This window comes from Streptomyces sp. NPDC013317 (genome assembly GCF_055563155.1).
Map to the genome: position 1 here is coordinate 1 of NZ_JBVHDX010000004.1, position 55,038 is coordinate 55,038.

Here is a 55,038-nt window from a genome sequence, read left to right on the forward strand (position 1 = left end):
CGTCGGCAGCCCCGTCGACGGGCCGCCGCGCTGGATGTCCACGATCAGCAGCGGCAGCTCCAGCGACACCGCCAGCCCGATCGTCTCCGACTTCAAAGCCACCCCCGGCCCCGAGGTGGTCGTCACCGCCAGCGAACCGCCGAACGCCGCCCCCAGCGCCGCCCCGATCCCGGCGATCTCGTCCTCCGCCTGGAACGTGCGCACACCGAAATTCTTGTGCCGCGACAGCTCGTGGAGGATGTCGGAGGCCGGAGTGATCGGATAAGAGCCCAGGTAGAGCGGCAGATCCGCCTGGCGGGCCGCGGCGATCAGACCGTAGGACAGGGCCAGGTTCCCGGAGATGTTGCGGTACGTGCCCGCCGGGAACGCCGTCGTCGCCGGAGCCACCTCGTAGGAGACGGCGAAGTCCTCCGTCGTCTCACCGAAGTTCCAGCCCGCCCGGAACGCCGCCACGTTCGCCTCGGCGATCTGCGGCTTCTTCGCGAACTTTTGCCGCAGGAACACCTCCGTGCCCTCCGTCGGCCGGTGATACATCCACGACAGAAGCCCGAGCGCGAACATGTTCTTCGACCGCTCGGCCTCCTTCCGCGACAGGCCGAACTCCTTCAGCGCCTCGATCGTCAGCGTCGTCAACGGCACCGGATGCACCCGGTAACCGTCCAGCGAACCGTCCTCCAGCGGCGACGTGTCATACCCGACCTTCGCCATCGCCCGCTTCGCGAACTCGTCCGTGTTCACGATGACCTCACCGCCCCGCGGCACATCACCGATGTTCGCCTTCAACGCGGCCGGGTTCATCGCGACCAGCACGTTCGGGGCATCCCCCGGCGTCAGAATGTCATGGTCGGCGAAATGCAACTGGAACGACGACACACCCGGCAGCGTCCCCGCAGGAGCCCGGATCTCAGCCGGGAAGTTCGGCAGCGTCGACAGATCGTTCCCGAACGACGCCGTCTCCGAGGTGAACCGGTCACCCGTGAGCTGCATACCGTCACCCGAATCACCCGCGAACCGGATGATCACCCGATCGAGCCGACGGACTTCCTTATCGTCGCCGTGGCGGGGCGCCGTCGGGGCGGCGCTGCGCTGCTCCCCGACCAGGGCCTCGCCGGCCTCGCTACTGACCTGGCTGGTCACTGAACTGGACCTCCCTCGCGGCAAGGGTCTCTCCGCCACAGGCGGGAGAAGGCTCGCGGGGCGGTCGGCGAACCGGCCGTCCCCGTGGCCCACCCTACGACGGCGAGGTGGCCCTCCCCGGGACTTCTCGCATCATGGACCTCGTTTTGAGATGCCTGTTTGCTATGAATCGTCACGTTCTGTCGCCCCCCAGATCTTTCCGGAAAGTCGCATTCCGTTCGTTCTTCGGTCCCGGGTCCCGACCCCGGCCCGCCATATCTGACAGAGTGTCAGATTGTCAGGAATTCAGGTAGGTCAACACCGCGAGCACCCGGCGATGATCGCCGTCGCTCGGGGACAGGCCCAGCTTCAGGAAGATGTTGCTGATGTGCTTCTCCACGGCGCCGTCGCTCACGACCAGCTGTTTCGCGATCGCGGAGTTGGTCCGCCCCTCGGCCATCAGGCCCAGGACCTCGCGTTCGCGCGGGGTCAGGTTCGCCAGGACGTCCTGCTTGCGGCTCCGGCCGAGCAGCTGCTGCACGACCTCCGGGTCCAGGGCCGTACCGCCCCGGGCCACCCGGACGACGGCGTCCACGAACTCGCGGACCTCGGCGACCCGGTCCTTGAGGAGATAGCCCACGCCCCGGCTGGATCCGGCCAGGAGTTCGGTGGCGTACTGCTCCTCCACGTACTGCGAAAGGACCAGGACCCCCACCCCGGGGTACTCCTTGCGCAGGCGCACCGCGGCCCGCACGCCCTCGTCCGTGTGGGTCGGGGGCATCCGGACGTCGGCCACGACCACGTCGGGCAGCTCGCCGTCGCCCGCGAGACCGGCGACGGTCTTGACCAGGGCTTCTCCGTCGCCCACCCCGGCGACGACCTCGTGCCCCCGGTCGGTCAGCAGCCGGGTCAGGCCCTCTCGGAGCAGCACTGAATCCTCGGCGATGACCACGCGCACTCTGTCCGCCACGTCTTCCACGACTCTGAAGCCCCCATGTTCCGATGTTCGATGCCTCCCAGCATCGCAGTAAGAGGGACGCGACGGGGCGGGGTCGGGTTCAGGTGTGTCAGGGGCGTGTCATGAGGCGACCCTGTGTGGCGTGATCTTTGTGCGGGGCTTGAGAGGGCCGTACGGACGTGGGAGCGCCGTGCGGGCCGGGCAGGGCTCATGCACCTGCCGGGCCGGGAAGGGCTCATGCACCTGCCGGGCCGGGCAGGCTCAGGCACCTGCCGGGCGGGGAAGGGCTCAGGCACCTGACTACGCACGCCAGGGGAGTTCCGCCGTGATCGTCGTCGGGCCGCCCGCGGGCGAGTCCACGGCGAGGATCCCGTCGACGGCGTCCAACCGCTCGGTGAGCCCGGCCAGCCCCCGGCCCGCGCCCGTGTCCGCGCCGCCGCGCCCGTCGTCCCGCACCTGGAGCAGCATCCGGTCGCCCGACCGCCACACGTCCACCCACGCCTGCCGGGCCCCGGAGTGCTTGGACACGTTCTGGAGCAGCTCGGACACGGTGAAGTACGCGATGCCCTCGATCGCCGGCACCGGCCGGGCCGGGAGGTCCACCTCGACGGAGACCGGCACGGTGCACCGCGCGGCGACCGCCGACAGGGCCGCGTCGAGACCGCGGTCGGTCAGGACGGCCGGGTGGATGCCGCGGGCAAGGTCGCGCAGCTCCTGCAGCGCCGTCTTCACCTCGCCGTGTGCCTCGTCCACCATGCGGGCCGCGGCCTGCGGGTCCTCCGCCAGCTTCTCCTTGGCCAGGCCCAGATCCATGGCGAGGGCGACGAGCCGGGCCTGTGCGCCGTCGTGCAGATCGCGTTCGATCCGGCGCAGATCGGCGGCGGCGGTGTCGACGACCACGCCCCGGTCCGTCTCCAGCTCCGTGACGCGCGTCGCGAGCCGCGAAGGACCGAGCAGCCCGGAGACCATCAGCCGGTCCACGGCGGCCAGCGACCGGATGATCCACGGCCCGGCGAGCACGGTGAGCAGCCCGATGGCGCTGGTGACGGCGATCTCGAAGGGGGAGTCCAGATAGAAGGCGTGCGTCCGGTCGCCGTACAGCTGGAGGCCGTCCTGCCCGGCGTACATCGGGAAGACCCACTGCCAGAGGGGGTACGTGAACAGGGCCCAGCCCGTCACCCAGACGGTCACCGAGACCGTGAAGGCGAAGATCGCCCACGGCATGTGCAGGAGCGCGTAGAGGAGGTGGCGCCAGGACGCGCCGCTCTTCAGCGTCGCCCCCATCCACGACATCGCCCCGCCGGTACGGCCCCTGGCGGGCTCCGGCGGTGCGACCTCCAGCCCGAGCAGTCCGCGCGCCCGGGCTCGCTCCACCGAGCCGAAGCCGCGGCACAGGGCGAGGGCGCCCGCGAGGACGGGGATGCCGAGGAAGGTGACGAGGAGCCCGGCGCCGGCCGAGACCAGGGCGATGGAGAGCGCGAAGTAGACGCAGCTCAGCGGCAGCCCGAGCACCAGATAACCGAACTCGCGCCAGGTGCGGGCCTCGAACGGCGCGCGGATCGCGGCGGGGAGGCGGTGGGAGGCCATCGCTGTTGTCCGTTCTGCTCGGGGAAAGGAGGGGAGTGGAAAGTGGGGGGAGGAGTACGACTCAAGGTTTCCGTGTGGACGCGCGCCGGACCATGAGGGAGGTGGGCGTCTCCGGAGGGGGGATTTCCCTACCTCGAGGGGCGACGGGGCGGCCCCTCGAGCGCGCGGGAGGCATACGGGGGCCGTGGTGAGGCGCACGGGGTGCAGACTTCGGCGGCCCGTCGGCGTACGCGGTCCGGCGGTCGCGGACCCCGAGGGCGCAGCCCGCCCCGCCCCCGCCCCGCCCCCGCCCCGGCTACGCGGGGAGCGGGCGGGCGCGCCACGGCAGTTCTGCCGTGACCGTCGTCGGGCCGCCCTCCGGCGAGTCGAGGACGAACAGACCGTCGACCGCCCCCAGCCGTTCCGCCAGCCCCGCCATCCCCGTGCCGCCGTCCAGCCGGGCGCCGCCCTGCCCGTCGTCCCGTACCTGGAGCAGCAGCCGGTCCTCGCGCCGCCACACCTCCACGGAGGCGGACCGCGCACGGGCGTGCTTGGAGACGTTCTGGAGCAGCTCGGACACGGTGAAGTACGCGATGCCCTCGATCGCCTCGGCCGGCCGCTCGGTCAGGTCGACCGTCACCTTCACCGGGACCGTGCAGCGCGCGGCGATCGACGAGAGCGCGGCGTCCAGGCCGCGGTCGGTCAGGACGGCCGGGTGGATGCCCCGGGCCAGGTCGCGCAGCTCCTGCAGCGCGAGCTTCACCTCGCCGTGCGCCTCGTCGACCATCGCGGCCGCCGCCTCCGGGTCCTCCAGGAGCTTCTCCTTCGCCAGACCGAGCCCCATCGCCAGGGCGACGAGCCGGGCCTGTGCGCCGTCGTGCAGATCGCGTTCGATCCGGCGCAGATCGGCGGCGGCGGTGTCGACGACCACGCCCCGGTCCGACTCCAGCTCGGCGATCCGCCGTTCCAGCTCGTCCGAGGGCGACAGCAGACCGCGGACCATGGCCCGGTCGGCGGTCGAAAGACCGCGGGCCACGAACGGCAGCAGGGGCCAGAGCACGATCAGCGAGACGAGGGTGACGGCGAAGGTCACGATGCCCCACGGCAGCCGGATGAAGCCGTACAGCATCGTCCGCCAGGCCACCGGGTCCTTCAGCGCCGTCCACAGCCAGGGAAAGAAGCCGTGCCGGCGAGGAAGCGGGCTGGGCTCGTCCACCCGTACACCGAGCAGCGCCCGGGCCCTCCTCCGCTCCGCCCGGCCCAGGCCGCGCGCCCCGGCGAGGCCGAGGGCCAGCAGCGGCAGGCCGACCACCGTGACGGCCAGGCCCACACCGACGGCGACCGCCACCACCACGTACACGAACCCGGCCACGGCGGCGAACAGATCGGTGAGGAGGAAGGAGATCTCCTTCCAGGTGTGCCGGCCGTAGGCGAAGCGCACGGGCGGCAGCGGGGTCTCGGTGTCGACGTTCATGGGGCAAGCGTGCCGGTCGGGGGGCTCGGCACGCCATGGGGTACGTCGGTGAAGGGGAGTAGGGATATCCCCACCGCTCACTCTGTGACACGACCGCTTACGGCGTCTTTAGCAGGGCCTAGACTCCCGTGCGTACAGACGATCGCCGAAACGGGCAAGGGAGCGAGGGGTGGACGTGCCGGATCCGACCGTACGGGCGGGACACGGACTCGCGGCGGACTACTTCCAGTCGTACTCCGTCGTCGGCCTGCTCGCCGTCGTCGGCGTGCTCTTCGTGGCCGTCGCGTTCGGCGCGGGCCGGCTGCTGAGGCCCGTCGTGCCGACGCCGGAGAAGCTGCTGACGTACGAGTGCGGTGTGGACCCGGTGGGGGAGGGCTGGGCGCACACCCAGGTCCGCTACTACGTGTACGCGTTCCTCTACGTGATCTTCGCCGTCGACTCGATCTTCCTCTTCCCGTGGGCGACGGTGTTCGCCGCGCCCGGTTACGGCGGGACGACGCTGGTCGAGATGTTCATCTTCCTCGGCTTCCTGGCCGTGGGACTGCTCTACGCGTACAAGAAGGGCGTCCTGACATGGACGTGACCCCGACCCCGCTGCCGGATCCGACGCCGCTGCCGGCTCCCAAGCTCGGCCCGCTCGCGCGGCTGGCGCCCGAGCCGATGAAGGTGGTCCTGAACTGGGGCCGCCGCTACAGCCTCTGGGTCTTCAACTTCGGCCTCGCCTGCTGCGCGATCGAGTTCATCGCCGCGTCGATGGCCCGCCACGACTTCATCCGGCTCGGCGTGATCCCCTTCGCGCCGGGGCCGCGCCAGGCCGACCTGATGATCGTCTCGGGCACGGTGACGGACAAGATGGCGCCGGCGGTGAAGCGGCTGTACGAGCAGATGCCGGAGCCCAAGTACGTCATCTCCTTCGGCGCCTGCTCGAACTGCGGCGGCCCGTACTGGGACTCGTACTCGGTGACGAAGGGCGTCGACCAGATCATCCCCGTCGACGTCTACGTGCCGGGCTGCCCGCCGCGCCCCGAGGCGCTGCTGCAGGGGATCCTCAAGCTCCAGGAGAAGATCGCGCGCGAGTCGCTGGCGGCGCGCTACTCGGGCCCGTCCGTCGGGCAGCTGACGAGCGGTCTGGTGACGCCGCCGAAGCCGGGCGGTGAGGCGAAGTGAACGCGAACGCGTACGACTCCCTCCCGGAGGCCGTGACCGAGGTCTTCGGCGATGAGGCGACCGCTCTGCGGGCGTACGACCTGCTGACGGTGGACGTCCCGGTCGGCTCGTGGATCGCCGCGCTGGAGATCGCGCGGGACAAGCTGGGCTGCACGTACTTCGACTGGCTGAGCGCGGTGGACGAGCCGGGCGTCGGCTTCCGGGTGTGCGCGCACGTGGTCGCGCTGGAGGGCGGCGCGGTGCGCCGGCTGCTGGTGCGGACGACGGTGAGCCACGAGTCTCCGGTGCTGGCGACGGCCGTTCCCGTGTACGCGGGTGCGGAGTGGCACGAGCGGGAGACGCACGAGATGTTCGGCGTCGAGTTCACGGACCACCCGAACCTCGTACCGCTGCTCCTGCCGGAGAACTTCGAGGGTCACCCGCTGCGGAAGGACTTCGTCCTTGCGGCGCGGGTCGTGAAGGCGTGGCCGGGGGCGAAGGAGCCGGGCGAGTCGGAGCACGGCGGGCCGAAGCGGCGTCAGATGCTGCCGCCGGGCGTTCCCGACCCCAACGACTGGGGCCCGATGAAGGGCCAGCTCCCGCCCGCTCCGGCCCGCCCCGCCCGAGGCGCGGCGGCCGCGGGCGACCGCCCCGCGCGCCGTACGCGCACGACGGCGGAGGGCTCGGCGACCCAGCCGGAAGCGGCGGAGGCCCCCGCGCGCCCGCCGAGGCGCACGCGGAGCGTGTCGGAAGGCTCGGCGAGCCAGACGGAAGCCGTGGAGGCACGTCCGCCGAGGCGCACGAGGAGCGCCTCCGAAGGCTCGGCGAGCCAGGCGGCCGAGGACTCGGCACCCCGGCAGGAGGCTGCGGACGCCCCGGAGCGCCCGGCGAGGCGCGCCCGCAGCGCGGCCGAGGGTTCGGCGAGCCAGGCGGCTCCGCCCCCGGCGCCGTCGCGCCCCCGAAGCTCGGACGCCCCCTGGCACCACGCCCGCCCGGCCTTCGACCCGGAAACGACGAAGCCCCCGGCACCCGAACGGGCCCCGGCCTCCGAGGCGGAGTCCGAGCCGAAGGCGGACCCGGCTCCGGAGTCCGGTCCCGACCCGAAGGCCGGGCCCGCGCCCGAAGGCGGAACCGCGCCGGAGGCTGGACAGGCCCCCGAGTCCGGGCCTGCGCCCGAGTCCGGGCCTGCGCCCGAGTCCGGGCCTGCGCCCGCGGCGGAACCCGAGCCCGGAGCCCGGCCTGCGCCGGAAGCCGCACCCGCTCCGGAGGCCGATGCGGCCCCCGGAGCGACCCCGGCTACCGGCCCTGCCCCCGAACGCGGACCCGCCCCCGGGCCCGAGGCCGGACCCGCGCACGAAGGCGCGCCCGCGCCGGAGGCGGGACAGGACTCCGAGGCGGAGCCTGCGCCCGAGGCGGAAGCCGGACGTACCGACCATCCCACCACCCCCGACGGAGGCGAATCCGCGTGAACGACGCACTCGACGTCGCCCTGCGGCTGCTCGTCGTCTTCGCCGTGTTCCTCGTGCTGCCCCTCGTCATCGGGCAGACCGAGCACAAGGTCATGGCCCATATGCAGGGCCGCCTCGGGCCCATGTACGCCGGTGGTTTCCACGGGTGGGCCCAGCTCGTCGCCGACGGGGTCAAGTTCGCGCAGAAGGAGGACGTGGTCCCGGCCGACGCCGACCGCCGCGTCTTCCAGCTCGCCCCCGCCGTCGCCCTCCTCCCGTACCTCCTCGTCCTCGTGGCCATCCCCATCGGCCCGGGCGAGGGCGCCGTCGGGGAGGTCGTCGACGCCGGCATCTTCTTCGTCCTGGCCGTCATGGGCGTCGGCGTCCTCGGCAGCCTCATGGCGGGCTGGGCGTCCGCCAACAAGTTCTCCCTGCTCGGCGGCCTCCGCACCGCCGCGCAGCTGCTCGCCTACGAGCTCCCGATGCTCCTCGCCGCCGCCTCCGTCGCGATGGCCGCCGGCACCGTCTCCCTCCCCGGCATCCTCAACGCCTTCGAGTGGTGGTGGCTGCCCTGGCAGATCGTCGGCGCGATCGTCTTCTTCGTCGCCGGCCTCGCCGAGCTCCAGCGCCCGCCGTTCGACATGCCCGTCGCCGACTCCGAGATCATCTTCGGCGCGTACACCGAGTACACCGGCCTCCGCTTCGCGCTCTTCCTGCTCGCCGAGTACGCCGGCATCGTCGTCCTCTGCGGGCTCACCACCGTCCTCTTCCTCGGCGGCTGGCACGGCCCCTTCGGCGCCGACGGCCTCGGCTGGGTCTGGACCCTGCTCAAGACCGCGGTCCTCGCCTTCGTCGTCATCTGGCTCCGCGTCAGCTACCCCCGGCTCCGCGAGGACCAGCTGCAGAAGCTCGCCTGGACCACCCTCGTCCCGCTCGCCCTCGCGCAGATCGCGCTCACCGGCATCGTGAAGGTGGCGATCCAGTAATGCCCATTCCCGGATCCGGCCTCGCCAAGGGCCTCGCCGTCACCCTCCGCACGATGACGAAGAAGACCGTCACCGCGCAGTACCCGGACAAGCAGCCCGAACTCCCGCCGCGCACCCGCGGTGTCATCGGGCTCTTCGAGGAGAACTGCACCGTCTGCATGCTCTGCGCCCGAGAGTGCCCCGACTGGTGCATCTACATCGACTCCCACAAGGAGACGGTGCCCGCCGCCACTCCCGGCGGCCGTGAGCGCTCCCGCAACGTCCTCGACCGCTTCGCCATCGACTTCGCCCTCTGCATGTACTGCGGTATCTGCATCGAGGTCTGCCCGTTCGACGCACTGTTCTGGTCGCCCGAGTTCGAGTACGCGGAGACGGACATCCACGAACTCACCCACGAGCGCGACAAGCTCCGCGAGTGGATGTGGACGGTCCCCGAACCGCCCGCGCTCGACCCGGGCGCGGAGGAGCCGAAGGAGATCGCCGCGGCGCGCAAGGCCGTGGAGAAGGCCGCCACCGCGGCAGCCGCCGCCCAGGCACAGGCCCAGGCCGAAGCCCAGGCGCAGGCCCAGGCCGAAGGAGACCAGGCCGAGGGGGACCAGCAGTGAACCTCGCCGCCTCCCACCCCGGCTTCCTCTCGCCCTCCGGCGTCGAGATCGCCTTCCTCCTCGTCGGTCTCGTGACCCTCGGCGCCGCCGTCGTGAGCGTCACCACCCGCCAACTCGTGCACGCCGCGCTCTGGCTGGTCGTGGCGCTCGGCGGGCTCGCCGTCGAGTACCTCCTGCTCACCGCGGAGTTCATCGCCTGGGTCCAGGTGCTGATCTACGTCGGCTCCGTCGTCGTCCTCCTCCTCTTCGGGCTCATGCTCACCAAGGCCCCCATCGGCCGCTCCCCGGACGCCGACTCGGGCAACCGCCCGGTCGCCCTCGCGGTCGCGCTCGCCGCGGCCGCGGCGCTCGTCTGGGTGGTCGTCGACGCGTTCCGTCAGACCTGGATCGAGCTCGACGGCCCCGCCCAGGGCTCCACCGAGGTGTCCGGCGAGATCCTCTTCCGGCACTGGGTGCTGCCCTTCGAGGCGCTCTCCGTCCTGCTGCTCGCCGCGCTGGTCGGCGCGATCGTCCTGTCCCGCAAGAACGCCAAGGAGGCCCGGGACTGATGCATCTCGCCTACCCCGCCGTCCTCGCCGCCCTGCTCTTCTGCGTCGGCCTGTACGGCGTCCTCGCCCGCCGCAACGCGATCCTGGTCCTGATGTCCGTCGAGCTGATGCTCAACGCCGTCAACCTCAACCTGGTCGCGTTCGACGTCTGGCTCCGCGACACCCTGCACGCCGGGCAGGCGCTCACCCTCTTCACCATCGCCATCGCCGCCGCGGAGATCGGCATCGGTCTCGCGATCGTCCTGATGGTCTACCGCAACCGCGGCACCTCGGACGTCGACCGCATGCGCGACAACGCCGAGCCCCACGGCGCGGGGACCGACGGCGCGGCGACCGACGACGCCGAGCCCCGGACCACCGGGACCGACGAGAAGGCCGAGGCCACCGCGTGACCACCACGACCCTCGCCGTCCTCGTCCCCCTCCTTCCCTTCCTCGGCTCCGTAGCCGGTCTGCTCCTCGGCAGGAAGGCCCCCGGCTTCGTCCGCCCCCTCGCCGTGCTCCCGGCGCTCCTCGCCGCCGCGCTGGCCGCCGTGGTCGCCGTCCGGCAGGGCGGCGGGCCGACGATCGAGGCCTCCACCCAGCTCACCCCCACCGGCTCGGTCCCCATCGACCTGGCGCTGTACATCGACGGCTTCGCCGCCCTCGTCGCCGTGGTCGTCGGGGTGGTCGCCACCTGCGTGCAGATCTACTCGACCGGCTATCTCCGCGACGACCCGCGCTACCCCTCGTACGCGGCGCTCGTCTCCCTCTTCACCTCCGCGATGCTGCTCGTCGTCTACTCCGGCGACCTGATGGTGCTCCTGGTCGGCTGGGAGATCATGGGCATCTGCTCGTATTTCCTCGTCGGCCACTACTGGGAGACCCCCGAGGCGCGGGCCGCCTCCCTCAAGGCCTTCCTCGTCACCAAGCTCGGTGACGTCCCCTTCCTGATCGGCCTCTTCGCGCTCGCCACGGACGCGGGCACGTTCCGGATCGACGGGATCCTCGGTGCCGTCGCGGCCGGGGGGCTGGACCACCCCACCCTCGTCGCGCTGCTGCTGCTCGCCGGTGTGGCGGGCAAGTCGGCGCAGTTCCCGCTGCACACCTGGCTCCCCGACGCGATGGCCGGCCCCACGCCCGTCTCCGCGCTCATCCACGCGGCGACGATGGTCGCCGCCGGCATCTACTTCGTGGCCCGCCTGCTGCCCGTCTTCGCGTCGTCCGCGGCCGCGCTGACCGTGCTCGCCGTGATGGCCGCCGTCACGATGGTCGGCTCGGGGCTCGCCGCGCTCGCCCAGGACGACATCAAGCGCGTCCTCGCCTACTCGACGATCGGTCAGCTCGGCTACATGGCCGGTGCCCTGGCCGTCGGCGACCGCGGCGCGGCCGTCTTCCACCTCATGTCCCACGGCGCGTTCAAGGCGCTCCTCTTCCTCGCCGCCGGCACGATCATCCACGCCGCCGGTACGAACTCGCTCTCCGCGATGTCCCGGATGAGCGGCCTGACGAAGCGGGTCCCCGACGCGTTCTGGACGATGACCGTCGCCCTCCTCGCGCTCGCCGCCCTGCCGCCGTTCGCCGGCTTCTTCTCCAAGGAAGCCGTCCTCGTGGCCGCCGAGCACACCGCCCTCGGCGACCGGACCGTCGCACCCGCCGGGGCCGGCTGGACCGTCCTCGTGGCGGGCCTGCTCACCGCCCTCCTCACGGCCGCCTACGCGACCCGGCTCTGGCTGCTCGCCTTCCGGGGCCGCGGCGCCGAGGCCCCGGACCACGGACGCCAGCCGATCGCCATGACCTCCGTCCTCTGGGTGCTGGCCATCCCCTCCCTCGGTTTCGGTCTGAGCGTCACGTACCTCGACGACTGGTTCGACGGGCACGCGCTCTCCCCGACCGTCACCACCGCCGTCCTCGGCACCGGCATCGCCGTGATCGGCGCGGCCGTCACCTACGCCGTCTGGCGCACGCTCGCCGCGAAGGCGGCCGCCTCCCCCGTCAGGACACCCGCCGCCGCGCACGTCGCCCACCCCGACGCCGAGGCCGGCACGGTCGAGGCGGAGGCCCTGCACCTGCCGCACCCCGCCGAGGACCCGGCCGACCCCGGCCGCGCCCTGCTCGGCCCGCTGCACCGCCCCGCGGCCGCGGGCTTCCACGTCGACGCCCTCTACAGCGCCGTGTTCGTCCGCCCCGTCCTCGCCGCCGCCTCCCTGGTCCGCTTCCTGGACCGCGAGGTCGTCGACACGTACGTGCGGGGCGCGGGCACCGGCACCCGATGGCTCGGCTGGCTCGTCCGCCGCGCCCAGACCGGCAACGTGCAGACCTACCTGAGCGCCCTGCTCGCCGGCTCCGTCGTCCTGGCGATCGCCGCCGTACTCGTCGCCGTCGCGGGAGCGTGAGACGTGATCGATATCAGCGAATCCGTGATGCAGTTCCTTCTCGCGTTGATCGTCGCCGGACCGCTCGTCGGCGCCGTCGCCGCTCTCCTGCCGCCCCCGCCCGGGCTGAAGGGGACGTCACCCGACCAGGCCGTGCTGCGCCACGGCGTGATCGTCACCGGAGCCGTCCTCGCCGCCGCGATCGTCCTCACGCTCGGCTTCGACCACGACAACCCGTCGAGGATCCAGGCGAGCACGGACGTGCCGTGGATCCCGGCACTCGACGTACGCCTCCACCTCGGTGTCGACGGCATCTCCCTCCCCCTCCTGGTCATGACCGCGCTGCTGACCTTCCTCTGCGCGCTCTACAGCTACTTCAAGATGCCGAGCGGCCCTTCCCCCAAGGGCTTCGTGGCGCTCCTCCTCGTCCTCGAGTCCGGCACCCTCGCGACCTTCGCCGTCCTCGACCTGATCCTGTTCTTCCTGGCCTTCGAGATGGTCCTCATCCCGATGTACTTCCTCATCGCCCGCTGGGGCGGTGCCGGAAGGCAGGCCGCCGCATGGAAGTTCATCCTCTACACGCTGCTCGGATCCGTCGTCATGCTGCTCGGCCTGCTCCTCGTGGGACTGAAGGCGGGCACGTTCGACATGGTGGCGCTCGCCACTGACAACGGCCGTGGACTGACCATGTCCGTGCAGGTCATCGCCGTTCTCGCGATCGGCGTCGGGCTCGCGGTGAAGACCCCGATGTGGCCGCTGCACAGCTGGCTGCCGGACGCCCACACCGCCGCCCCCACGGTCGGCTCGGTCCTCCTCGCCGGCGTGCTGCTGAAGATGGGCACGTACGGGTTCGTACGGATCCTCCTGCCGATCACCCCCGACGGCATGCGGACCTTCGCCCCCTACCTCGCCGCCTTCGCCGTCGTCGGCATCGTCTACGGGTCCCTCGCCTGCCTCGCCCTCACGCGCCCCGGCACCAACGGCGACCTCAAGCGCCTGATCGCGTACTCCTCCGTCGGCCATATGGGCTTCGTGCTCCTCGGCATCGCGACGATGACCCCCACCGGCGTCAACGGCGCGCTCTTCGCCAACATCGCCCACGGGCTCATCACCGGCCTGCTGTTCTTCCTCGTCGGCGCGTTGAAGGACCGGTACGGGACCGCCGACCTCGACACCCTCGCCGGCGCCACCGGCGCGGCCCTCTACGGCCGGGCCCCGCGCCTGGGCGGGCTGCTCGCCTTCGCCGCCGTCGCCTCCCTCGGACTGCCCGGCCTGGCCGGCTTCTGGGGCGAGATGCTGGCCCTGTTCGCCGCCTTCGAACCGGCCGCGGGCCTCAGCCGCCCCGCGTTCCTCACCTTCATGGCGATCGGCGCCTTCGGCACCCTCCTCACGGCCGCGTACCTCCTCGTCGTCGTCCGCCGGGTCTGCATGGGCGGCCCCCGCCCGAGCGGGGAGGGCACGATCGCCGACGTCCAGGGGTACGAGTTCGCCGCGTGGACCCCGCTCGTCGCCCTCACCGTCCTCGCCGGACTGTGGCCCGCGGTTCTCCTCGGCCTCACCGACCCGGCCGTGCAGCAGCTCCTCGCGGGAGGAAACTCGTGACCCCCACGACCCTCGTCCAGTCCGTCGACTGGCTCGCGATCGCGCCGCCCACCCTCACCGCCCTGGTCGCCCTGGCCGTGCTGGTCGCGGACCTCTTCGTACCCGAGCGGCACAAGCAGCTCCTCGGCTGGACCGCGATCGGCGGACTCGCCGCCGCGATGGCGCTGCTCATCCCGCTGCGCGCCGGCGACCGCTCGACGTTCTGCCTCACCACCGAGCCGGCCGCGACCGCCGCGTGCAGCTACACCGCCGACCGGTTCACGCTGGTCATCCAGTTCCTGGTGCTCGGCGGCGCGCTCCTCACCGCCCTGCTCTCCCTCGCCGACACCCGCGACAAGCTCCCGCCGGGGGAGTACTGGTTCCTGCTGCTCTCCTCCGCCGCGGGCGCGGCCCTGCTGCCCGCCTCCCGCGACCTGGCGACCCTCGTCGTCGCCCTCGAAGTGGCCTCGCTGCCCGCCTTCGCGCTCGTGGGTCTGCGCCGTGGCGACCGGCGGTCCAGCGAGGCGGCGCTGAAGTTCTTCCTCTCCTCGGTCACCGCGACCGCCGTCACCCTGCTCGGCGTCAGCTTCGTGTACGGGGCTACCGGCACCCTCCACCTCACCGAGGTCGCCCAGCGCCTCGACGACGTCCCCGGCCAGCTTCAGACCCTCGCCCAGGCGGGCGTGGCCCTCACGCTCGTCGGTTTCGCCTTCAAGACGGCCGCCGTCCCCTTCCACTTCTGGGTCCCCGAGACCTACATCGGTGCCCCGCTGCCCGTCGCCGGCTACCTCTCGGTCGTCGGCAAGGCCGTCGGCTTCACCGGCCTGATCCTGGTCACGGTCGTCGCCTTCCCCTCGTACGCGGACATCTGGGGTCCGGCGCTGGCGGTGCTCGCCGCGCTGACCATGACGGTCGGCAACGTGGGCGCCCTGCGGCAGGTCTCCACGCGCGCGTGGAGCGCGGTCCGGCTGCTCGCCTGGTCCTCGGTGGCCCAGGCCGGCTACCTCCTGGTCCCGATCGCCGCCGCCGCGTACTCCAGCGACGACCAGATCGGCGCCACCGTCGCGTACGCCCTGATGTACGCCGTCGTGAACCTCGGTGCCTTCGCGGTCGCCGCCCTGGTCGCGCGCACGCACCCGAAGAACCGGATCGCCGACTACCGCGGTCTGTACGCGGCCAGTCCGCTGCTCGCGCTCGCGATGGGCTTCTTCCTGCTCAACCTGGCCGGGCTTCCCCCGGGCGTCATCGGCCTCTTCGCCAAGGTCACCGTCTTCTCGGCGGCGGTCGACGCGGGCCTCGGCTGGCTCGCCGTGGTCATGGGCGTGAACGTCGTCATCGGCCTCTACTACTACCTGCGGTGGACCGGACTGCTCTTCCGGGAGCCCATGGGAGAATCGGTCGACGAGCCGGCGGGCGGGCGCGCGGGCGAGCCGGCCCACGCGCGCGGGCCCGCCGCGATCACCCTGGCGATCGTCCTGGCGGCCGTCGTCGGCGTCGTGCTGTCGGGCTACCCGCAGTTCGCGCTGCGCTTCGCGGCCACCACGCTCTTCTGACCCCCCGAGGTCCGCCCGTCACCCTCCCACGCCCCCACACAGAGAAACGCACCAAGGAGCTTCACCCGTGCTGAACGGTTTCAAGGACTTCATACTCCGCGGCAACATCATCTCGATGGCCATCGGGCTGGCCGTCGGATCGGCGTTCACCGCCGTTGTGACCGGCTTCAGCAAGGCGTTCATCACTCCGCTCATCGGTCTCGCCACCGGCTCGGTCGGTGACTTCAGCGAGGCGAAGTTCACCGTCGGCAAGACGATCTTCCCCTACGGTCTGGCCATCGCCGCGACCATCGCGTTCATGATCACCGCCGCCGTGCTCTACTTCCTCATCGTCCTCCCCATGGCGAAGGTCCAGGCGAGGTTCATCAAGGAGGCGGCGGACGCGAAGGCGGAGAAGCGCGACTGCCCCCGCTGCTTCTCCGAGATCCCGGCCATCGCCACCCGCTGCGCCCACTGCACCAGCGAGATCGAGCCCGCGGCGGGCGCGCTCGTGCAGGCCGGCCTTCCGGCCGCCCGCTGACCGCCGCCGGATCACCCGTACGGCTCACACCGCCCCCCTGCGAGGGCAGGGGAACCCGCGCCTTCCGCCTGGCGTTGACCAGTACGGGAGGGTCCACTGGACATGGGGTACCCCCGGACCGGAGTCCGGGGGAGGACCGCCACCGAGCAAAGGGTTCCCCTGCCGCACCACTTGGAGGGCGTACCGTGCACCGCCGGCACAACGGGCTGAGGACCGCCGTACTCCTCGGAGGGCTCTCGGCCCTCATCATCGTCATCGGCAGCTTCTTCGGACGGACGGGGCTGATCGTCGCGCTCGTCGTGGCGGTCGGCACCAACGCGTACGCCTACTGGAACAGCGACAAGCTGGCCCTGCGGGCCATGCGCGCCCGCCCGGTGAGCGAGTTCGAGGCCCCCGCGCTCTACCGGATGGTGCGTGAGCTCTCCACCCAGGCGCGCCAGCCGATGCCCCGGCTCTACATCTCGCCCACCCAGGCGCCCAACGCCTTCGCCACCGGACGGAACCCGCGGAACGCGGCCGTCTGCTGCACGGAGGGCATCCTCGCGATCCTCGACGAGCGCGAGCTGCGCGGGGTCATCGGCCACGAGTTGAGCCATGTCTACAACCGCGACATCCTGATCTCATCGGTAGCCGGCGCGCTGGCCTCCGTGGTCATGTTCCTGGTGAACTTCGCCTGGCTGATCCCGGTCGGCCGGTCCAGCGACGACGACGGGCCGGGGCTGCTCGGCATGCTCCTGATCATGATCCTCGGCCCGGTCGCCGCCTCCGTCATCCAGCTCTCCATCAGCCGGTCCCGTGAGTTCCAGGCGGACGCGTCGGGTGCCCAGCTCACGGGCGACCCGCTGGCCCTGGCCAGCGCGCTGCGCAAGCTCGACGCCGGCACGAAGCAGCTCCCGCTGCCGCCCGAGCCGCGGATCGAGACCGCGAGCCACATGATGATTGCCAACCCCTTCGGAGGGGGGAAAGGCGTTTCGAAGATGTTCTCGACGCACCCGCCGATGGCGGAGCGCATCGCCCGACTCGAACAGATGGCAGGTCACCGCCCGTGAAGACAATCCTGAACGTCATCTGGCTGATCCTGTGCGGCTTCTGGATGTTCCTCGGCTACATGCTGGCCGGCGTCCTGCTGTGCATCACGATCATCGGCATCCCCTTCGGACTCGCCGCGTTCCGGATCGGGGTCTACGCCCTCTGGCCCTTCGGCTACACCGTCGTGGACCGCCACGACGCGGGCGCCCCGTCCTGCGTGGGCAACGTGCTGTGGCTGATCCTCGCGGGCTGGTGGCTCGCGCTCGGCCACATCACCACCGGCATCGTCCTCTGCATCACGATCATCGGCATCCCGCTGGGCATCGCGAACTTCAAGCTGATCCCGGTCTCGCTGCTGCCGCTGGGCAAGGAGATCGTCCCTTCCGAGCAGGCGTACGGCTACACCGTCTAGCGCCCGCCCCCCGCGTACCGGGAAGGGGCGGCCGAGGCCGCTGCGGCCCGCCCCGTCATGATCATGCGCATGGGTTCGATACGGAGACTCGAAGGCAGCCGGGTGTCGCTGACGCTCGGCACCGGCGCACTCACCCTCGCGGGAGCCGACGGCGGGGCCGGTGTGCGTACCGGTTCGCGCACCCGTACGCGCACCGGTACGCGGTCCGGTTCGCGTACCGACGGGATCACCGTCATCCCGCTCGCCGCCGTCGCCGAGACCCGCGTCGCCGAAGCTCCGGGGTCGGCCCTGGAGATCGTGCTCACCGACGGTGAGGTCCATCGCGTCGAAGGCGTCCCCGAGGCCGCGTCCGCCTCCTTCGCCGCCGCGCTCGCCGACGCCCTGCCCGAGCGGCGCGACCCGGCCGGCGGCGCCCTGGTCACCCGCCCCGCCGTCCGCCGCGGCCGCTGGTACCGGATCGCGGTCGTCGCGGCCATCGCCCTCGCCTACGCCGGCTACGCCGCCTGGGCCGACGACATCCCCGGCGAGCGCGATCCGGGCGTGATCACCGGACTCTTCCCGCTCTTCGTCGGCCTGTCCGTCTGCCTCCTCGCCGTCGAGGAGGTGCTCCGCCGGACTCGTCTCGCCCGGCACGGCGTCACCACGGACGCCGAGCGGGTCGGGGGCGACGACGCGCGTCCCCGGTACTACTTCAACGACGCCGCCGGCGTCCCGCGCCCGTACACAGGCTCAGGTTCCGGATCCGGTACGGCACCCACCCTCACCGTCGTCTACGACCCGCGCCGGCCCGACCGGGCCGCCCACGAAGCCCCGGTCGCGGCGGTGATCCGCAAGGTGGCGCTGCTCCTGGCCGGTGGGGGCCTCCTGCTCTGGCTCGGGGCGTGGCTCGCGTTCGGCCCCGGCCGGCCCTGAGGGGAGACGGGCGGTCGGAGCCCCGAGCCGCCCACCCCCTCACGTACCGGTGTGCCGCCCCCGGCTGACCGCGTACGCGACCGTACCGACCGCGAGGACGCCGACGCCGGCCAGGACGGAGGCGGGCGGCAGCGCGAACGCCAGCGCCCCGCAGCCCGCGAGGCCGGTCGCGGCGAGCACCTGGTTCGAGCGCCCCCGGGAGCGCCCCAGCGTCCAGGCGGAGGCGTTGGCGATGCCGTAGTAGACCAGGACGCCGAAGGACGAGAAGCCGATCGCGCCCCGCACGTCCACCGTGGCCGCCACCACGGCCACCACCGCGCCCACTGCGAGCTCGGCCCGGTGCGGGACCTGGGAACGGGGATGCACGGCGGCCAGCCCCGACGGCAGGTGCCGGTCCCGGGCCATCGCCAGGGTCGTACGGGAGACGCCGAGGATCAGCGAGAGCAGCGAGCCCAGGGCCGCGACGGCCGCGCCGACCGTGACCACGGGGACCAGCCACCCGGCGCCCGCCGCCCGGGCCGCGTCGGCCAGCGGTGCGGGGGAGGCGGCGAGGGCCTGCGGCCCGAGGACGGCGAGGACGCTCACCGCCACCGCCGCGTAGACGGCCAGCGCGATGCCGAGGGCGAGGGGCACGGCGCGCGGGATGGTCCGGGCCGGGTCGCGCACCTCCTCGCCGAGCGTGGCGATCCGCGCGTACCCCGCGAAGGCGAAGAAGAGCAGCCCCGCCGCCTGGAGCATCCCGCTCGCCGTCACCTCGCCGTCGAGCGCGAGCCGCCCGGGGTCGACCGCTCCCGAGTTCAGCGAGGCGACGACCACGGCCGCCAGGACGGCCAGGACCAGCGCCACGATCGCCCGGGTCAGCAGGGCGGACTTCTGCACACCGCCGTAGTTCACGGCCGTCAGCGCCACCACGGCGGCGACCGCCACCGCGTGCGCCTGCCCGGGCCACAGGTACGCCCCGGCCGTCAGCGCCATCGCCGCGCACGAGGCCGTCTTGCCGACGACGAACGCCCAGCCCGCCAGGTACCCCCAGAACGCCCCGAGACGTTCGCGACCGTACACATAGGTGCCGCCGGAGGCGGGGTACAGGGCGGCGAGCCTGGCCGAGGCCATGGCGTTGCAGTACGCGACGACCGCAGCGACGCCGAGGGCCGGGAGCAGCCCGGCTCCGGCCGCCTCGGCCGCCGGGCCGAGCGCGACGAAGATCCCGGCGCCGACCATCGAGCCGAGCCCGATGACGACGGCGTCGAACACCCCGAGGGTGCGGCGCAGTCCCTGTGTCATGCACCGCACACTACGGGCCCCGCAACCGCGCCCGGCGCCCCCGGCGTCCTCTTCGGCATGAACGTCATCAGCTGGATCGTCCTGGGCCTCCTCGCGGGCGTCATAGCCAAGGTCCTGCTCCCGGGCCGCGACCCGGGCGGTCTCATCGGCACGACCGTCATCGGCATCGCCGGCGCGTTCGTCGGCGGCTGGCTCTCGTCCACGTTCCTCGACCGTCCGATCACCACCGGCTTCTACGACACGGCCACCTGGCTCTCGGCCATCGGCGGCGCGCTGGTGCTGCTGATCGCGTACCGGATCCTCTTCGGCCACTCGCGCTCGCGCTGAGTCCGCGAGCGGGCGCGGCCCCGGGGGGCGGGCGTGGCCCCGGAGAGCCCTAGAGGCGGGCGTGGCCCGGGAGCGAGCGCCCTAGAGACCCGTCTCCCGCAGCGTGATGTTGAGCCGCCCGGTCAGCCCGAGGTCCGGATCGGCCGTGCCGGGAAGGACTTTGGGCACGCCGTGGTACGCGAGGCGCGAGGGTCCGCCGAAGACGAAGAGATCCCCGGACGACAACTCCACGTCCGTGTAGGGCTTCCCGCGGGTTTCGGTGTTCCCGAACCGGAACACGCAACGGTCGCCGAGGCTCAGCGACACCACCGGCGCACCGGACCGCTCCTCCTTGTCCTGGTGCAGCCCCATCTTCGCGCCCGCGCCCGCGTCGTAGAAGTTCACGAGAGCCGCGTCGGGCGCGAAGCCGCCGTCGTCCCCGTAGACCTCGGCGACCGCTCGCCGTCCCAGCGCTCGCAGCCAGTCGGGCAGTTCGAGATCGACCGTTTCCAGATAGCGGTACGGGACCCAGCGCCGCCCGAGGCAGAGCGAGCGCACCGACATCACCCCGCCGCCCGGCAGCACGGTGTGCCGGTACGGGACGGGCCCGCGCCCCCACTCACGGCAGGCGGCCACCAACTCCCGCTGCCGTTCCGGGGGGAGCCAGCCGGGGACGTGCACGGCGCCGGGGGCGATCTCCGCGCGCTCGCGCGGAAAGAGCGCGTCCATCACACGGCCCGCTCCAGGCCGAGCAGCCGCTCCTTGCGCTCCAGGCCGGCCGCGTAGCCGCGCAGACCGCCGTCCGCGCCGATGACGCGGTGGCAGGGCCGCACCACGAGCAGCGGGTTGCGCCCGATCGCGGTGCCGACGGCCCGCACCCCGGCCCCGGAGGACCCGACCGCCCGGGCGATGTCCCCGTACGAGACGGTGGCGCCGTACGGGATCTCCTCCAGGGCGCTCCAGACGCGCCGCTGGAACTCCGTACCGCTCTGCGCGAACGGGATGTCGAACCGCTCCCGCCGGCCCGCGAAGTACTCGTCGAGCTGCCCGGCGATCTCCTGGAAGACCTCGGGCGCGTGCCGCCAGCCGTCCTCGACGGCGGCACCGCCCTTCTGCCCGGGCAGCGACAGCGAGACCAGCGCGGTCCGCCCGCCGTCCTCGCCGCCCCGCCCGACGAGCAGCATCCGGCCCAGGGGCCCGTCGACGTACGCGTACACGGTCATGGCGGTTCCTCTCCTCGCGCTCACCACTCGTCCAGTGTGCGAGGCTCGCCCGCCCGAGGGCTGGCGGTATTCGGACACGCAGCTGGTGAGGCTACCGGTAGTTCACGAACTGGATCGCGAAGTCGAAGTCCTTGCCCTTGAGCAGCGCCTGCACGGCCTGCAGGTCGTCCCGGCTCTTCGAGCTGACCCGCAGCTCGTCGCCCTGGACCTGTGCCTTGACGCCCTTGGGGCCCTCGTCGCGGATGGCCTTCGCGACCTTCTTGGCGTTCTCCTGGGAGATGCCCTCCTCGATCGTGGCGAAGATCTTGTACTCCTTGCCGGAGAGCTGCGGCTCACCCGCGTCCAGCGACTTGAGCGAGATCCCGCGCTTGATCAGCTTGGTCTCGAAGATGTCGAGGATCGCCTTCACGCGCTCCTCGCCGTTCGCCTGCATGAGGATCTTCTCGCCCGACCAGGAGATCGAGGCGTCGGTGCCCTTGAAGTCGTAGCGCTGCGAGATCTCCTTCGCGGCCTGGTTGAGGGCGTTGTCGACCTCCTGCCGCTCGACCTTGGAGACGATGTCGAAACTGGAGTCGGCCATGACGTGTGGCTCCTTGCTCGGATGCGATGCGGTTGCGTGGCGTACGGCGCCAAGCCTAGTCATCGGATCGCGTCCGAACCGCTGATCAATCCGGTGGCGAAGCACCCCGGAGGATCAGGTATCGTTTACGTCGTTGCCACGGAGCACCGCCGAAAAGCGGCTCCGAGCAGCGACATCCCATGGCGGTGTGCCCGAGTGGCCAATGGGAGCGGACTGTAAATCCGTCGGCTTAGCCTACCCAGGTTCGAATCCTGGCGCCGCCACGCGATAAGAACGGCCCCTGATCAGCGGAAACGTTGATCAGGGGCCGTTCTGCTGTGCGTGGAGCGATGAGTTCCGGGGGCGTCGGGGGTCATAGATGGCGAGACCGATGCCGAGGAGGGCTTCTGATGCGCAGCGTGACCTACGGGATGAACGTCTCGCTCGACGGCTACATCGTCGGGCCCGACGGGGGCTTCGACTGGGGCGGCCCCGACGCGGAGGTCTTCCGCTTCTGGATCGACGACATCCGGGAGGTCGGCGTCCATCTGATGGGCCGGCGGCTGTACGAGACGATGCTGTACTGGGAGACCGCCGAACAGGACGCCGAGCTCGACGACGCCGAGCGCGAGTGGATCTCGGTCTGGAATCCGCTTCCGAAGGTGGTGTTCTCCACCACGCTCTCCGAGGTGCGGGGCAACGCCCGCCTGGCTTCCGGGAGTGTGGCCGAGGAGATCGAGCGGCTGCGGGCCGAGCCGGGGGAGGGCGAGATCGCGATCGGCGGCGCGACCCTCGCCGCCCAGGCGGCCGCCGCCGGGCTGATCGACGAGTACCGGGCCATGGTCTACCCGGTGTTGGTCGGCGGCGGCATCCCGTTCTTCCCCCGGGACGAGCGCCGGGTGGACCTCGAACTCGTCGAGTCCCGCACCTTCGGGCCGAGGGTCGTCTACCTCCGCCACCGCGTGGTGCGGTAGCGGAGGCAGCCGGGTGCGGGGCTACTCGCCCGCCACCGCCTTCACCGCCACCGTCACCGGAGTGGAGCCGCCGATCAGTTCCAGCGTCAGGCCCGCCGTGCCCGGGGTGTCGAGGAGTTCGGACAGGACCGCCGCCACGTCGTCGCGGGGGATCGGGCCGCGGCCCGTCGAAGCCTGGAGGTGGACCAGGCCCGTGCCCGCGTCGTTCGTGAGCATGCCGGGGCGCAGGATCGTCCAGTCCAGACCCCTGCGGGCGCGTACGGAGTCGTCTGCCGCGCCCTTGGCGCGCAGGTAGGCGTCGAAGACCTCGTCGCCCTCGTGGGCGGAGTCCGCGCCCATCGAGGAGACGACGATGTACCGGCGTACGCCCGCCCGTTCAGCCGCGTCCGCGAAGAGCACCGCGGCCGCGCGGTCCACCGAGTCCTTGCGGTCCAGGCCGCTTCCCGGTCCCGCGCCGGCCGCGAAGACCGCCGCGTCGGCGCCCTGCAGTGCCGCGGCGACCTCCTCCACCGTCGCCGACTCCAGGTCCAGGACGATCGGCTCCGCACCCGCCGCGCGCAGGTCGTCGGCCTGTTCGGGTCTGCGGATGAGCCCCGCCGGCTCGTGTCCCGCCGCCGAGAGCAGGCGCTCCAGGCGAAGGGCGATCTGACCGTGTCCTCCAGCGATGACAATGCGCATACTCACGACCGTACGACGGGACCGGCCGGAGGGCTTCCCGGCTCCGGGCGTTCCGGCCGTGCCTGGCGCGGCAGATCGAGCGCCGCCGCCGAGTCGCAGTACTCACGGACCGCGCTGGTCCGGGCCACCACCCGCCCCCGGTGCACGACGATCCGGCTGTACGCGAGGGACAGCACGCCCGAGAGGCGTTCGCCGCGCACGGCGAGCAGTTCGGCGGGGAACCCGGCCTCCACCCGTACCTCGGTCAGCCCCATCGCCGTACGCGCCGCCGCGCTCACCGCCCCGTACGCGTCCTCCGCCGGCAGCCCGCCGAGCGAGGCCAGCAGATAGGCGGCCTCCAGCGGGTCCCCGCGCCCCACCGGGTTGGAGACGTCCCGCAGCGCTCCACCGCCGGCCGCGAGCCGCACGCCCGCGGCCCGCAGCAGCCGGACCGGTGCCGTCCCGCGCCGCTCCGTCGCTCCGCAGCCGCCCTGCGGCAGGCAGACGACCGTCACGCCGGCCGCAGCCAGCTGGTCCGCGGCCCGCCGCCCCACGTCCGACGGGAGCCGGGAGAGCCCCGCGCACGGGCCGATCGTCACTCCGGGGCGCAGTCCGCCCGCCATGGCCGCGAACCGGGCGAGCCGCGCCGGGTCGTCCGCGTCCGTGTGCAGGTCCACCGGGCAGCCCTGCTCGGCCGCCACCTCCAGGACCGCCTCCACGTACCCGGCCGGGTCGGGGTCGAGGTCCGGGCAGCCGCCCACCACGCTCGCGCCCATCTTCACCGCGTCCCGCAGCATCGCGAGGCCGTCCGCGCCGGCCGCGCCCGTCAGGAGGCGGGGCACCGCGACCGCGGTCAGGTCCACCAGACCGCGCAGTGAGCGCCGGGCCTGGAGCACCGCCTCGAGCGGGCCGAGCCCGTGGACGTCGCCGATCCGGACGTGCGCGCGCTGCGCGGTGGCGCCGTGGCCGAGCTGGAGCAGCGCGGCCTCCGTGGCCCGCCGCTGGACCTCCTCGGGGGCGTACGAGACCGGGCCCGGGGTGTCGGCGCTGAGGGCGGTGTCGGCGTGGGCGTGCGGCTCGGCGGGCGCGGGGAGCAGCAGATAGCCGGCCAGGTCGACGCGGGCGCCGACGGCCGTCAGGCTGCCCGCCGTTCCGACGGCCTCGATCCGGCCGCCGCCGAGCCGGACGTCCACCGTCCGGCCGTCGGTGAGGCGGGCGTTGGAGAGCAGGAGCGAGGTGGAGTCGGCGGTGGCAGCGGACCGGTCCTCGGGCGGCGGCTGGGGCTGCTTGCTGTCGGCTGACATCGGGCTCCTCAAGGCTCCTCAAATTCAAGCTCAAGATCAAGATCACGCAGCGTGGGGCCGAGCCTAGGGGCGGTCCGGCCGCCCTTCGAGGAGGAGCGCAATAGTCGTACTGATGAGGCCACGAGTGGCGTACCTGGGGCGCGCGAGTGGCCCACGGGGCGGGGGTGGCAGGCCCGCGCGCGTGCCCGTCTGTGGGGGCCTCGAAACGGATTTGGGCGATCGGCGGAGGAGCGTGTAATGTCTTCATCGCTCGCCCCAATAGCTCAGTCGGTAGAGCGTCTCCATGGTAAGGAGAAGGTCTACGGTTCGATTCCGTATTGGGGCTCTGGTGAGAAGGAACCCGCCTCCCGGCGGGATCCGGACCATCAAAGCGGTGTAGCTCAGTCGGTAGAGCAAGCGGCTCATAATCGCTGTGTCACCGGTTCAAGTCCGGTCACCGCTACAGACAGTAGCCGATTGTGGGGTCGGTCCTGCGATCGGCTACTCTTCTATGCGTTCATCCGTCCATCCGTCCGTCAAGGAGCACTCACGTGGCTGCCACCGACGTCCGCCCGAAGATCACGCTGGCCTGCGTGGAGTGCAAGGAGCGGAACTACATCACCAAGAAGAACCGGCGTAACAACCCGGACCGTCTTGAGATGAAGAAGCACTGCCCTCGCTGCAACTCGCACACCGCGCACCGCGAGACGCGTTAATCAGGCTCGTACACGAGGCCGTCCCCACCAGGGGGCGGCCTCGTGTCGTTTGTCGGCAACAAATCCAGGAGGTATCGAGTCCATGGCGCTCGACCAGTCCTTCGTGGGCCGGACCTATCCGCCCACCACGCCCTACGAGGTCGGACGCGAGAAGATCCGCGAGTTCGCCGAGGCGATCGGCGACGCGAATCCCGCGTATGTCGATCAGGAAGCGGCGAAGACGCTCGGTCACCCCGATGTGATCGCTCCGCCGACCTTTGTGTTCGCGATCACGTTCAAGGCGGCCGGGCAGGTCGTCGAGGACCCGCAGCTGGGCCTGGACTACGACCGCGTCGTGCACGGCGACCAGAAGTTCGTGTACACCCGGCCGGTGCGGGCGGGGGACCGGCTCTCGGTCGTCTCGACCATCGAGGCGATCAAGACGATGGCCGGCAACGACATCCTGGACATCCGCGGCGAGGTCCACGACGAGACCGGCGAGCACGTCGTGACCGCCTGGACCAAGCTCGTCTCGCGCGCGCCCGAGGAGGCCTGAGTCATGGCAGCGAAGATCGCTTACGACGAGGTCGAGGTCGGCACCGAGCTGCCGGCGCAGTCCTTCCCCGTGACGCGCGCCACGCTGGTGCAGTACGCGGGCGCCTCCGGGGACTTCAACCCGATCCACTGGAACGAGAAGTTCGCGCGCGAGGTCGGCCTGCCGGACGTCATCGCGCACGGCATGTTCACCATGGCCGAGGCGATCCGGGTCGTGACCGACTGGGTCGGCGACCCGGCGGCCGTCGTCGAGTACGGCGTGCGGTTCACCAAGCCGGTGATCGTGCCGAACGACGACGAGGGCGCGGTGATCGAGGTCGGCGCCAAGGTCGCGGCGAAGCTGGACGACGGGCTGGTCCGGGTGGACCTGCTCGCGAAGTCGGCCGGGCAGAAGGTCCTGGGCGTGTCCCGGGCCGTGGTCAGGCTCGCGTAGCCGCTTGCGGGGGCGGGTGACCGGCTCCGGGAGTCGGTGCCCCGGTCCGGGGGTCGGGTGGCCGCGGAGAGCGGCCGCCCCCAGCATCCCGAGGCGCGGCGGCCGCACCGGGCCGTCCCCGGAACGCCCCGGAGACCCGGAAGGACAGCCGACTCGCCCAGGTGTGACGCCGGCGCCGGGGCGTTCGCGACCCGGGGTGTGGCGAATACCCGGGGTGTGGCGAATACGGGGGGCGTGGCGACACGGGGGCTGTTGGCCCCGGCGGAGCCGGCCTCGCGCGACGACCGCGCCCGGCGAGCCGGCCTCCGCGCACGCGGGCCTGCCCGCGTCCCCGACCCGCCTTCGGCGCGTGGGGGACGTCCGCGCACCGGCGTCCCCGGCCTCCCCGGCCCGGGTTCGGCGGTGCGGGGGCGGGTCGGCGTCTGGGGCGCACGGGCGGTGCTCCCGGGGCGAGGGGCCGGGAGGCCCTCGACCCGTGAGCGAGGGCTTCCCGGGCTCTCGCCCCAGGCCGGGGGACCGGGGGCGGGTCGGGCCTCCGGCTCGCGGGTGCTCGCCTCGGGCAGAGGGTCCGCCCCGGTGGGGCCGCGGGGCCGGGCTCCCAGCCGGTACCGGCTGGGAGCGGCGTCGGGGGACGGACCGCCCCCAGCCGTATCGCATGGCCTACGCAATGCGCCCCGTACTCTTGAGCGCGTGCAGGAACTCCACGACGCTCCCCTCGCCCCCCTGACCACCTTCCGGCTCGGCGGGCCCGCGGTCCGGCTTGTCACGGCGACCACCGATGACGAGGTGATCGCCGTCGTCCGTGCGGCGGACGCCGCCGGGACGCCGCTGCTCGTCGTCGGCGGCGGGTCCAATCTGGTCATCGGCGACAAGGGGTTCGACGGGACCGCGCTGCGCATCGCGACCAAGGGCTTCGCGCTCGACGGGACCACGCTGGAGCTCGCCGCCGGCGAGGTCTGGACCGACGCCGTGGCGCGGACCGTCGAGGCGGGGCTCGCCGGGATCGAGTGCCTCGCCGGGATCCCCGGCTCGGCCGGAGCGACGCCGATCCAGAACGTCGGCGCGTACGGCCAGGAGGTCTCCGCCACCATCACCGAGGTCGTCGCCTACGACCGCCGGGCCGACGAGACCGTCACCCTCGCCAACGCCGACTGCGCGTTCTCCTACCGTCACAGCCGCTTCAAGGCCGACCCGGAGCGCTACGTCGTGCTGCGCGTCCGCTTCGAGCTGGAGGACGCGGCGGGGCTCTCCGCGCCGGTCAAGTACGCGGAGACCGCCCGCGCCCTCGGCGTCGAGGCCGGTGACCGCGTCCCGCTCGCGCAGGCCCGGGAGACCGTCCTGAGGCTGCGCGCCGGGAAGGGCATGGTCCTGGACCCCGACGACCACGACACCTGGTCGGCCGGCTCCTTCTTCACCAACCCGATCCTCACGGCGGCCCAGTACGAGACCTTCCTCGCCCGCGTCGCCGAGCGGCTCGGCGACGACGTGACCCCGCCGGCCTTCCCCGCGGGAGCGGACGGCGACGTCAAGACGTCCGCCGCCTGGCTCATCGACAAGGCCGGCTTCACCAAGGGCTACGGCTCCGGCCCCGCCCGTATCTCCACCAAGCACACCCTCGCCCTCACCAACCGGGGCGAGGCCACCACCGAGGACCTCCTGGCGCTCGCCCGCGAGGTCGTCGCGGGCGTACGGGACGCGTTCGGGATCACGCTCGTCAACGAGCCGGTCACCGTGGGCGTCAGCATCTGAGCGGGTCCGTGGAACCCTCCGGGTTCCCCAGGTTGTCGAGTGGGTGACAGGCTCCCGGGAAGCGGGGCCGCACCGCTCGCCGAGGGGGAGTCGTGGAGGGGACGGGCCCACCGGAGCTCATCGAGCTCGGCGAGCGCACCGAGCTCACCGAGTCCGCCGGCTTCGAGGAGTTCGCCGTGTCGGCGTACGCCTCGCTCCTGCGCACCGCCCGGCTCCTGACCGGCGACCCGCACGCCGCCGAGGACCTCGTCCAGGCCGCGCTGGTCAGGGTCTATCTGCGCTGGGGCGGCTCGGCGGGCTGGGAATCGCCCCGGGCGTACGCCCGGAAGGTCGTCGTCAACCTCTACGCGACCTGGCGCCGCCGTCGCTGGCACACCGAAGTCGTACGCCCCGCGCACGACGGCGCGCCCGCGCCCGGAAGCGACGACATGGCCGGCGGCGCCGACGCGCGCCTCGAACTCGCCCGCGCCCTCGCCGCCCTGCCCCGCGCACAGCGCGCGGTGGTGGTGCTCCGCTTCTACGAGGACCTGTCCGTGGAACAGACGGCCGAGCTGCTCGGCTGCTCGCCCGGGACGGTCAAGAGCCGGACCAACAGGGCCCTGGCACGGCTGCGCGCCGCGGGCGCGCTCGCCGGTTACGCGGGAAGGGGCATGTGATGGACGACTCCGACGCACTACTGAGGCTGAGGCGTGGGCTGCGTGATCTCGCCGGCGGCGACCGGGAGGCCGGCGCCGGGCCCGCGCCCGTCGCCACCGTCGTGGCACGGGGACGGCGCATCCGGCACCTACGGCGCTCGCTCGCGGCAGGAGCGGCCACGCTCCTGGTGGCCGGCGGCTCCGTCCTCGTCGTCGGAGGGAAGGACGGTCCGGCTCCGCCCTCGGGCCCGACCGCGGGGCCGGTCACCCCCACCCGTCCGTACGACGGGAAGTACGCGCCCCAGCCCCCGTCCGGCGCCCACGACCCCCTGGACACCGGGCCGAGGCGGCCGGTCGAGGGCGTCCGCTACCGCTACGACCTCTCCGCCGTCTGCGACCTCCGGTACGCCGTCTTCGGCGGCCGGGTCTGGGAGCTGGCCGACGAAGGATCGTCGGTCGCGGTGCAGTGGGCGGACGACCGCACGCGGGGCTTCATGAGCTGGACGGACGGACGGCGGTCACGATCGGAGCCGGACACGGCCGTCTTCGAGACGGAGACACCCGCCGCGCTGCCCGCACTCCGCTTCCGGCCGCTGGCCGGACCCGCGCCGGAGTGCCTCGGCGCGGAACCGGAGCGGCGGTACGGGGACGCCCCCGCCGCCACCCTCGGCCCCGAGCGCCCGGAGCGGAACGTCCGCTACCCGTACGACATGACCAAGGAGTGCGGGACGCGCTACGCGGTCTTCGCGGGCCGTCTGTGGCGCGCCCGGAGTGAGGGGCGGACGGAGACGCACGTCGACTGGGCGAACGAACTTCCGCTGGCCGCCTTCATGACCCTGACCTCCGAGCGGACGGCGGTGCTGGAGTGGCCCGCCGGGGCCGAGGAGACCCCGAGGACGACCACGTACGGCCCGGTGGAGGCCCGGGGTGACGACTGCGGGTAGTCGCCGCCGCGTGCCCCCGCCCTTCAGTACGCCACCCCCACGGCCTGCTTGACCGTGGCCGGGTCGGCGAGCGTCGCCAGCATGGCGTGGGCGACGTCCGCGCGGGCCAGGGTGCGGCCGCGGGGCGGGGTGCCGCCGACGACCGTGCGGTAGCGGCCGGTGACGGGCTTGTTCGTGAGCTTGGGCGGGCGTACGGAGGTCCACTCCGTGGCGCTCGCCGCGAGCTCGCCCTCCATCACGCGCAGGTCCGCGTAGACGTCCTTGTACAGGGTGTTGATGATCGGGAGCACGGCCTTCTCGATGATCGACTGGCCGTCCGGGACGGGGCCGAGCGGCGCGGCGCTGACCACGACGAGGCGCCGGACGCCCTCGGCGTCCATGGCGGCGAGGACCGAGCGCGTGAGCTTCGCGGCGACGCCGGCGTCCGCGCGGGTGCGGGCGCCGAGCCCGGAGAGGACCGCGTCCTTGCCGGCCACAGCCGCGCGCAGCGCGTCGGGGTCCGCCAGGTCCGCGCGGTAGACGTCCAGGCGCTCGCCCGTGACCCCCGTGACGGCGAACCGCGTCGGGTCCCGTACGACGGCCGTCACGTCGTGGCCTTCGGCGAGGGCCTGGCGGACGATCTCCCGGCCGACTCCGCCGGTCGCTCCAAAGACGGTGAGCTTCATGTCACGCCTTCCTGAGGAGGGTGGGTAAGTGTTTACTCACCCCTAGGGTGGGTGGGTACTCACTCACCCGTCAAGTGTGTTTGGAGCATGCATGGAACAGAAGCCGACCCGCGTCCGGATCATCGACGCGGCCCACCGCCTCATGCGCACCGCGGGCCTGGCCCGCACGACGACGAAGGAGATCGCCAAGGAGGCGGGCTGCTCGGAGGCGGCGCTCTACAAGTACTTCCCGAGCAAGGAGGACCTGTTCGTCACTGTCCTCAACGAACGGCTGCCCCAGCTCGGCGGGCTCCTCGGCACCCTCGTCACCGACCCCGGCGGCCGCGGCGTCGAGGAGAACCTCACCGAGATCGCCCGCCAGGCCGCGCTCTTCTACGAGCAGACGTTCCCGATCGTCGCCTCGCTGTACGCCGAGCCGAGCCTCAAGCGGCGCCACGACGACATCCTGCGCGAACTCGGCGTCGGCCCGCACCGGCCGATCGAGGGGGTCGCCGCCTACCTCCACTCCGAGCAGCAGCACGGCCGCATCGGCCCCGCCGCGGACCCGCTCGCCGCCGCCTCACTGCTCCTGGGCGCCTGTGCCCAGCGCGCGTTCGCCTGGGAGATGACCGCCGACGGCCGACCCCCGCAGGACGTCGACACCTTCGCAGCCTCCGTCGCGCGCACGCTCATGGCGGGCATCGGGCCCTAGGCGGCCGCCGGAACCGCCAGCCAGTCGTCGACGCCCGAGAGGAGCTTCTCGCGGACGTCCTCGGGCGCCGCCGAGCCGCGGATCGACTGGCGTGCCAGCTCGGCCAGCTCCACGTCCGTGAAGGCGTGGTGCCGGCGGGCGATCTCGTACTGCGCCGCGAGCCGCGACCCGAAGAGCAGCGGGTCGTCCGCGCCCAGGGCCATCGGGACGCCGGCCTCGAAGAGCGCGCGCAGCGGGACGTCCTCGTGCTTCTCGTAGACCCCCAGCGCCACGTTCGACGCCGGGCAGACCTCGCAGGTCACGCCCTTCTCGGCGAGCTTGCGCAGCACCCGGGGGTCCTCCGCCGCCCGTACCCCGTGGCCGATCCGTGCCGCCCTGAGGTCGTCCAGGCAGTCCCGTACCGACGCCGGACCCGTCAGCTCACCGCCGTGCGGGGCCGCGAGCAGACCGCCCTCGCGGGCGATGGCGAAGGCGCGGTCGAAGTCGCGGGCCATGCCGCGGCGCTCGTCGTTGGAGAGCCCGAAGCCGACCACGCCCCGCTCCGCGTACCGCACCGCGAGCCGGGCGAGCGTACGGGCCTCCAGCGGGTGCTTCATCCGGTTCGCCGCCACCAGGACCCGCATTCCGAGCCCCGTCTCGCGCACGGCCGCGTCGACCGCGTCGAGGATGATCTCCATCGCCGGGATCAGTCCGCCGAGCAGCGGGGCGTACGAGGTCGGGTCGACCTGGATCTCCAGCCACCCCGAGCCGTCCCGCACGTCCTCCTGGGCCGCCTCGCGCACCAGACGCTGGATGTCCTCGGGCTCCCGCAGGCAGGAGCGGGCGATGTCGTACAGCCGCTGGAAGCGGAACCAGCCGCGCTCGTCGGTGGCCCGCAGCTTCGGCGGTGTGCCGCTGCTCAGCGCCTCCGGGAGATGGACGCCGTACTTGTCCGCGAGCTCGATGAGCGTGGTGGACCGCATCGAGCCGGTGAAGTGCAGATGCAGATGCGCCTTCGGCAGCAGGCCGATGTCGCGGACGGCCTGACCGGAAGGGCGCTCGGAAACGTACGGGGAAACGTGCTCGGAAACGTGCTCCATTGAAGGATCTTGCCGCACCCGAATGGCCGAACACAGCCCCTTTCCCCGATCGGGACCTTGCTAGAACGTAAAAACGGGCCCCCGGTTCCGGAGAACCAGGGGCCCGTGGGGGAGCGCGGGACTAGTCGCGCGCCTCCGCCAGCAGCTTCTGGATCCGGGACACGCCCTCCACCAGGTCCTCGTCGCCCAGCGCGTACGAGAGCCGCAGGTAGCCGGGGGTGCCGAAGGCCTCGCCCGGGACGACCGCGACCTCGGCCTCGTCCAGGATCAGCGCGGCCAGCTCGACCGAGTCCTGCGGGCGCTTGCCGCGGATCTCCTTGCCGAGCAGCCCCTTCACCGACGGGTACACGTAGAACGCGCCCTCGGGGGTCGGGCAGAGGACGCCCTCGATCTCGTTGAGCATCCGCACGATGGTCTGGCGGCGCCGGTCGAAGGCGCGGCCCATCTCGGCGACGGCGTCCAGGTTGCCCGAGACGGCGGCGAGGGCGGCCACCTGCGCCACGTTGCTCACGTTGGACGTGGCGTGCGACTGCAGGTTCGTCGCGGCCTTCACGACGTCCTTCGGGCCGATGATCCACCCCACGCGCCAGCCGGTCATCGCGTACGTCTTGGCGACACCGTTGACGACGATGCACTTGTCGCGCAGCTCGGGCATGACCGACGGCAGGGAGACGGCGGAGGCCCCGCCGTAGACCAGGTGCTCGTAGATCTCGTCCGTCAGCACCCACAGGCCGTGCTCGACGGCCCAGCGGCCGATGGCCTCGGTCTCGGCCTCGCTGTAGACGGCGCCGGTCGGGTTCGACGGGGAGACGAAGAGGACGACCTTGGTCTTCTCCGTGCGCGCCGCCTCCAGCTGCTCCACCGAGACGCGGTAGCCGGTGGTCTCGTCGGCGACGACGTCGACCGGGACACCGCCCGCGAGCCGGATCGACTCCGGGTACGTCGTCCAGTACGGGGCCGGGACGATGACCTCGTCACCCGGGTCGAGGATCGCGGCGAACGCCTCGTAGATCGCCTGCTTGCCGCCGTTGGTCACCAGGACCTGGGAGGCGTCGACCTCGTAGCCGGAGTCGCGCAGGGTCTTCGCGGCGATCGCGGCCTTCAGCTCGGGCAGACCGCCGGCCGGCGTGTAGCGGTGGTACTTCGGGTTCTTGCACGCCTCGACGGCGGCTTCGACGATGTAGTCAGGCGTCGGGAAGTCGGGCTCACCCGCGCCGAACCCGATCACCGGGCGCCCGGCGGCCTTGAGGGCCTTTGCCTTGGCGTCGACGGCGAGGGTCGCGGACTCGGAGATCGCACCGACGCGGGCGGAGACCCGGCGCTCGGTCGGAGGGGTAGCAGCGCTCATACGGCCATGCTCCCAGACCGCCTTTCCGTCCGGCACACAGGTTTCAGGGTGCGGACAGGACCGGTCATTCCCGGTCGTCCGAGGGCCCGCGAGCGCTCCGACGTGCTTTCTGTTCGACGCGGCGCTCATGAACACGTACACTCACTGCTCGTTGGCCCTCACCGACCACATCTCACGATGCGGTAGGTTGGGGAAGCCACAAAGGGTCGTAGCTCAATTGGTAGAGCACCGGTCTCCAAAACCGGCGGTTGGGGGTTCAAGTCCCTCCGGCCCTGCTACACACACCGCCAGGATGTGTGCGCATGTACGTACTTCGATGCACCGCCGTGCGGATCCACCCGGCACGGCACTGCCATGACCCGGGATCAGGTGAGAAGCGTGACGGACGCCGTGGGCTCCATCGACATGCCTGATGCCGAGGACGAGGCTCCGGACTCGAAGAAGAAGGCCCGTAAGGGCGGCAAGCGCGGAAAGAAGGGCCCCCTGGGCCGTCTCGCGCTCTTCTACCGCCAGATCGTCGCGGAGCTTCGCAAGGTCGTCTGGCCCACTCGCAGCCAGCTGACGACGTACACCACGGTAGTGATTGTCTTCGTTGTCATCATGATCGGCCTCGTGACCGTGATTGACTATGGCTTCCAGGAAGCAGTCAAGTACGTCTTCGGCTGACTTCTTGTTCCACCCCATCTGTAGCCAGGAAGAAGCAGCCACCGTGTCTGACCCGAACCTGAACGAGTCTGTTTCCGAGGACGAGCTCGACATCCTCGAGGCGGCCGACGAGGACCAGGCCGAGGCTGCTGACGCCGCTGCGGGCGAGGCTGCCGAAGAGGCCGCCCTCTCCGTCGAGGACGACACCGAGGAGTCGGACACCGACGTCGAGGCCGAGTCCGACGAGGACGTCGAGGCCGAGACCGAGCTGGAAGAGGCCGAGGAGGCCGAGGAGGAGCCCGCCGCTCCCGTCGACCCGATCCAGGCCCTCCGCGACGAGCTCCGCGGCCTGCCCGGCGAGTGGTACGTGATCCACACCTACGCGGGCTACGAGAAGCGCGTGAAGGCCAACCTCGAGCAGCGTGCCGTCTCGCTGAACGTCGAGGAGTTCATCTACCAGGCCGAGGTGCCCGAGGAAGAGATCGTCCAGATCAAGAACGGCGAGCGCAAGAACGTCCGGCAGAACAAGCTGCCCGGCTACGTGCTCGTCCGCATGGATCTGACGAACGAGTCCTGGGGCGTCGTCCGCAACACCCCCGGTGTCACCGGCTTCGTGGGCAACGCCTACGACCCGTACCCGCTGACCCTGGACGAGATCGTCAAGATGCTCGCCCCGGAGGCCGAGGAGAAGGCCGCCCGCGAGGCCGCCGAGGCCGAGGGCAAGCCGGCTCCGGCCCGCAAGGTCACCGTCGAGGTCCTGGACTTCGAGGTCGGCGACTCGGTCACCGTCACCGACGGCCCCTTCGCCACCCTCCAGGCCACGATCAACGAGATCAACGCCGACTCGAAGAAGGTCAAGGGCCTCGTCGAGATCTTCGGTCGCGAGACCCCGGTCGAGCTCAGCTTCGACCAGATCCAGAAGAACTGACCCTCACAGGTTTCCGACCAGGTCAGAGTGGCTCTCGCAGCCGCTCTGACCTGCTCGGTTTTTAGCCGCACCTCTATACCCGTTATCGTGGTGCGGTATGCCTCCATCCGGATGACCGGATCGGCGGCTGAACACTCTCACTAGGACCCGGAGAGAGCAATGCCTCCCAAGAAGAAGAAGGTCACGGGGCTTATCAAGCTCCAGATCAACGCTGGTGCGGCCAACCCGGCCCCGCCGGTCGGTCCCGCGCTGGGCCAGCACGGCGTCAACATCATGGAGTTCTGCAAGGCCTACAACGCCGCGACCGAGTCGCAGCGTGGCATGGTCGTGCCGGTGGAGATCACGGTCTACGAAGACCGCACCTTCACCTTCATCACCAAGACTCCGCCGGCCGCCAAGCTGATCCTCAAGGCCGCGGGTGTGGACAAGGGCTCCGGCGAGCCGCACAAGACCAAGGTCGCGAAGCTCACGGCCGCTCAGGTCCGCGAGATCGCCACGGTCAAGCTCCCCGACCTGAACGCCAACGACCTCGACGCCGCGTCGAAGATCATCGCCGGCACCGCCCGTTCCATGGGCATCACGGTCGAGGGCTGATCAGCCCCCTTGTGACCTCAGTGGTAGGGCCAGCGCCGGCCCGCACCACGACTCCACACACCTGAACCAACAGGAGAAGCAGTGAAGCGCAGCAAGGCACTCCGCGCCGCGGACGCCAAGATCGACCGGGAGCGCAACTACGCCCCCCTCGAGGCCGTCCGTCTGGCCAAGGACACCGCCGCCACCAAGTTCGACGGCACCGTCGAGGTCGCCTTCCGCCTGGGCGTCGACCCGCGCAAGGCCGACCAGATGGTCCGTGGCACCGTGAACCTCCCGCACGGCACCGGTAAGACCGCCCGGGTCCTGGTCTTCGCGACCGGTGACCGTGCCGAGGCCGCGATCGCCGCGGGCGCCGACATCGTCGGCTCCGACGAGCTCATCGACGAGATCTCCAAGGGCAACCGCCTCAACGAGTTCGACGCCGTTGTGGCCACCCCGGACCTCATGGGCAAGGTCGGCCGCCTCGGCCGCGTCCTCGGCCCGCGTGGTCTCATGCCGAACCCGAAGACCGGCACCGTCACCCCCGATGTCGCGAAGGCTGTCAACGACATCAAGGGCGGCAAGATCGAGTTCCGCGTCGACAAGCACTCGAACCTGCACTTCATCATCGGCAAGGTCTCCTTCGACGAGACGAAGCTGGTCGAGAACTACGCCGCGGCTCTGGAGGAGATCCTCCGTCTGAAGCCGTCCGCCGCCAAGGGCCGCTACATCAAGAAGGCGACCCTGACGACGACGATGGGCCCCGGCATCCCGCTGGACTCCAACCGCACCCGCAACCTCCTCGTCGAGGAGGACCCGGCCGCGGTCTGAGCCCACACGGCTCACTGAGTGGTCAGCCGGCCCCCGCCCCCTCTTCGGAGGGGCGGGGGCCGGCTTTCTTCGTACGAGGTCGTACGGAGCCCGTGCCGAGCCGTCGCGCGGGCTGTCAGGCGCCCCAGGGGGCCCAGGGGGCTCAGGGCGCCCCGGACGCGCCCGTCACGCGGGCGGCGAGGCCCTCGCGGGCTCGGCGAGGGCTGAGCCGTACGGGCGGATTTGCTCCGTGCCGCAGGCGTCGCGTACTCTTCCGGAGAAGCCAAAGACCGCTGGTCGTTGCCGTGCTCCTGTGAGGGGCCGGTGGCCGAAGGATTCGCTGAGATGCGAACGACCCGCGCAGGTGATCGTGGAAGAGTTCCCGGATGTCATTCGGTCGAGCTGAGCCCCGTGCGCCTGCGCCGGGGCCGTTTTGTTTGATCAGCCCCTTCTGAGCGGTCCTCATCACCCGGAAGGAGGCCGACGCTCTATGGCAAGGCCCGACAAGGCTGCCGCGGTAGCCGAGCTTGAGGACAAGTTCCGCAGCTCGAACGCCGTCGTGCTGACCTCGTACACGGGGCTCACCGTGGCGCAGCTCAAGACGCTGCGTCGTTCGCTCGGTGAGAACGCCCAGTACGCCGTGGTGAAGAACACGCTGACCAAGATTGCGGCCAACCAGGCCGGGATCGCGTCGCTCGACGACCAGCTCGCTGGTTCGACCGCGGCCGCCTTCGTCACCGGTGACCCGGTGGAGTCGGCGAAGGCTCTGCGTGACTTCGCCAAGGACAACCCGAACCTCGTCATCAAGGGCGGTGTCCTTGATGGCAAGGCGCTGACCGCCGACGAGTTCAAGAAGCTTGCGGACCTCGAGTCCCGCGAGGTTCTGCTCAGCAAGCTGGCCGGTGCCTTCAAGGGCAAGCAGTCCCAGACTGCTTCGCTCCTCCAGGCGCTGCCGTCGAAGTTCGTCCGCACCGCGGAGGCGCTTCGCGTCAAGCTCGCCGAGCAGGGCGGTGCCGAGTAATTCGGCTCGCGCACTGATCGCCGCCCGCTAGGGCGACGGTCGCAGCGGGCCGAAAGTACGCCCGCCTCTACATACATCCGGCACCTGCCGAATTAGTGGAAGGATCGCCCATCATGGCGAAGCTCTCTCAGGACGACCTCCTCGCCCAGTTCGAGGAGATGACCCTCATCGAGCTCTCCGAGTTCGTGAAGGCCTTCGAGGAGAAGTTCGACGTCACCGCCGCCGCGGCCGTCGCCGTTGCCGGCCCCGCCGTCGGTGGCGCTGCCCCCGAGGCCGCCGAGGAGCAGGACGAGTTCGACGTCATCCTCGAGGGTGCGGGCGACAAGAAGATCCAGGTCATCAAGGTCGTGCGTGAGCTCACCTCCCTGGGTCTGAAGGAGGCCAAGGACCTCGTCGACGGCACCCCGAAGCCGGTTCTCGAGAAGGTCGCCAAGGAGGCCGCGGAGAAGGCTGCCGAGTCCCTCAAGGCCGCCGGCGCCTCCGTCACGGTCAAGTAAGTCCCTGCGGGTCTCCTGACCCGCTCAGGCGCCTCTCAGGCGCCTCGCCAAGGGCGATCACCCATCCGGGTGGTCGCCCTTCGGCGTGCCCGGGGCCGGGCGTGGCGACGGGTGTGAGAGCCGTCGTCGGCGGAGTATGGTGATCTTCGCCGTGCGCTCCCGCTGACCGGGGGGCCTTGACGAACCGCACGCAGCGCGCAATTCTCAGGACGCGTCGTCACAACGATCCGTATCCGAGGCATGGATCGACGACGGAACGGGCAGTATCGAGGTGCGCCGCACGGCGCGAGGTACCGCGGAGTTGAGAACAACGAGGGTTGCGAAAAACTCGCCCTGGACATCAGTGGGCCAACTGGCTACACTGACCCTTTGCGCTGCCTGTTAGCTGCCCCCTGCCCGTCACCTGGGGCATACCTTCGCGAGAGCATTGTCGGCAGACCTGACCTGACCTGGCCTTTTGGTCATATCGGGAAATGTCTGTCCCTCTGCGTCGCTGGGGACCGGTACGCGCGTAGTGAGTCCGAGCCCTCGGAAGGACCCCCTCTTGGCCGCCTCGCGCAACGCCTCGACCAATACGAACAACGGCGCCAGCACCGCCCCGCTGCGCATCTCCTTTGCAAAGATCAAGGAGCCCCTCGAGGTTCCGAACCTCCTCGCGCTGCAGACCGAGAGCTTTGACTGGCTGCTCGGAAACGCCGCCTGGAAGGCTCGCGTCGAGGCCGCTCTCGAGTCGGGACAGGACGTCCCCAGGAAGTCGGGTCTGGAGGAGATCTTCGAGGAGATCTCTCCGATCGAGGACTTCTCCGGGTCGATGTCGCTGACCTTCCGCGACCACCGCTTCGAGCCCCCGAAGAACTCGATCGACGAGTGCAAGGACCGTGACTTCACGTACGGCGCCCCGCTCTTCGTCACGGCCGAGTTCACCAACAACGAGACCGGCGAGATCAAGTCCCAGACGGTCTTCATGGGCGACTTCCCGCTCATGACGAACAAGGGCACCTTCGTCATCAACGGCACCGAGCGTGTCGTGGTCTCGCAGCTGGTCCGTTCGCCGGGCGTCTACTTCGACTCCTCCATCGACAAGACGTCCGACAAGGACATCTTCTCCGCCAAGATCATCCCGTCCCGGGGTGCCTGGCTGGAGATGGAGATCGACAAGCGCGACATGGTCGGTGTCCGCATCGACCGCAAGCGCAAGCAGTCCGTCACCGTCCTCCTGAAGGCGCTCGGCTGGACCACCGAGCAGATCCTGCAGGAGTTCGGCGAGTACGAGTCCATGCGCGCCACCCTGGAGAAGGACCACACCCAGGGCCAGGACGACGCGCTGCTCGACATCTACCGCAAGCTCCGTCCGGGCGAGCCGCCGACCCGCGAGGCCGCTCAGACGCTGCTCGAGAACCTCTACTTCAACCCGAAGCGCTACGACCTCGCGAAGGTCGGCCGCTACAAGGTGAACAAGAAGCTCGGCGCGGACGAGCCGCTGGACGCCGGTGTCCTGACCACCGACGACGTCATCGCCACGATCAAGTACCTGGTCAAGCTCCACGCGGGCGAGACCGAGACGATCGGCGAGTCGGGCCGGGAGATCGTCGTCGAGACCGACGACATCGACCACTTCGGCAACCGTCGTCTGCGTAACGTCGGCGAGCTCATCCAGAACCAGGTCCGCACGGGTCTGGCTCGTATGGAGCGCGTCGTGCGTGAGCGCATGACCACTCAGGACGTCGAGGCGATCACGCCGCAGACCCTGATCAACATCCGGCCGGTCGTCGCCTCCATCAAGGAGTTCTTCGGCACCAGCCAGCTGTCGCAGTTCATGGACCAGAACAACCCGCTGTCGGGTCTGACGCACAAGCGTCGTCTCTCGGCGCTGGGTCCCGGTGGTCTGTCCCGTGAGCGGGCCGGCTTCGAGGTCCGAGACGTGCACCCGTCCCACTACGGACGCATGTGCCCGATCGAGACCCCCGAAGGCCCGAACATCGGTCTGATCGGTTCGCTCGCCTCGTACGGCCGCGTCAACGCGTTCGGCTTCATCGAGACGCCGTACCGCAAGGTCGTCGACGGCCAGGTCACCGACGAGGTCGACTACATCACGGCCGACGAAGAGGACCGCTACGTCATCGCCCAGGCGAACGCGACCCTGAACGACGAGCTCCGCTTCACCGAGCCGCGCGTCCTGGTCCGCCGCCGTGGCGGCGAGGTCGACTACGTCCCGCCGACCGAGGTCGACTACATGGACGTCTCGCCGCGCCAGATGGTGTCGGTCGCGACGGCCATGATCCCCTTCCTCGAGCACGACGACGCCAACCGTGCCCTCATGGGCGCGAACATGATGCGTCAGGCGGTGCCGCTGATTAAGTCCGAGGCCCCGCTCGTCGGTACCGGCATGGAGTACCGCTGTGCCACCGACGCCGGCGACGTCATCAAGGCGGAGAAGGACGGTGTGATCCAGGAGGTCTCGGCCGACTACATCACCGTCACCAACGACGACGGCACGTACACCACGTACCGCATCGCCAAGTTCTCCCGCTCGAACCAGGGCACCTCGGTCAACCAGAAGGTCGTCGTCTCCGAGGGCGACCGGGTCATCGAGGGCCAGGTCCTCGCCGACGGTCCGGCCACCGAGAACGGTGAGATGGCGCTCGGCAAGAACCTGCTCGTGGCGTTCATGCCGTGGGAGGGTCACAACTACGAGGACGCGATCATCCTGTCGCAGCGCCTCGTGCAGGACGACGTCCTCTCCTCGATCCACATCGAGGAGCACGAGGTCGACGCCCGTGACACCAAGCTCGGCCCGGAGGAGATCACCCGGGACATCCCGAACGTCTCCGAGGAGGTCCTCGCCGACCTCGACGAGCGCGGCATCATCCGTATCGGTGCCGAGGTCGTCGCCGGCGACATCCTCGTCGGCAAGGTCACGCCCAAGGGTGAGACCGAGCTGACCCCGGAGGAGCGTCTGCTCCGCGCGATCTTCGGTGAGAAGGCGCGTGAGGTCCGTGACACCTCGCTGAAGGTGCCGCACGGCGAGACCGGCAAGGTCATCGGCGTCCGCGTCTTCGACCGCGAGGAGGGCGACGAGCTTCCCCCGGGCGTGAACCAGCTGGTCCGCGTCTACGTCGCCCAGAAGCGCAAGATCACCGACGGTGACAAGCTCGCCGGCCGTCACGGCAACAAGGGTGTCATCTCCAAGATCCTTCCGATCGAGGACATGCCGTTCCTCGAGGACGGAACGCCGGTCGACATCATCCTCAACCCGCTGGGTGTCCCGTCCCGAATGAACCCGGGACAGGTCCTGGAGATCCACCTCGGCTGGCTCGCCAGCCGCGGCTGGGACGTCTCCGGCCTCGCGGACGAGTGGGCGCAGCGCCTGCAGGCCATCGGCGCCGACCAGGTCGCCCCGGGCACCAACGTCGCCACCCCCGTCTTCGACGGTGCGCGTGAGGACGAGCTCGCGGGTCTGCTGCAGCACACGATCCCGAACCGCGACGGCGAGCGCATGGTGCTCCCCTCCGGCAAGGCGCGTCTGTTCGACGGCCGCTCCGGCGAGCCGTTCCCGGACCCGATCTCGGTCGGGTACATGTACATCCTCAAGCTCCACCACCTGGTCGACGACAAGCTGCACGCCCGGTCGACCGGCCCGTACTCGATGATCACCCAGCAGCCGCTGGGTGGTAAGGCCCAGTTCGGTGGCCAGCGCTTCGGTGAGATGGAGGTGTGGGCGCTGGAGGCTTACGGCGCCGCGTACGCCCTCCAGGAGCTGCTGACGATCAAGTCCGACGACGTGACCGGCCGCGTGAAGGTCTACGAGGCCATCGTCAAGGGCGAGAACATCCCTGAGCCCGGCATCCCCGAGTCCTTCAAGGTGCTCATCAAGGAGATGCAGTCCCTGTGCCTCAACGTGGAGGTGCTGTCCTCGGACGGCATGTCCATCGAGATGCGCGACACCGACGAGGACGTCTTCCGCGCAGCGGAGGAGCTCGGTATCGACCTGTCCCGGCGCGAGCCGAGCAGCGTCGAAGAGGTCTGACGGGAGTCCGGTACGGGGACTCGGTGCAACCCACTGAGTCCCCGGCCGGCCCCAGGACCCCCGTTTCAGACCCCAAGACTTACAACCCTGAGAGGGATTGACGCATAGTGCTCGACGTCAACTTCTTCGATGAGCTCCGGATCGGTCTGGCCACCGCTGACGACATCCGTCAGTGGAGCCACGGCGAGGTCAAGAAGCCTGAGACCATCAACTACCGCACGCTCAAGCCCGAGAAGGACGGACTCTTCTGCGAGAAGATCTTCGGTCCGACCCGGGACTGGGAGTGCTACTGCGGCAAGTACAAGCGTGTCCGCTTCAAGGGCATCATCTGTGAGCGGTGTGGCGTCGAGGTCACCCGCGCCAAGGTGCGCCGTGAGCGGATGGGCCACATCGAGCTCGCCGCCCCCGTCACCCACATCTGGTACTTCAAGGGCGTCCCGTCGCGCCTCGGATACCTGCTGGACCTCGCGCCGAAGGACCTCGAGAAGGTCATCTACTTCGCCGCGTACATGATCACGTTCGTGGACGAGGAGCGCCGGACGCGCGACCTGCCCTCGCTGGAGGCCCACGTCTCCGTCGAGCGTCAGCAGATCGAGAACCGTCGCGACGCCGACCTCGAGGCCCGCGCCAAGAAGCTCGAGACCGACCTGGCCGAGCTCGAGGCCGAGGGTGCCAAGGCCGACGTGCGCCGCAAGGTGCGCGAGGGCGCCGAGCGTGAGATGAAGCAGCTGCGCGACCGCGCTCAGCGCGAGATCGACCGTCTCGACGAGGTCTGGAACCGCTTCAAGAACCTCAAGGTCCAGGACCTGGAGGGCGACGAGCTCCTCTACCGCGAGCTGCGTGACCGCTTCGGCACGTACTTCGACGGTTCGATGGGTGCCGCGGCGCTGCAGAAGCGCCTGGAGTCCTTCGACCTGGACGAGGAGGCCGAGCGCCTCCGCGAGATCATCCGTACCGGCAAGGGCCAGAAGAAGACCCGTGCGCTCAAGCGCCTCAAGGTCGTCTCCGCGTTCCTGCAGACCGCGAACAGCCCCAAGGGCATGGTTCTCGACTGCGTGCCGGTGATCCCCCCGGACCTGCGTCCGATGGTGCAGCTGGACGGTGGCCGCTTCGCGACCTCCGACCTGAACGACCTGTACCGCCGTGTGATCAACCGCAACAACCGTCTGAAGCGTCTGCTCGACCTCGGTGCCCCCGAGATCATCGTGAACAACGAGAAGCGGATGCTCCAGGAGGCGGTCGACGCCCTCTTCGACAACGGCCGTCGTGGTCGCCCGGTCACGGGCCCCGGCAACCGTCCGCTGAAGTCCCTCAGCGACATGCTGAAGGGTAAGCAGGGTCGATTCCGTCAGAACCTGCTCGGCAAGCGTGTGGACTACTCCGCGCGTTCCGTCATCGTCGTCGGTCCGCAGCTGAAGCTGCACCAGTGCGGTCTGCCGAAGGCCATGGCGCTGGAGCTCTTCAAGCCGTTCGTGATGAAGCGCCTGGTCGACCTGAACCACGCGCAGAACATCAAGAGCGCCAAGCGGATGGTCGAGCGCGGCCGCACGGTCGTGTACGACGTCCTCGAAGAGGTCATCGCCGAGCACCCGGTTCTGCTGAACCGTGCGCCCACGCTGCACCGCCTCGGCATCCAGGCCTTCGAGCCGCAGCTGGTCGAGGGCAAGGCCATCCAGATCCACCCGCTCGTCTGCACCGCGTTCAACGCGGACTTCGACGGTGACCAGATGGCCGTCCACCTGCCGCTCTCCGCGGAGGCGCAGGCCGAGGCCCGCATCCTGATGCTGTCCTCGAACAACATCCTCAAGCCGGCCGACGGCCGTCCTGTCACGATGCCGACCCAGGACATGGTCCTCGGTCTGTTCTTCCTGACCACCGACGGTGAGCTCCGTGACACCAAGGGCGAGGGCCGCGCGTTCGGCTCCACGGCCGAGGCGGTCATGGCGTTCGACGCCGGCGAGCTCGCGCTGCAGTCGCAGATCGACATCCGCTTCCCGATCGGCACCGTTCCGCCGCGCGGCTGGGTTCCCCCGGTCGCCGAGGAGGGTGAGCCGGAGTGGCAGCAGGGTGACTCGTTCCGCCTGCGTACGTCGCTGGGCCGCGCGCTCTTCAACGAGCTGCTGCCCGAGGACTACCCGTTCGTCGACTACTCCGTGGGCAAGAAGCAGCTCTCCGAGATCGTCAACGACCTCGCCGAGCGCTACCCCAAGGTCATCGTGGCGGCGACGCTCGACAACCTGAAGTCGGCGGGCTTCTACTGGGCGACCCGTTCCGGTGTCACCGTGGCCATCTCCGACGTCGTCGTGCCCGAGGCCAAGAAGGCCATCGTCGCGGGCTACGAGGCGCAGGACGAGAAGGTCCAGAAGCAGTACGAGCGCGGTCTCATCACCAAGGAAGAGCGCACTCAGGAGCTCATCGCGATCTGGACCAAGGCGACCAACGAGGTTGCCGAGGCCATGAACGAGAACTTCCCCAAGACGAACCCCATCTTCATGATGGTTGACTCGGGTGCCCGAGGAAACATGATGCAGATGCGGCAGATCGCCGGTATGCGTGGTCTGGTGTCGAACGCCAAGAACGAGACCATCCCGCGTCCCATCAAGGCGTCCTTCCGTGAGGGCCTCACCGTCCTCGAGTACTTCATCTCGACGCACGGTGCCCGTAAGGGTCTCGCCGACACCGCCCTGCGTACCGCCGACTCGGGTTACCTGACCCGTCGTCTGGTGGACGTCTCGCAGGACGTGATCATCCGCGAGGAGGACTGTGGCACCGAGCGCGGTCTGAAGCTGCGGATCGCCGAGCGGGGCGCCGACGGTGTCCTGCGGAAGACGGACGACGTCGAGACCTCCGTGTACGCGCGGATGCTCGCCGAGGACGTCGTCGTGGACGGCAAGGTCATCGCGCCGGCCAACGTCGACCTGGGTGACGTGCTCATCGACGCCCTCGTGGGCGCCGGTGTGGAGGAGGTCAAGACCCGCTCGGTCCTGACCTGTGAGTCCGCGGTCGGCACCTGTGCCTTCTGCTACGGCCGTTCGCTGGCCACCGGCAAGCTGGTCGACATCGGTGAGGCCGTCGGCATCATCGCGGCCCAGTCCATCGGTGAGCCCGGTACCCAGCTGACGATGCGTACCTTCCACACCGGTGGTGTGGCCGGTGACGACATCACCCAGGGTCTGCCCCGTGTCGTCGAGCTCTTCGAGGCTCGTCAGCCCAAGGGTGTCGCCCCGATCTCGGAGGCGGCCGGCCGCGTCCGTATCGAGGAGACCGAGAAGACCAAGAAGATCGTCGTCACCCCGGACGACGGCAGCGACGAGACGGCGTTCCCGATCTCGAAGCGTGCCCGTCTGCTGGTGGGCGAGGGCGACCACGTCGAGGTGGGCCAGAAGCTCACCGTGGGTGCCACCAACCCGCACGACGTGCTGAGGATCCTCGGTCAGCGCGCGGTCCAGGTCCACCTGGTCGGCGAAGTCCAGAAGGTCTACAACTCGCAGGGTGTGTCGATCCACGACAAGCACATCGAGATCATCATCCGGCAGATGCTGCGCCGCGTGACGATCATCGAGTCCGGCGACGCGGAGCTGCTGCCGGGCGAGCTCGTCGAGCGCTCGAAGTTCGAGACCGAGAACCGTCGTGTGGTCACCGAGGGCGGTCACCCCGCCTCCGGCCGTCCGCAGCTGATGGGTATCACCAAGGCCTCGCTGGCGACGGAGTCCTGGCTGTCGGCCGCCTCCTTCCAGGAGACGACCCGAGTCCTGACGGATGCGGCGATCAACGCCAAGTCCGACAGCCTCATCGGCCTCAAGGAGAACGTCATCATCGGTAAGCTCATCCCGGCCGGTACGGGTCTGTCCCGCTACCGCAACATCCGGGTCGAGCCGACCGAGGAGGCCAAGGCCGCGATGTACTCGGCCGTCGGCTACGACGACATCGACTACTCGCCGTTCGGCACGGGCTCCGGCCAGGCCGTTCCGCTGGAGGACTACGACTACGGTCCGTACAACCAGTAAGCGAGTCGCTTGAAGTACCGCAGGGCGGTCACTCCGTTTCGTACGGGGTGGCCGCCCTGCGGCGTTCCCGGAGGGCCCGGAGGGCTACCGGCCCGCCAGTTCCCATACCGCGAGCATCAGGCCGGCGCTCGCGGTCAGCGCGGCGATGCTGGTCAGCGGCCAGCGGGAGCGTTCCAGGGCGTCCAGTCTGGCCTCGTGGTCGGCGAGCTGTTTGTCGGTCTGGTCGCTGCGCTGGACGAGCAGGGCCAGCGAGCCGTCGACGCGGGCGAAGCCGGCCTCCAGCGTGCCGCGCAGCCGTTCCAGCTCCAGTGCCACCGCCACCGGGTCGTTCGGATCAGGCTCGGTCATCGGCCGCCCCCGGGGTGGTGCGCAGCCAGGACGGCAGCAGGTTCTGTACGGCGGGCAGCGCCATCACCCGGGTCAGGGCGCCGGCCACGGCCAGCGCCCCGGCGACCCAGGGGAGGGTCGTCGGGAGGGCGGAGGCGTCGACGATCGCGGGGAGCACGACGGCGATGCCGACGGCGGTCTGCAGGACGGTACGCGCGGTGCGCCTGGCGGCATCGGACATGGGGGTTCTCCTCATCTGCTGTACGGGACCTTGAGCGCGTTCCAGGACATGACGCCCGGCCAGCCGTCGGCGTCGGAGCCGCTGAATCCGAGCTTGCGCTGCCACTTGGCGTAGCTGCGCCGGTCCGCCTCGCCCCAGCGGGGGGAGGGGCCGACGGCGTACGCGGAACAGCCCTCGGCGACCAGTCGGCGGCCCATCGCGGTGACGATCGGGGAGCTGGGGTTCGCCTTGAAGAACGAGGTGCCGGGGAAGGGCTGGTAGCGGGCGGCCGGCTTCTGCGGGGCCGGGGGCTGCTTGACCGGGGAGGCGGCGAGCCGCTTCTGGACCCGGTCGCGCATGCCCGGCATCGCGAAGCCGCGCGGGTCGCTCTTCCAGTCGGACCATTCCAGGTGGCCGATCACGGACTTGGCGCCCCAGCCGTGGGCGCGGCAGAGCGCGGCGGAGGTCCGCTCGATCGCGTCGAGCTGGGCGGCCGGCCAGGGGTCGGTGCCGTTGCCGAGGTTGATGCACTCGAAGCCGTAGAAGCGGGAGTTGCCGTCGACGGCGCCGGGGCTGCCCTGGTGGTGACGGGGGGTGGGCGGCCGGGTTCCGTAGGTCTCGGTGATCACGGCCTGGAGGACGGAGGGATCGCCGCCGCCCGCGTGGTTGGCGCGGCCGCCGGAGACCAGGTGGACCGTGCCGTCCTTGGCGATCACGCCGTGGCAGAGCGGGCCCGGCAGCCCGGTGTAGCCGTTGTAGCAGAGCTCGACGGACGAGGCGGTGCCGCTGGAGACGGTGTGGTGGATCATCACGCCGACGACCGGCCCCCAGGCGCCGGCCTGGTTGCGGTGGTGGGTGCGCCAGCCGTCGTGCTCGACGACCTTGACGCCTTCGGCGCGGAGCGCGGCGACGAGCCGGTCCGCGGAGAGGGGAGTGGCCATGGTGACCTCCGGGCTTGCGGGCATGAAAAAGGCCCGCGCGGGGGCGGGCGTACGGGTGGGGCGGGGATTCGGTGCTACGGGGCCGGGACGGGCGCCGGTTCCGGGGTGGGGGTCGGGGTCTCCGCGGTCGGCTCCGGGGTCGGCTCCGGGGTCGGTTCCGGGGTCGGCGTCTCCGGGGTCGGGGTGGGCGCGGGCTCCGGCTGAGGCGCCGGCGCCCAGGCCGTGCAGAGTGCGGCGTAGGCGGCCCGGCGGGACTCGAAGTCGGCGAGGGCAGCCGCGACGGCCTGCTCGACGGCGGTCGGGTCGGGGACCACGGCGACGCCGTCCGTGGCGGGGACGATGACCAGCCCGGAGCCGCGCAGGGCCGCGTCGCCCGTGCCCTTCTCGGTGAGCTCGGCTGTCACGTACACCGCCGGGAACTGCCCGGTGACCGGGTCGATCTCCAGGGTGTGGCCGAGGCTGTTGTCGTAGACGCGGACATGGAGGGTGTGGCCGGTCTCCGTGACGACGGCACGGCCGGCGTAGTCGATGGCCACGCCCCAGGGCTGGGTGGGGTCGATGTTCATGGGGTACTCCTCGTACTCGTCGTCCTGCGGGGAGGGCGGATCAGGTCTGGGCGCCGTGGATGAGGACCGCCTGGGCGTAGACGGTGCCGCCGCTGGCCATCGCCTGGACCTCGATGTTCATCGTCTGGCCGAACCTGGTCTTCATGTCGCCGGGCAGAAGGCCGAGATGGTCGTAGGTGGTGCCCGCGGTCACCGTGGGACCGAACTGCACGCTGTCGACGAGCACCCGCACCTGCCCGGTGGCGCCCGAGGACGCCGCCGTGTTGACGACGAGCCGCATCTTCGGCTGCCAGACGGGGTTGGAGGAGCGGGCGACGGTCGTGAACGCCGCGGCGGTGGTGGAGGGCCACTTGACCGGATCGGTGGGCAGCGGCGGCATGAGCTGCAGCCAGGGTCGGGCGAGACCGCCGGTCAGGATGTCGTCCGCGAAGATCTCGTGGTTGTAGCCGTCGAAGATCCGGAACAGCGGACGGGTGATGGTGACGCTGCCGGTCTGCGTGGCGGGGCGGAACTCGTTGACCGCGGGACGCGTGTTGACGGCGGTGGACAGCGCCTTGAGCCGTCGTTCCATCTGGTTGAGCCGGTCGATGATGTCCTCGGGCAGCTGGGGCATCAGGCCTCCTCAAGGTAGAGCTCGGCGGTGTCGGGACGGCCGCGCTCCGGGGGAGTGACCTTGACGCCGATGATGCGGTAGCGGGCGTCCAGGCCCTGCGCGAACCACTCGTCGTGGATCCGGACGCGGGCGATGCGCCCGATGAGGGCCGGCGGGACCATCCCGCCCAGGTGGATGGTGATCGCCGGGATCACCACGGCGCCGCGGGCCTGGGCGAGTTCCGCCGCGGCCAGCGACTCCAGGGTGAGCGTGTCGGAGATCTCGTTGTGGTCCGTCGACAGGTCGATCAGGGGCCAGCCGTCGACGAGGAGCGAGGTGTCGTACTGCTCCTTGCCGTACAGCGGTCGCGATTCGGCGGCCGCGTTGGAGTTCACGGACGCGCCGCGGGCCACTGCGGTGGTGCCGCCCCGGGTCGCGTCGTAGGGGAAGGAGTACGACAGGATGACGCCGGGCCGGTCGAAGAGCAGGTCCGTGGCGCCGTTGACGATCTTCGGTTCGCCGAGCCGAAGTTGGCGCACCCGCTGCCCGCTGATGGGGTCGCGGTAGACGAGGATCTGGTGCTCGAAGCCGTCCTGCATGGCGGCGATCTGGTTGAGCGCGTCCAGGTAGACCGTCTCGTCGCCCTTGCGCCACGAGACGGTACGCATGACCTTGGGCGGCTCGTCGCCGAACGTGATCCCGAGGCGCTTGGGTTCCTGGTTCGCGGGGGCGCCCGGGTAGCTCTGGACGTCGAGCTCGCTCCACAGCCGGCGCGCGATCTCCAGTTGGTAGGTCGGGGTGTCGTACGTGATGTCCGTACGGATGCGCCGGCGGCCTGCGTACGAGTCGAAGGTGGCGGCCTGGATGCCGAGGGTCAGCACCCCGCGGCCGCTGGACTGCAGGGTGGTGGTCCAGACGATGCCGCCCCACCACAGGTCCCCGCCGCGCTCCAGATAGACCGACGTGCGGCCTTCCCGGACCTGCTTGACCCGCTCGGCGATGGCCTTGTTCGGGATGGGGATGGTGCCGGACAGGGATCCGGCCTTGCCGATGTAGTCGTCGAAGGAGACGTCCCGCAGGGGCAGGATGTCCAGGGTCTGGTCGGTGAGCAGGTCACAGAAGATCGCCCGGTAGGGCGTGTCGAGGCTCATCGGGCTCCCTTCAGAGGACGTAGGTGGCGGAGACGCGGACGTTGCGGCCGGCCATGAGCACGCCGGTGGGGGACCAGGTGCGCAGGTTGACCTGCCCGTTGGCCCAGATGTTGGCGCCGCCGTTGGCGAAGCCGTCGCAGGCGGAGACCTCCATGTCGAAGGCCGGCCGCCAGCCCGCGGGCAGGGTGCACAGCTGCTCGTCGTCGATGTTTCCGGCGCTGTTGGCGGTGATGGCAGCGCCGCTGCGGGTGACGGAGAGGAGCAGCGAGACGATGCCGCGGGTGCGGCGCGCGGTGAAGGAGACCAGGCTCCAGCCGGGCAGCATGGTGACGCCGCCGGTGAGGGTCTCCACCTCGACCGGCGGCTGGTAGTTCACCCAGGCGGTGCCGGTCCAGCGCTGGATCACTCCGCTGTTCTCCCGGAACTGGCCCGGGTAGCTGCCGGTGGACAGCGTGCCGGCGGGGGCGATACCGCCGATCTCCTTCGGGTACGGGACCCAGTTGGTGCCGCTCCAGCGCTGGAGGAAGTGCGAGTCGTCGTTGTCCTGGTACTGGCCCGGGTAGGAGCCGGTCACCGCGGCGTTGTTGTAGGTGGGCAGGATGCCGCCGACCGCGACCGTCGTGGTGCGCAGGTCGGTGACGGTGCCGGGCGCCGTCCAGTCGATGCCGCCGGTGCCGGCCGAGGCTCCGGCCTTCACCCTGACACTGCACAGCGGCAGCGAGCGGGCCGGTGCGGCGGGCGCCACCGGAACGGCCTTCGGCTCGCCCTTCACGATCTCGACGACGGCGTCGTACTTGCCCTGGAGGTCGGCGTCGTTGTCGTAGACGCGCAGGACGACGAGGTCGATGCGCGGGTTGAGGGCGTCGCCGTCGCCGAAGGTGATGGTCATGTCCTGGTCGAGGGCGACGGGGTAGGCGCCGTCGGAGTTGGCGCCCTGGACGACGGCCCTGCCGTGGTAGACGGTGGCCGTCATCGGGCCGGCGCTGCTGATCCACAGGCCGCCGACCCGGAACTTGCCGTCGTACGTCCCGGGCAGGATGCCCGACCGCACGCCGAGCGGGTTCGTAGGGGTGGTGGCGCCGATGTTGGTGATACGGGTGTTCTGGCGGGTCTGCCCAGTGGGCAGCAGCCAGCCGGAGCGTACGGGCATGGGGTCTCCTGGGGAGGGAAGGTCGGGCAGCTAGCCGGACGGGCGGTCGGTCAGTGCTGCGGGACGACCTGGAGGAACGTGTTGTTGAACCACGCCTGCAGGGCGGCGTTGGTCGTCCGGTAGTGGGCGGTGACCGTGTACGTCGCCCCGGCCGTCAGGGTGTGCAGCCGCTGGGTCGTGGAGACGGAGATGTTGCCGGGGGACTGGCAGACCACCGCGTACGAGTCGCTGTTGTCGCGGTGGACGGCCGTGCCCTGCATGACCTTCACGCTCATGAAGCCGACGCCGGACCCCGAGCCGACCAGCTGGATCCGCGAGCCGAAGGTGAGCATCGCCTGCCGCGACGCCGGGGCGACGAAGGTGAGGGAGAGCGCGGGCCGGTCGACGAGCGCGCTCACCCACGAGGTCGAGGTGGTGTAGCTGGCGGTCAGCGTGTCGTTGAAGTACGGACCCGGGACGGCCGGGGCCCACGCCGAGCCGGTCCAGCGTTCGAGCCGTCCGCCCGCACCGTCCCGGTACTGGCCGGTGTAGGTGCCCGGGGCGGAGGCGCTGACCGAGTTCGGGACGACGCCGCCGACGGCCTGCGGGTACGCCACCCACTTGCCGCCGTCCCAGCGCTGCAACTGGGCGTCGGGCGTGTCCTGGTACTGCCCCGGGTAGGCGCCCGGCTGGACCGGCCCCTCGACCGGCAGGATGCCGCCGACGGAGGAGACCGTGGTGCGCAGGTCCTTGAGTCCCGTGGCCCACGGGATGCCGCCGTTGCCCGCGCTGGCGCCGGCCGGGACGGTCACCTCGTACAGCGGAAGGCTGCGCGCCGGCACCGGCCTGGCCTTCGGGGTCTGCTCCGCGAAGCCCTGGATGATCTCGATGACGGCCTCGTTGCGGTCGCCCTCGTACAGCTTGTCGTGGACCCGCAGGACGACCAGGTCGACCCGGTTGTACAGGGCGTCGCCGGGGGCGAAGGTGATGTTCTCGGAGGCCGGAAGCGTCACCGGGTAGGCGCCCTGGGAGATGTCTCCCTGGATGACCGCCCGGCCCTCGGAGACCGTCGCCGACATGGCGGAGGCGTTCGTCATCCAGAAGCCGGAGAGCCGGTACTTGCCGTCGTAGGAGCCGGGCAGGATGCCGGAGCGGACCTGGACGGGGTTGAGCGCGTTGGTGGCGCCGATCTGGGTGAGCCGGGTGTCCTCGCGGGTCTGGCCGGTCTCGGCGACCCAGCTGCTGCGCAGGTTCATGGGGTTCTCCTTCGGAGAGTGTCGGTGGGCGGACGGGAGGTCAGGACTTGATCCACTCGGCGGTCAGGGTGCAGGCGTAGCCGGAGCCGCCGAGTGTCTTCACCGCCGCGGTGTGGCTCTGGTAGCCGGCCAGTTGGAGCGTGTTGCCGGCGGTGAGCCTGACCAGGCCCTGGCCTCCGACCGTGATGGCGCTGTTGCCGGCCGGGGTCAGCCATGTCATGCGCTGCACGCCGGTTCCGTTGACCAGGACGCGGGCGCCCCTGGCGCCGGTCTGGGCGTCGTTCTGCCACACGGCGTGCGCGGCGATCCGCCACCAGCCGGTGCGCGGCACGACGAAGGTGTCGGTCCCGTTCCAGGCGGCGGCGTCGTCGGCGTCGACGGTCGGCAGGCTGAGCACGGTCCAGGTGTTGGACGGGACGCTCTGCTGATGGGACGTCAGCGTCTGGGAGGCGCTGAACAGGAGGGACGACCTGCCCTGCACGTACTGCCAGGCGGCGCCGTCCCAGCGCTGCAGGATCCCGCCGTTGTCCCGGTACTGGCCGGTGTAGCCCCCGGTCGAGACCAGGGAGCCGGGGGCGATCCCGCCGATCGCCCTGGGGTACGACAGCCAGGTCGTGCCGTCCCAGCGCTGGAGCATCCCGGAGGCGTCCCGGTACTGGCCGGCGTACGCGCCCTTGAAGCCGCTGGTCGGCAGGATGCCGCCCAGCGCCACCACCGGCCAGTGCTGCTGGGTGACTCCGCCGGTGGTCCAGGCGATGCCGCCGGTGCCGGCGGAGGTGCCCTTCGGGACGCGGACCGTGTACAGCGGGATGGTGCTGCCCGGCCCGCTCGCCGGTGCCACCGGGGTGGCCTGCGCGGTGCCCCTGACGAGGCGTACGACGGCCTCGGTGGTGCCCGTACGGTCGTAGGCGTCGTCGACGACGGCGAGTTCGACCAGGTCGATCCGGTCGTACTGCGGGTCGCCGTCGGTGATGGTGAGGATCTCCGGGCTGGTGACGGTCACCAGGTAGCAACCCTGGGCGGTGTCGTTGCCCTGGACGACGGCCCTGCCGGTGCCGATCGTGCACTGCATCGGTGCCGTGCCCGTCAGGTTGAGGCCGCCCGGCACGACGCCCGGCCGGGAGCGGAGCGGGGTCTCCTCAGGGCTCTGGCCACTGGGGGTGAGCAGGGCGGCGAGGGTGAGACGGGTGTCCTCGCGGGTCTGGCCGGTGGATTGGAGCCAGGCGGCCTTTACGGTCATGGGTGCACCTCTTCGTGGGAGGAGCGGATCCGTCGGATCCGTATCAGGAGCGGGAGGGGGCTGCGGTCACCACTCGGCGCTGCGCCAGCGGACCGTCATGAGCGCTTCGGGGGTCGCCTCGTCGGGCCGGAACGACAGCTCCGTGCGGCCCGGTTCGAGCAGGAACAGCTCCTCCGGGCTGGAGTCCGCCATGGCGGTGTGGCGGCGGGACGCGGTGTTGTTGAGCATGACCGTGCCGTTGGCGGTGTCGACGACGAGCTCGTCGCCGGCGGCCAGGTCGATCGCGTACCGGAGTCGGCGCTTGCTGACCCGCTCGGTGACGGTCGGCATGGAGCACGGGCCGCGGAAGGCGATCACCGGGTGGGTGGCGGCGGAGCCGGTGTTCTCGGCGACGGCGTCGCCGGTGCTGGTGGCCTGGCCCCAGTTGAGCGGCCAGGTCAGCGGCCAGGTGAGCCCGGACTCGGGCTGCGGGGCGGTGGTGGTGGCGACCTCCTCCTCGACGGTGTAGCGCCGGGGGTCGGAGGCCAGCCACTGGATCGACATCTTGGAGCTGCCCTGGGTCGCGAAGCCCTGGTCGGCCGGGACGACCCGCTGGGCGATCCGCGCGCGGACGGCGAGCATCTCCCCGTGGAGCCGGACGGTCAGCCAGCGCTCCTCGTCGAGCAGGGCGAGCGCCTGCCGCAGGGCGCGGATGGCGCCGGGCGCCGTGTCGTACTCCGGCATCAGGACGACCGTTCCGCCGACCTTCCGGGGCTTGGCGTACCGGGAGCCCGGCCAGGCGCCGTGGGAGGTGGGGCGCTCGGCGTCGGAGGAGTCGTACTCGGGCAGGTCCTCCCAGCCGCTGAGCCCGGAGCGGTCGACGGCGAACGGCGTGCCGGGGCCGATGAGAAGCCCGGCCCACTGGATCTGCCCGTCCTGGGTGATCAGCGAGCCGGGCGCGACGTCGGCGGTCAGTCCGTTTCCGGAGGCGTATGCGGTTGTGGTCTCGGCCATGGGGGCCGTCACCTCACTTCTGATGGGGTGTCACTGACGGGCGGTCGCGAGGAACAGCAGGTCCTCGGCGGTCGACCGAGGCCCCGCGCCGGGCTGTTCGTAGAAGTCCCGTACGCGGTGTGGCGGTCGGAGCGGCTCGTCGACGGCCGGGACGCGGCGGTTCTCCAGCTGGGAGAGCGAGTCGATGCGGTAGTCGTCGGCCGTGCCGGGCATGACGATGCCGCCGTCGGCGAGCATCGGGAGTTTGTCGATCTCGACGCCGAACTTCTTGCCGGTGAGCGGGATCTCGAAGCTGAGCTTGTTGAGCCCGTCGATGAGCCAGTTGGCGAAGGCGATGAGGCCGTTGATCGGCCCCTTGACGACGCCGATGACGGCGCTCAGGGCTCCCTTGACGAGGTCGCCGATGCCGCGCATGGCGCCGCCGACGGCGTCCTTGGCGGTACGGAAGAAGCCGGGGATCTTGTCCGTGACGAAGGACAGGACCGGTTTGACGGCGTTCTTGATGCCGCCGATGGTGCTGGAGGCGATACCGCGCAGGGCGTTGGAGGCGGAGGTGACGGCGGTGCGGACCTTGGAGAGTCCTTCGATGCCGGAACCGACGGCCTTCAGGGCGGTGGTGAAGAGGGCCAGGTACCCCTTGACGTAGGTTCCGACGGCCTGTCCGAGCAGCTTCATGATCGGCTGCAGGAACTTCCAGACCGCCTGGAAGCCCTTGAGGGCCTGCTGGAAGACCTGCCTGATGATCTTCTGGCCGGTCTCGGAGTTCACCGCGAGCTCGATGAGGTACGCGGCGACGGGTACGAGGATGCCGACGAGGAAGCCGATCGG

55 protein-coding genes and 4 tRNA genes (1 of these 59 only partly in view) are annotated in these 55,038 nt (G+C 70.9%); 35 read left to right on the plus strand and 24 right to left on the minus strand.

Annotated elements, in window-relative coordinates:
• The 4 genes from ACZ3IJ_RS12545 to ACZ3IJ_RS12560 form a co-directional block, all read right to left on the minus strand.
• A partial coding sequence (locus ACZ3IJ_RS12545) for a 2-oxoacid:acceptor oxidoreductase family protein (protein ID WP_467467679.1) occupies positions 1-1,137 on the minus strand: 1,137 nt, incomplete at its 3' end.
• A 277-nt stretch (positions 1,138-1,414) separates the two neighbouring features.
• Positions 1,415-2,074, minus strand: coding sequence for a LuxR C-terminal-related transcriptional regulator (locus tag ACZ3IJ_RS12550; protein ID WP_391799043.1), 660 nt, complete (start codon positions 2,072-2,074; stop codon positions 1,415-1,417).
• A 300-nt stretch (positions 2,075-2,374) separates the two neighbouring features.
• Entirely contained in the window at positions 2,375-3,661 is a 1,287-nt protein-coding gene (locus tag ACZ3IJ_RS12555; RefSeq protein ID WP_467467680.1) for a sensor histidine kinase, read from the minus strand.
• Positions 3,662-3,956: 295 nt separating this feature from the next.
• Positions 3,957-5,114 carry a sensor histidine kinase gene (locus tag ACZ3IJ_RS12560; RefSeq protein WP_467467681.1) on the minus strand — a complete coding sequence of 386 codons (1,158 nt, stop codon included), beginning with the start codon at positions 5,112-5,114 and terminating at the stop codon, positions 3,957-3,959.
• A gap of 175 nt (positions 5,115-5,289) precedes the next feature.
• On the opposite strand from ACZ3IJ_RS12560, the gene ACZ3IJ_RS12565 reads away from it, so the two are divergent.
• From ACZ3IJ_RS12565 to ACZ3IJ_RS12630, 14 genes are all read left to right on the plus strand, one after another.
• Positions 5,290-5,697, plus strand: coding sequence for an NADH-quinone oxidoreductase subunit A (locus tag ACZ3IJ_RS12565; RefSeq protein ID WP_352188433.1), 408 nt, complete (start codon positions 5,290-5,292; stop codon positions 5,695-5,697).
• On the plus strand, positions 5,688-6,281 hold the full coding sequence (locus ACZ3IJ_RS12570; RefSeq protein ID WP_391799023.1) for an NADH-quinone oxidoreductase subunit B: 594 nt from the start codon (positions 5,688-5,690) through the stop codon (positions 6,279-6,281). The genes ACZ3IJ_RS12565 and ACZ3IJ_RS12570 overlap by 10 nt, the downstream gene beginning before the upstream one ends.
• Positions 6,278-7,729: an NADH-quinone oxidoreductase subunit C gene (locus tag ACZ3IJ_RS12575; RefSeq protein WP_467467682.1), complete on the plus strand. Its 1,452-nt coding sequence runs from the start codon at positions 6,278-6,280 to the stop codon at positions 7,727-7,729. Before ACZ3IJ_RS12570 ends, ACZ3IJ_RS12575 begins: the two co-directional genes overlap by 4 nt.
• The gene (locus ACZ3IJ_RS12580; RefSeq protein ID WP_467467683.1) at positions 7,726-8,694 is read left to right on the plus strand and encodes a complex I subunit 1/NuoH family protein; all 969 of its coding nucleotides are present in this window, start codon (positions 7,726-7,728) and stop codon (positions 8,692-8,694) included. The genes ACZ3IJ_RS12575 and ACZ3IJ_RS12580 overlap by 4 nt, the downstream gene beginning before the upstream one ends.
• Positions 8,694-9,299 carry a NuoI/complex I 23 kDa subunit family protein gene (locus ACZ3IJ_RS12585; RefSeq protein ID WP_467467684.1) on the plus strand — a complete coding sequence of 202 codons (606 nt, stop codon included), beginning with the start codon at positions 8,694-8,696 and terminating at the stop codon, positions 9,297-9,299. The genes ACZ3IJ_RS12580 and ACZ3IJ_RS12585 overlap by 1 nt, the downstream gene beginning before the upstream one ends.
• The gene (locus ACZ3IJ_RS12590) at positions 9,296-9,847 is read left to right on the plus strand and encodes an NADH-quinone oxidoreductase subunit J family protein (protein WP_467467685.1); all 552 of its coding nucleotides are present in this window, start codon (positions 9,296-9,298) and stop codon (positions 9,845-9,847) included. Before ACZ3IJ_RS12585 ends, ACZ3IJ_RS12590 begins: the two co-directional genes overlap by 4 nt.
• Positions 9,847-10,239 carry an NADH-quinone oxidoreductase subunit NuoK gene (gene nuoK, locus ACZ3IJ_RS12595; RefSeq protein WP_391799018.1) on the plus strand — a complete coding sequence of 131 codons (393 nt, stop codon included), beginning with the start codon at positions 9,847-9,849 and terminating at the stop codon, positions 10,237-10,239. Before ACZ3IJ_RS12590 ends, nuoK begins: the two co-directional genes overlap by 1 nt.
• On the plus strand, positions 10,236-12,221 hold the full coding sequence (locus tag ACZ3IJ_RS12600; protein ID WP_467467686.1) for an NADH-quinone oxidoreductase subunit 5 family protein: 1,986 nt from the start codon (positions 10,236-10,238) through the stop codon (positions 12,219-12,221). Before nuoK ends, ACZ3IJ_RS12600 begins: the two co-directional genes overlap by 4 nt.
• A gap of 27 nt (positions 12,222-12,248) precedes the next feature.
• Entirely contained in the window at positions 12,249-13,802 is a 1,554-nt protein-coding gene (locus ACZ3IJ_RS12605) for a complex I subunit 4 family protein (protein ID WP_467468380.1), read from the plus strand.
• Positions 13,799-15,334, plus strand: a complete 1,536-nt coding sequence (locus tag ACZ3IJ_RS12610) for an NADH-quinone oxidoreductase subunit N (protein WP_467467687.1) — start codon at positions 13,799-13,801, stop codon at positions 15,332-15,334. Before ACZ3IJ_RS12605 ends, ACZ3IJ_RS12610 begins: the two co-directional genes overlap by 4 nt.
• A 67-nt stretch (positions 15,335-15,401) precedes the next feature.
• The gene (locus ACZ3IJ_RS12615) at positions 15,402-15,854 is read left to right on the plus strand and encodes an MscL family protein (RefSeq protein WP_467467688.1); all 453 of its coding nucleotides are present in this window, start codon (positions 15,402-15,404) and stop codon (positions 15,852-15,854) included.
• A gap of 185 nt (positions 15,855-16,039) precedes the next feature.
• Positions 16,040-16,903: a zinc metalloprotease HtpX gene (gene htpX, locus ACZ3IJ_RS12620; RefSeq protein WP_391799014.1), complete on the plus strand. Its 864-nt coding sequence runs from the start codon at positions 16,040-16,042 to the stop codon at positions 16,901-16,903.
• Positions 16,900-17,295: a YccF domain-containing protein gene (locus ACZ3IJ_RS12625; protein WP_352188335.1), complete on the plus strand. Its 396-nt coding sequence runs from the start codon at positions 16,900-16,902 to the stop codon at positions 17,293-17,295. The genes htpX and ACZ3IJ_RS12625 overlap by 4 nt, the downstream gene beginning before the upstream one ends.
• 69 nt (positions 17,296-17,364) lie before the next feature.
• Positions 17,365-18,207: a hypothetical protein gene (locus tag ACZ3IJ_RS12630; RefSeq protein ID WP_467467689.1), complete on the plus strand. Its 843-nt coding sequence runs from the start codon at positions 17,365-17,367 to the stop codon at positions 18,205-18,207.
• A 39-nt stretch (positions 18,208-18,246) separates the two neighbouring features.
• Here the strand turns inward: ACZ3IJ_RS12630 and ACZ3IJ_RS12635 are convergent, their stop codons facing one another.
• Positions 18,247-19,491, minus strand: coding sequence for an APC family permease (locus ACZ3IJ_RS12635; RefSeq protein WP_467467690.1), 1,245 nt, complete (start codon positions 19,489-19,491; stop codon positions 18,247-18,249).
• 57 nt (positions 19,492-19,548) lie between these two features.
• On the opposite strand from ACZ3IJ_RS12635, the gene ACZ3IJ_RS12640 reads away from it, so the two are divergent.
• Entirely contained in the window at positions 19,549-19,818 is a 270-nt protein-coding gene (locus ACZ3IJ_RS12640; RefSeq protein WP_383168377.1) for a GlsB/YeaQ/YmgE family stress response membrane protein, read from the plus strand.
• 81 nt (positions 19,819-19,899) lie between these two features.
• On the opposite strand, the gene ACZ3IJ_RS12645 is transcribed toward ACZ3IJ_RS12640, so the two are convergent.
• From ACZ3IJ_RS12645 to ACZ3IJ_RS12655, 3 genes are all read right to left on the minus strand, one after another.
• Positions 19,900-20,526 (minus strand): alpha-ketoglutarate-dependent dioxygenase AlkB family protein, encoded by a 627-nt coding sequence (locus tag ACZ3IJ_RS12645; protein WP_467467691.1) that lies wholly within the window; start codon positions 20,524-20,526, stop codon positions 19,900-19,902.
• Positions 20,526-21,020, minus strand: coding sequence for a methylated-DNA--[protein]-cysteine S-methyltransferase (locus tag ACZ3IJ_RS12650; RefSeq protein WP_467467692.1), 495 nt, complete (start codon positions 21,018-21,020; stop codon positions 20,526-20,528). The genes ACZ3IJ_RS12645 and ACZ3IJ_RS12650 overlap by 1 nt, the downstream gene beginning before the upstream one ends.
• Positions 21,021-21,111: 91 nt before the next feature.
• Positions 21,112-21,600 carry a YajQ family cyclic di-GMP-binding protein gene (locus ACZ3IJ_RS12655; protein ID WP_147980723.1) on the minus strand — a complete coding sequence of 163 codons (489 nt, stop codon included), beginning with the start codon at positions 21,598-21,600 and terminating at the stop codon, positions 21,112-21,114.
• A gap of 181 nt (positions 21,601-21,781) precedes the next feature.
• Here ACZ3IJ_RS12655 and ACZ3IJ_RS12660 point away from each other — a divergent pair.
• Positions 21,782-21,863 (plus strand) — tRNA-Tyr (locus ACZ3IJ_RS12660).
• Between the two features lie 126 nt (positions 21,864-21,989).
• On the plus strand, positions 21,990-22,553 hold the full coding sequence (locus ACZ3IJ_RS12665; protein WP_467467693.1) for a dihydrofolate reductase family protein: 564 nt from the start codon (positions 21,990-21,992) through the stop codon (positions 22,551-22,553).
• Between the two features lie 21 nt (positions 22,554-22,574).
• Here the strand turns inward: ACZ3IJ_RS12665 and ACZ3IJ_RS12670 are convergent, their stop codons facing one another.
• Together ACZ3IJ_RS12670 and ACZ3IJ_RS12675 are read right to left on the minus strand one after the other, a co-directional pair.
• Positions 22,575-23,231 (minus strand): NAD(P)H-binding protein, encoded by a 657-nt coding sequence (locus tag ACZ3IJ_RS12670; protein WP_467467694.1) that lies wholly within the window; start codon positions 23,229-23,231, stop codon positions 22,575-22,577.
• Between the two features lie 2 nt (positions 23,232-23,233).
• Positions 23,234-24,514 (minus strand): amidohydrolase family protein, encoded by a 1,281-nt coding sequence (locus tag ACZ3IJ_RS12675; RefSeq protein WP_467467695.1) that lies wholly within the window; start codon positions 24,512-24,514, stop codon positions 23,234-23,236.
• A 252-nt stretch (positions 24,515-24,766) separates the two neighbouring features.
• Here ACZ3IJ_RS12675 and ACZ3IJ_RS12680 point away from each other — a divergent pair.
• The 8 genes from ACZ3IJ_RS12680 (at position 24,767) to ACZ3IJ_RS12715 (ending at position 29,504) form a co-directional block, all read left to right on the plus strand.
• Positions 24,767-24,839 (plus strand) — tRNA-Thr (locus ACZ3IJ_RS12680).
• A gap of 44 nt (positions 24,840-24,883) precedes the next feature.
• A tRNA-Met gene (locus ACZ3IJ_RS12685) sits at positions 24,884-24,956 on the plus strand.
• 88 nt (positions 24,957-25,044) lie between these two features.
• Complete coding sequence (rpmG, locus tag ACZ3IJ_RS12690) at positions 25,045-25,209, plus strand: 50S ribosomal protein L33 (RefSeq protein WP_003956487.1); 165 nt, start codon at positions 25,045-25,047, stop codon at positions 25,207-25,209.
• Between the two features lie 82 nt (positions 25,210-25,291).
• Positions 25,292-25,744 (plus strand): FAS1-like dehydratase domain-containing protein, encoded by a 453-nt coding sequence (locus ACZ3IJ_RS12695; protein WP_467467696.1) that lies wholly within the window; start codon positions 25,292-25,294, stop codon positions 25,742-25,744.
• A 3-nt stretch (positions 25,745-25,747) separates the two neighbouring features.
• A complete protein-coding gene (locus ACZ3IJ_RS12700) occupies positions 25,748-26,176 on the plus strand; it encodes a MaoC family dehydratase (protein ID WP_467467697.1) in 429 nt (142 codons plus the stop codon).
• Positions 26,177-26,866: 690 nt separating this feature from the next.
• Positions 26,867-27,925, plus strand: a complete 1,059-nt coding sequence (locus ACZ3IJ_RS12705; protein ID WP_467467698.1) for a UDP-N-acetylmuramate dehydrogenase — start codon at positions 26,867-26,869, stop codon at positions 27,923-27,925.
• A gap of 92 nt (positions 27,926-28,017) precedes the next feature.
• On the plus strand, positions 28,018-28,581 hold the full coding sequence (locus tag ACZ3IJ_RS12710) for a SigE family RNA polymerase sigma factor (protein ID WP_467467699.1): 564 nt from the start codon (positions 28,018-28,020) through the stop codon (positions 28,579-28,581).
• Positions 28,581-29,504 carry a hypothetical protein gene (locus ACZ3IJ_RS12715; RefSeq protein ID WP_467467700.1) on the plus strand — a complete coding sequence of 308 codons (924 nt, stop codon included), beginning with the start codon at positions 28,581-28,583 and terminating at the stop codon, positions 29,502-29,504. Before ACZ3IJ_RS12710 ends, ACZ3IJ_RS12715 begins: the two co-directional genes overlap by 1 nt.
• A gap of 23 nt (positions 29,505-29,527) precedes the next feature.
• Here ACZ3IJ_RS12715 and ACZ3IJ_RS12720 read toward each other — a convergent pair whose 3' ends face one another.
• Positions 29,528-30,169 (minus strand): NAD(P)-dependent oxidoreductase, encoded by a 642-nt coding sequence (locus tag ACZ3IJ_RS12720; RefSeq protein WP_467467701.1) that lies wholly within the window; start codon positions 30,167-30,169, stop codon positions 29,528-29,530.
• 91 nt (positions 30,170-30,260) lie between these two features.
• Between ACZ3IJ_RS12720 and ACZ3IJ_RS12725 the strand changes: the two genes are divergently transcribed.
• Positions 30,261-30,860, plus strand: coding sequence for a TetR/AcrR family transcriptional regulator (locus tag ACZ3IJ_RS12725; RefSeq protein ID WP_467467702.1), 600 nt, complete (start codon positions 30,261-30,263; stop codon positions 30,858-30,860).
• Here the strand turns inward: ACZ3IJ_RS12725 and ACZ3IJ_RS12730 are convergent.
• Positions 30,857-31,939, minus strand: coding sequence for an adenosine deaminase (locus tag ACZ3IJ_RS12730; RefSeq protein ID WP_467467703.1), 1,083 nt, complete (start codon positions 31,937-31,939; stop codon positions 30,857-30,859). The two genes, ACZ3IJ_RS12725 and ACZ3IJ_RS12730, sit on opposite strands and share 4 nt — an antisense overlap.
• A gap of 121 nt (positions 31,940-32,060) precedes the next feature.
• Positions 32,061-33,287 carry a pyridoxal phosphate-dependent aminotransferase gene (locus ACZ3IJ_RS12735; protein ID WP_467467704.1) on the minus strand — a complete coding sequence of 409 codons (1,227 nt, stop codon included), beginning with the start codon at positions 33,285-33,287 and terminating at the stop codon, positions 32,061-32,063.
• Positions 33,288-33,489: 202 nt separating this feature from the next.
• Here ACZ3IJ_RS12735 and ACZ3IJ_RS12740 point away from each other — a divergent pair.
• The 9 genes from ACZ3IJ_RS12740 (at position 33,490) to ACZ3IJ_RS12780 (ending at position 45,795) form a co-directional block, all read left to right on the plus strand.
• Positions 33,490-33,562: transfer RNA gene (locus tag ACZ3IJ_RS12740), tRNA-Trp, on the plus strand.
• 103 nt (positions 33,563-33,665) lie between these two features.
• On the plus strand, positions 33,666-33,953 hold the full coding sequence (gene secE, locus ACZ3IJ_RS12745; protein WP_137993978.1) for a preprotein translocase subunit SecE: 288 nt from the start codon (positions 33,666-33,668) through the stop codon (positions 33,951-33,953).
• Between the two features lie 43 nt (positions 33,954-33,996).
• A complete protein-coding gene (gene nusG / locus ACZ3IJ_RS12750) occupies positions 33,997-34,860 on the plus strand; it encodes a transcription termination/antitermination protein NusG (RefSeq protein ID WP_467467705.1) in 864 nt (287 codons plus the stop codon).
• A 159-nt stretch (positions 34,861-35,019) separates the two neighbouring features.
• A complete protein-coding gene (gene rplK, locus ACZ3IJ_RS12755; protein ID WP_015035536.1) occupies positions 35,020-35,454 on the plus strand; it encodes a 50S ribosomal protein L11 in 435 nt (144 codons plus the stop codon).
• Between the two features lie 81 nt (positions 35,455-35,535).
• Complete coding sequence (gene rplA, locus ACZ3IJ_RS12760) at positions 35,536-36,264, plus strand: 50S ribosomal protein L1 (RefSeq protein WP_331912610.1); 729 nt, start codon at positions 35,536-35,538, stop codon at positions 36,262-36,264.
• A gap of 469 nt (positions 36,265-36,733) precedes the next feature.
• Entirely contained in the window at positions 36,734-37,264 is a 531-nt protein-coding gene (gene rplJ, locus ACZ3IJ_RS12765; RefSeq protein ID WP_362362192.1) for a 50S ribosomal protein L10, read from the plus strand.
• Positions 37,265-37,377: 113 nt separating this feature from the next.
• Entirely contained in the window at positions 37,378-37,761 is a 384-nt protein-coding gene (gene rplL / locus ACZ3IJ_RS12770; protein WP_033202007.1) for a 50S ribosomal protein L7/L12, read from the plus strand.
• A gap of 544 nt (positions 37,762-38,305) precedes the next feature.
• Entirely contained in the window at positions 38,306-41,788 is a 3,483-nt protein-coding gene (gene rpoB / locus ACZ3IJ_RS12775) for a DNA-directed RNA polymerase subunit beta (protein ID WP_391798995.1), read from the plus strand.
• Between the two features lie 107 nt (positions 41,789-41,895).
• Positions 41,896-45,795: a DNA-directed RNA polymerase subunit beta' gene (locus ACZ3IJ_RS12780; RefSeq protein ID WP_391798994.1), complete on the plus strand. Its 3,900-nt coding sequence runs from the start codon at positions 41,896-41,898 to the stop codon at positions 45,793-45,795.
• A gap of 84 nt (positions 45,796-45,879) precedes the next feature.
• Here ACZ3IJ_RS12780 and ACZ3IJ_RS12785 read toward each other — a convergent pair whose 3' ends face one another.
• The 11 genes from ACZ3IJ_RS12785 to ACZ3IJ_RS12835 all read right to left on the minus strand — a co-directional run.
• On the minus strand, positions 45,880-46,143 hold the full coding sequence (locus ACZ3IJ_RS12785; protein ID WP_383223063.1) for a hypothetical protein: 264 nt from the start codon (positions 46,141-46,143) through the stop codon (positions 45,880-45,882).
• Positions 46,130-46,363: a hypothetical protein gene (locus tag ACZ3IJ_RS12790; protein ID WP_467467706.1), complete on the minus strand. Its 234-nt coding sequence runs from the start codon at positions 46,361-46,363 to the stop codon at positions 46,130-46,132. Before ACZ3IJ_RS12790 ends, ACZ3IJ_RS12785 begins: the two co-directional genes overlap by 14 nt.
• Positions 46,364-46,374: 11 nt before the next feature.
• Entirely contained in the window at positions 46,375-47,283 is a 909-nt protein-coding gene (locus ACZ3IJ_RS12795; RefSeq protein WP_467467707.1) for a peptidoglycan-binding protein, read from the minus strand.
• 74 nt (positions 47,284-47,357) lie between these two features.
• Positions 47,358-47,849, minus strand: a complete 492-nt coding sequence (locus ACZ3IJ_RS12800) for an ATP-binding protein (protein WP_467467708.1) — start codon at positions 47,847-47,849, stop codon at positions 47,358-47,360.
• A 40-nt stretch (positions 47,850-47,889) separates the two neighbouring features.
• A complete protein-coding gene (locus ACZ3IJ_RS12805) occupies positions 47,890-48,462 on the minus strand; it encodes a hypothetical protein (protein ID WP_467467709.1) in 573 nt (190 codons plus the stop codon).
• Positions 48,462-49,592, minus strand: a complete 1,131-nt coding sequence (locus ACZ3IJ_RS12810; protein WP_467467710.1) for a hypothetical protein — start codon at positions 49,590-49,592, stop codon at positions 48,462-48,464. The genes ACZ3IJ_RS12805 and ACZ3IJ_RS12810 overlap by 1 nt, the downstream gene beginning before the upstream one ends.
• A gap of 10 nt (positions 49,593-49,602) precedes the next feature.
• Positions 49,603-50,742 carry a hypothetical protein gene (locus tag ACZ3IJ_RS12815; RefSeq protein ID WP_467467711.1) on the minus strand — a complete coding sequence of 380 codons (1,140 nt, stop codon included), beginning with the start codon at positions 50,740-50,742 and terminating at the stop codon, positions 49,603-49,605.
• A gap of 50 nt (positions 50,743-50,792) precedes the next feature.
• Positions 50,793-51,977, minus strand: a complete 1,185-nt coding sequence (locus ACZ3IJ_RS12820; RefSeq protein ID WP_467467712.1) for a hypothetical protein — start codon at positions 51,975-51,977, stop codon at positions 50,793-50,795.
• A 40-nt stretch (positions 51,978-52,017) separates the two neighbouring features.
• Positions 52,018-53,217 carry a hypothetical protein gene (locus ACZ3IJ_RS12825; RefSeq protein ID WP_467467713.1) on the minus strand — a complete coding sequence of 400 codons (1,200 nt, stop codon included), beginning with the start codon at positions 53,215-53,217 and terminating at the stop codon, positions 52,018-52,020.
• Between the two features lie 66 nt (positions 53,218-53,283).
• Complete coding sequence (locus tag ACZ3IJ_RS12830) at positions 53,284-54,210, minus strand: phage distal tail protein (protein ID WP_467467714.1); 927 nt, start codon at positions 54,208-54,210, stop codon at positions 53,284-53,286.
• A 30-nt stretch (positions 54,211-54,240) separates the two neighbouring features.
• Positions 54,241-55,038: the 3' portion of a tape-measure protein gene (locus ACZ3IJ_RS12835; RefSeq protein WP_467467715.1), read on the minus strand. The gene runs 456 nt beyond the window's last position; only the last 798 of its 1,254 coding nucleotides appear in the window; the start codon falls outside the window, past its right edge; it ends in the stop codon at positions 54,241-54,243.

Bases quoted from the DNA above. Each gene is read 5' to 3' on its own strand.
- ACZ3IJ_RS12555 (WP_467467680.1), bottom strand. From the start codon at position 3,661: ATGGCCTCCCACCGCCTCCCCGCCGCGATCCGCGCGCCGTTCGAGGCC.
- ACZ3IJ_RS12560 (WP_467467681.1), bottom strand. From the start codon at position 5,114: ATGAACGTCGACACCGAGACCCCGCTGCCGCCCGTGCGCTTCGCCTAC.
- ACZ3IJ_RS12570 (WP_391799023.1), top strand. From the start codon at position 5,688: ATGGACGTGACCCCGACCCCGCTGCCGGATCCGACGCCGCTGCCGGCT.
- ACZ3IJ_RS12585 (WP_467467684.1), top strand. From the start codon at position 8,694: ATGCCCATTCCCGGATCCGGCCTCGCCAAGGGCCTCGCCGTCACCCTC.
- nuoK (WP_391799018.1), top strand. From the start codon at position 9,847: ATGCATCTCGCCTACCCCGCCGTCCTCGCCGCCCTGCTCTTCTGCGTC.
- ACZ3IJ_RS12605 (WP_467468380.1), top strand. From the start codon at position 12,249: ATGCAGTTCCTTCTCGCGTTGATCGTCGCCGGACCGCTCGTCGGCGCC.
- ACZ3IJ_RS12630 (WP_467467689.1), top strand. From the start codon at position 17,365: ATGGGTTCGATACGGAGACTCGAAGGCAGCCGGGTGTCGCTGACGCTC.
- ACZ3IJ_RS12635 (WP_467467690.1), bottom strand. From the start codon at position 19,491: ATGACACAGGGACTGCGCCGCACCCTCGGGGTGTTCGACGCCGTCGTC.
- ACZ3IJ_RS12640 (WP_383168377.1), top strand. From the start codon at position 19,549: ATGAACGTCATCAGCTGGATCGTCCTGGGCCTCCTCGCGGGCGTCATA.
- ACZ3IJ_RS12645 (WP_467467691.1), bottom strand. From the start codon at position 20,526: ATGGACGCGCTCTTTCCGCGCGAGCGCGCGGAGATCGCCCCCGGCGCC.
- ACZ3IJ_RS12650 (WP_467467692.1), bottom strand. From the start codon at position 21,020: ATGACCGTGTACGCGTACGTCGACGGGCCCCTGGGCCGGATGCTGCTC.
- ACZ3IJ_RS12655 (WP_147980723.1), bottom strand. From the start codon at position 21,600: ATGGCCGACTCCAGTTTCGACATCGTCTCCAAGGTCGAGCGGCAGGAG.
- ACZ3IJ_RS12665 (WP_467467693.1), top strand. From the start codon at position 21,990: ATGCGCAGCGTGACCTACGGGATGAACGTCTCGCTCGACGGCTACATC.
- ACZ3IJ_RS12670 (WP_467467694.1), bottom strand. From the start codon at position 23,231: ATGCGCATTGTCATCGCTGGAGGACACGGTCAGATCGCCCTTCGCCTG.
- ACZ3IJ_RS12675 (WP_467467695.1), bottom strand. From the start codon at position 24,514: ATGTCAGCCGACAGCAAGCAGCCCCAGCCGCCGCCCGAGGACCGGTCC.
- ACZ3IJ_RS12695 (WP_467467696.1), top strand. From the start codon at position 25,292: ATGGCGCTCGACCAGTCCTTCGTGGGCCGGACCTATCCGCCCACCACG.
- ACZ3IJ_RS12700 (WP_467467697.1), top strand. From the start codon at position 25,748: ATGGCAGCGAAGATCGCTTACGACGAGGTCGAGGTCGGCACCGAGCTG.
- ACZ3IJ_RS12715 (WP_467467700.1), top strand. From the start codon at position 28,581: ATGGACGACTCCGACGCACTACTGAGGCTGAGGCGTGGGCTGCGTGAT.
- ACZ3IJ_RS12720 (WP_467467701.1), bottom strand. From the start codon at position 30,169: ATGAAGCTCACCGTCTTTGGAGCGACCGGCGGAGTCGGCCGGGAGATC.
- ACZ3IJ_RS12725 (WP_467467702.1), top strand. From the start codon at position 30,261: ATGGAACAGAAGCCGACCCGCGTCCGGATCATCGACGCGGCCCACCGC.
- ACZ3IJ_RS12730 (WP_467467703.1), bottom strand. From the start codon at position 31,939: ATGGAGCACGTTTCCGAGCACGTTTCCCCGTACGTTTCCGAGCGCCCT.
- ACZ3IJ_RS12735 (WP_467467704.1), bottom strand. From the start codon at position 33,287: ATGAGCGCTGCTACCCCTCCGACCGAGCGCCGGGTCTCCGCCCGCGTC.
- rplK (WP_015035536.1), top strand. From the start codon at position 35,020: ATGCCTCCCAAGAAGAAGAAGGTCACGGGGCTTATCAAGCTCCAGATC.
- rplJ (WP_362362192.1), top strand. From the start codon at position 36,734: ATGGCAAGGCCCGACAAGGCTGCCGCGGTAGCCGAGCTTGAGGACAAG.
- rplL (WP_033202007.1), top strand. From the start codon at position 37,378: ATGGCGAAGCTCTCTCAGGACGACCTCCTCGCCCAGTTCGAGGAGATG.
- ACZ3IJ_RS12785 (WP_383223063.1), bottom strand. From the start codon at position 46,143: ATGACCGAGCCTGATCCGAACGACCCGGTGGCGGTGGCACTGGAGCTG.
- ACZ3IJ_RS12790 (WP_467467706.1), bottom strand. From the start codon at position 46,363: ATGTCCGATGCCGCCAGGCGCACCGCGCGTACCGTCCTGCAGACCGCC.
- ACZ3IJ_RS12795 (WP_467467707.1), bottom strand. From the start codon at position 47,283: ATGGCCACTCCCCTCTCCGCGGACCGGCTCGTCGCCGCGCTCCGCGCC.
- ACZ3IJ_RS12800 (WP_467467708.1), bottom strand. From the start codon at position 47,849: ATGAACATCGACCCCACCCAGCCCTGGGGCGTGGCCATCGACTACGCC.
- ACZ3IJ_RS12805 (WP_467467709.1), bottom strand. From the start codon at position 48,462: ATGCCCCAGCTGCCCGAGGACATCATCGACCGGCTCAACCAGATGGAA.
- ACZ3IJ_RS12810 (WP_467467710.1), bottom strand. From the start codon at position 49,592: ATGAGCCTCGACACGCCCTACCGGGCGATCTTCTGTGACCTGCTCACC.
- ACZ3IJ_RS12815 (WP_467467711.1), bottom strand. From the start codon at position 50,742: ATGCCCGTACGCTCCGGCTGGCTGCTGCCCACTGGGCAGACCCGCCAG.
- ACZ3IJ_RS12820 (WP_467467712.1), bottom strand. From the start codon at position 51,977: ATGAACCTGCGCAGCAGCTGGGTCGCCGAGACCGGCCAGACCCGCGAG.
- ACZ3IJ_RS12825 (WP_467467713.1), bottom strand. From the start codon at position 53,217: ATGACCGTAAAGGCCGCCTGGCTCCAATCCACCGGCCAGACCCGCGAG.
- ACZ3IJ_RS12830 (WP_467467714.1), bottom strand. From the start codon at position 54,210: ATGGCCGAGACCACAACCGCATACGCCTCCGGAAACGGACTGACCGCC.